The 57,671-nt window shown below is 36.2% G+C and carries 57 protein-coding genes and 1 pseudogene (1 of these 58 running past the window's edge); 29 read left to right on the top strand and 29 right to left on the bottom strand.

Going from position 1 to position 57,671, the window contains the following annotated elements:
- A protein-coding gene (locus RCH13_RS11135) for a hypothetical protein (protein ID WP_326987316.1) crosses the window boundary here: on the bottom strand, window positions 1-235 show its beginning. It extends 989 nt beyond the left edge of the window; only the first 235 of its 1,224 coding nucleotides appear in the window; the start codon lies at window positions 233-235; its stop codon lies off the left edge, out of view.
- 24 nt (window positions 236-259) lie between these two features.
- Entirely contained in the window at window positions 260-2,872 is a 2,613-nt protein-coding gene (locus RCH13_RS11130) for a TonB-dependent receptor plug domain-containing protein (RefSeq protein WP_326987315.1), read from the bottom strand.
- 178 nt (window positions 2,873-3,050) lie between these two features.
- On the opposite strand from RCH13_RS11130, the gene RCH13_RS11125 reads away from it, so the two are divergent.
- From RCH13_RS11125 to RCH13_RS11090, 8 genes are all read left to right on the top strand, one after another.
- Entirely contained in the window at window positions 3,051-3,728 is a 678-nt protein-coding gene (locus RCH13_RS11125) for a response regulator transcription factor (RefSeq protein ID WP_326987314.1), read from the top strand.
- Window positions 3,729-3,737: 9 nt separating this feature from the next.
- On the top strand, window positions 3,738-4,772 hold the full coding sequence (locus tag RCH13_RS11120) for a sensor histidine kinase (protein ID WP_326987313.1): 1,035 nt from the start codon (window positions 3,738-3,740) through the stop codon (window positions 4,770-4,772).
- Between the two features lie 126 nt (window positions 4,773-4,898).
- The gene (locus tag RCH13_RS11115) at window positions 4,899-5,471 is read left to right on the top strand and encodes an IS1096 element passenger TnpR family protein (RefSeq protein ID WP_326987312.1); all 573 of its coding nucleotides are present in this window, start codon (window positions 4,899-4,901) and stop codon (window positions 5,469-5,471) included.
- 117 nt (window positions 5,472-5,588) lie between these two features.
- Window positions 5,589-6,938 carry an alpha-amylase family glycosyl hydrolase gene (locus RCH13_RS11110; RefSeq protein WP_326987311.1) on the top strand — a complete coding sequence of 450 codons (1,350 nt, stop codon included), beginning with the start codon at window positions 5,589-5,591 and terminating at the stop codon, window positions 6,936-6,938.
- A 34-nt stretch (window positions 6,939-6,972) separates the two neighbouring features.
- Window positions 6,973-7,413, top strand: coding sequence for a hypothetical protein (locus tag RCH13_RS11105; protein WP_326987310.1), 441 nt, complete (start codon window positions 6,973-6,975; stop codon window positions 7,411-7,413).
- A gap of 47 nt (window positions 7,414-7,460) precedes the next feature.
- Window positions 7,461-8,255, top strand: coding sequence for a thymidylate synthase (locus tag RCH13_RS11100; RefSeq protein ID WP_326987309.1), 795 nt, complete (start codon window positions 7,461-7,463; stop codon window positions 8,253-8,255).
- A 233-nt stretch (window positions 8,256-8,488) separates the two neighbouring features.
- Window positions 8,489-8,713, top strand: a complete 225-nt coding sequence (locus RCH13_RS11095) for a hypothetical protein (RefSeq protein ID WP_326987308.1) — start codon at window positions 8,489-8,491, stop codon at window positions 8,711-8,713.
- Between the two features lie 106 nt (window positions 8,714-8,819).
- Entirely contained in the window at window positions 8,820-11,330 is a 2,511-nt protein-coding gene (locus RCH13_RS11090) for a M1 family metallopeptidase (RefSeq protein ID WP_326987307.1), read from the top strand.
- 240 nt (window positions 11,331-11,570) lie between these two features.
- Here RCH13_RS11090 and RCH13_RS11085 read toward each other — a convergent pair whose 3' ends face one another.
- Entirely contained in the window at window positions 11,571-12,797 is a 1,227-nt protein-coding gene (locus RCH13_RS11085; protein WP_326987306.1) for a dicarboxylate/amino acid:cation symporter, read from the bottom strand.
- A 70-nt stretch (window positions 12,798-12,867) separates the two neighbouring features.
- On the bottom strand, window positions 12,868-13,431 hold the full coding sequence (locus RCH13_RS11080) for a hypothetical protein (RefSeq protein ID WP_326987305.1): 564 nt from the start codon (window positions 13,429-13,431) through the stop codon (window positions 12,868-12,870).
- 229 nt (window positions 13,432-13,660) lie between these two features.
- Between RCH13_RS11080 and RCH13_RS11075 the strand changes: the two genes are divergently transcribed.
- The 11 genes from RCH13_RS11075 (at window position 13,661) to RCH13_RS11025 (ending at window position 25,944) form a co-directional block, all read left to right on the top strand.
- The gene (locus RCH13_RS11075) at window positions 13,661-14,581 is read left to right on the top strand and encodes a DnaJ C-terminal domain-containing protein (RefSeq protein WP_326987304.1); all 921 of its coding nucleotides are present in this window, start codon (window positions 13,661-13,663) and stop codon (window positions 14,579-14,581) included.
- Window positions 14,578-14,865 carry a chaperone modulator CbpM gene (locus tag RCH13_RS11070; RefSeq protein WP_326987303.1) on the top strand — a complete coding sequence of 96 codons (288 nt, stop codon included), beginning with the start codon at window positions 14,578-14,580 and terminating at the stop codon, window positions 14,863-14,865. Before RCH13_RS11075 ends, RCH13_RS11070 begins: the two co-directional genes overlap by 4 nt.
- 169 nt (window positions 14,866-15,034) lie before the next feature.
- Window positions 15,035-17,305: a GEVED domain-containing protein gene (locus RCH13_RS11065; protein ID WP_326987302.1), complete on the top strand. Its 2,271-nt coding sequence runs from the start codon at window positions 15,035-15,037 to the stop codon at window positions 17,303-17,305.
- Between the two features lie 281 nt (window positions 17,306-17,586).
- Window positions 17,587-17,958 (top strand): PadR family transcriptional regulator, encoded by a 372-nt coding sequence (locus RCH13_RS11060; protein ID WP_326987301.1) that lies wholly within the window; start codon window positions 17,587-17,589, stop codon window positions 17,956-17,958.
- A 4-nt stretch (window positions 17,959-17,962) separates the two neighbouring features.
- Window positions 17,963-19,669: a PspC domain-containing protein gene (locus tag RCH13_RS11055; protein ID WP_326987300.1), complete on the top strand. Its 1,707-nt coding sequence runs from the start codon at window positions 17,963-17,965 to the stop codon at window positions 19,667-19,669.
- Window positions 19,670-20,011: 342 nt separating this feature from the next.
- Window positions 20,012-20,578: a 1-acyl-sn-glycerol-3-phosphate acyltransferase gene (locus RCH13_RS11050; protein ID WP_326987299.1), complete on the top strand. Its 567-nt coding sequence runs from the start codon at window positions 20,012-20,014 to the stop codon at window positions 20,576-20,578.
- A 79-nt stretch (window positions 20,579-20,657) separates the two neighbouring features.
- Window positions 20,658-21,077 carry a PaaI family thioesterase gene (locus RCH13_RS11045; protein ID WP_326987298.1) on the top strand — a complete coding sequence of 140 codons (420 nt, stop codon included), beginning with the start codon at window positions 20,658-20,660 and terminating at the stop codon, window positions 21,075-21,077.
- Window positions 21,078-21,107: 30 nt separating this feature from the next.
- A complete protein-coding gene (locus RCH13_RS11040; protein ID WP_326987297.1) occupies window positions 21,108-22,100 on the top strand; it encodes a chorismate-binding protein in 993 nt (330 codons plus the stop codon).
- Window positions 22,101-22,220: 120 nt separating this feature from the next.
- Window positions 22,221-22,772 carry a DUF1543 domain-containing protein gene (locus tag RCH13_RS11035; RefSeq protein WP_326987296.1) on the top strand — a complete coding sequence of 184 codons (552 nt, stop codon included), beginning with the start codon at window positions 22,221-22,223 and terminating at the stop codon, window positions 22,770-22,772.
- 4 nt (window positions 22,773-22,776) lie between these two features.
- Entirely contained in the window at window positions 22,777-23,889 is a 1,113-nt protein-coding gene (locus RCH13_RS11030) for a 5-(carboxyamino)imidazole ribonucleotide synthase (protein WP_326987295.1), read from the top strand.
- Between the two features lie 24 nt (window positions 23,890-23,913).
- Window positions 23,914-25,944 (top strand): TonB-dependent receptor, encoded by a 2,031-nt coding sequence (locus tag RCH13_RS11025; RefSeq protein ID WP_326987294.1) that lies wholly within the window; start codon window positions 23,914-23,916, stop codon window positions 25,942-25,944.
- A gap of 11 nt (window positions 25,945-25,955) precedes the next feature.
- Here RCH13_RS11025 and RCH13_RS11020 read toward each other — a convergent pair whose 3' ends face one another.
- Window positions 25,956-26,855, bottom strand: coding sequence for a DMT family transporter (locus RCH13_RS11020; RefSeq protein WP_326987293.1), 900 nt, complete (start codon window positions 26,853-26,855; stop codon window positions 25,956-25,958).
- A 202-nt stretch (window positions 26,856-27,057) separates the two neighbouring features.
- Here RCH13_RS11020 and RCH13_RS11015 point away from each other — a divergent pair, with 202 nt between their 5' ends.
- The 3 genes from RCH13_RS11015 to purE all read left to right on the top strand — a co-directional run bounded on the left by RCH13_RS11015 (window position 27,058) and on the right by purE (window position 29,423).
- Window positions 27,058-27,528 carry a CYTH domain-containing protein gene (locus RCH13_RS11015; RefSeq protein ID WP_326987292.1) on the top strand — a complete coding sequence of 157 codons (471 nt, stop codon included), beginning with the start codon at window positions 27,058-27,060 and terminating at the stop codon, window positions 27,526-27,528.
- Between the two features lie 62 nt (window positions 27,529-27,590).
- The gene (locus RCH13_RS11010) at window positions 27,591-28,757 is read left to right on the top strand and encodes an NAD(P)/FAD-dependent oxidoreductase (RefSeq protein WP_326987291.1); all 1,167 of its coding nucleotides are present in this window, start codon (window positions 27,591-27,593) and stop codon (window positions 28,755-28,757) included.
- A 162-nt stretch (window positions 28,758-28,919) separates the two neighbouring features.
- A complete protein-coding gene (gene purE, locus RCH13_RS11005) occupies window positions 28,920-29,423 on the top strand; it encodes a 5-(carboxyamino)imidazole ribonucleotide mutase (protein WP_326987290.1) in 504 nt (167 codons plus the stop codon).
- A 72-nt stretch (window positions 29,424-29,495) separates the two neighbouring features.
- Here purE and RCH13_RS11000 read toward each other — a convergent pair whose 3' ends face one another.
- On the bottom strand, window positions 29,496-30,713 hold the full coding sequence (locus RCH13_RS11000) for an aminotransferase class I/II-fold pyridoxal phosphate-dependent enzyme (RefSeq protein ID WP_326987289.1): 1,218 nt from the start codon (window positions 30,711-30,713) through the stop codon (window positions 29,496-29,498).
- Window positions 30,714-30,871: 158 nt separating this feature from the next.
- Here RCH13_RS11000 and RCH13_RS10995 point away from each other — a divergent pair, with 158 nt between their 5' ends.
- The gene (locus RCH13_RS10995; protein WP_326987288.1) at window positions 30,872-31,327 is read left to right on the top strand and encodes an Lrp/AsnC family transcriptional regulator; all 456 of its coding nucleotides are present in this window, start codon (window positions 30,872-30,874) and stop codon (window positions 31,325-31,327) included.
- Between the two features lie 110 nt (window positions 31,328-31,437).
- Here RCH13_RS10995 and RCH13_RS10990 read toward each other — a convergent pair whose 3' ends face one another.
- The 4 genes from RCH13_RS10990 to tyrS form a co-directional block, all read right to left on the bottom strand.
- Window positions 31,438-32,799 (bottom strand): alpha/beta hydrolase-fold protein, encoded by a 1,362-nt coding sequence (locus RCH13_RS10990; protein ID WP_326987287.1) that lies wholly within the window; start codon window positions 32,797-32,799, stop codon window positions 31,438-31,440.
- 23 nt (window positions 32,800-32,822) lie between these two features.
- A complete protein-coding gene (locus RCH13_RS10985; RefSeq protein WP_326987367.1) occupies window positions 32,823-33,461 on the bottom strand; it encodes an alpha/beta hydrolase in 639 nt (212 codons plus the stop codon).
- 290 nt (window positions 33,462-33,751) lie between these two features.
- On the bottom strand, window positions 33,752-34,504 hold the full coding sequence (locus RCH13_RS10980) for an acyl-CoA desaturase (RefSeq protein WP_326987286.1): 753 nt from the start codon (window positions 34,502-34,504) through the stop codon (window positions 33,752-33,754).
- Between the two features lie 121 nt (window positions 34,505-34,625).
- On the bottom strand, window positions 34,626-35,921 hold the full coding sequence (gene tyrS, locus RCH13_RS10975; RefSeq protein WP_326987285.1) for a tyrosine--tRNA ligase: 1,296 nt from the start codon (window positions 35,919-35,921) through the stop codon (window positions 34,626-34,628).
- A gap of 205 nt (window positions 35,922-36,126) precedes the next feature.
- Between tyrS and RCH13_RS10970 the strand changes: the two genes are divergently transcribed.
- Window positions 36,127-37,050 (top strand): mechanosensitive ion channel family protein, encoded by a 924-nt coding sequence (locus RCH13_RS10970; RefSeq protein ID WP_326987284.1) that lies wholly within the window; start codon window positions 36,127-36,129, stop codon window positions 37,048-37,050.
- Window positions 37,051-37,213: 163 nt separating this feature from the next.
- Window positions 37,214-37,660 (top strand): KTSC domain-containing protein, encoded by a 447-nt coding sequence (locus tag RCH13_RS10965; RefSeq protein ID WP_326987283.1) that lies wholly within the window; start codon window positions 37,214-37,216, stop codon window positions 37,658-37,660.
- A 208-nt stretch (window positions 37,661-37,868) separates the two neighbouring features.
- On the opposite strand, the gene RCH13_RS10960 is transcribed toward RCH13_RS10965, so the two are convergent.
- The 3 genes from RCH13_RS10960 to RCH13_RS10950 all read right to left on the bottom strand — a co-directional run bounded on the left by RCH13_RS10960 (window position 37,869) and on the right by RCH13_RS10950 (window position 39,125).
- Window positions 37,869-38,339: an RES family NAD+ phosphorylase gene (locus tag RCH13_RS10960; RefSeq protein WP_326987282.1), complete on the bottom strand. Its 471-nt coding sequence runs from the start codon at window positions 38,337-38,339 to the stop codon at window positions 37,869-37,871.
- A complete protein-coding gene (gene parS / locus RCH13_RS10955; protein ID WP_326987281.1) occupies window positions 38,339-38,839 on the bottom strand; it encodes a type II RES/Xre toxin-antitoxin system antitoxin in 501 nt (166 codons plus the stop codon). The genes RCH13_RS10960 and parS overlap by 1 nt, the downstream gene beginning before the upstream one ends.
- Window positions 38,840-38,900: 61 nt before the next feature.
- Window positions 38,901-39,125 carry a hypothetical protein gene (locus tag RCH13_RS10950; protein WP_326987280.1) on the bottom strand — a complete coding sequence of 75 codons (225 nt, stop codon included), beginning with the start codon at window positions 39,123-39,125 and terminating at the stop codon, window positions 38,901-38,903.
- Between RCH13_RS10950 and RCH13_RS10945 the strand changes: the two genes are divergently transcribed.
- Window positions 39,119-39,325 (top strand): KTSC domain-containing protein, encoded by a 207-nt coding sequence (locus RCH13_RS10945; RefSeq protein WP_326987366.1) that lies wholly within the window; start codon window positions 39,119-39,121, stop codon window positions 39,323-39,325. The genes RCH13_RS10950 and RCH13_RS10945 overlap by 7 nt on opposite strands.
- A 237-nt stretch (window positions 39,326-39,562) precedes the next feature.
- The gene (locus RCH13_RS10940; RefSeq protein WP_326987279.1) at window positions 39,563-40,663 is read left to right on the top strand and encodes a poly(ethylene terephthalate) hydrolase family protein; all 1,101 of its coding nucleotides are present in this window, start codon (window positions 39,563-39,565) and stop codon (window positions 40,661-40,663) included.
- Window positions 40,664-40,990: 327 nt separating this feature from the next.
- Here the strand turns inward: RCH13_RS10940 and RCH13_RS10935 are convergent, their stop codons facing one another.
- The 14 genes and pseudogenes from RCH13_RS10935 to RCH13_RS10870 form a co-directional block, all read right to left on the bottom strand.
- Window positions 40,991-41,368, bottom strand: a complete 378-nt coding sequence (locus RCH13_RS10935) for a hypothetical protein (RefSeq protein WP_326987278.1) — start codon at window positions 41,366-41,368, stop codon at window positions 40,991-40,993.
- Window positions 41,369-41,638: 270 nt separating this feature from the next.
- Window positions 41,639-42,001, bottom strand: coding sequence for a TFIIB-type zinc ribbon-containing protein (locus tag RCH13_RS10930; protein ID WP_326987277.1), 363 nt, complete (start codon window positions 41,999-42,001; stop codon window positions 41,639-41,641).
- 41 nt (window positions 42,002-42,042) lie between these two features.
- A complete protein-coding gene (locus tag RCH13_RS10925) occupies window positions 42,043-43,101 on the bottom strand; it encodes a Gfo/Idh/MocA family oxidoreductase (RefSeq protein ID WP_326987276.1) in 1,059 nt (352 codons plus the stop codon).
- 209 nt (window positions 43,102-43,310) lie between these two features.
- Window positions 43,311-43,625, bottom strand: coding sequence for an HPF/RaiA family ribosome-associated protein (locus RCH13_RS10920; RefSeq protein ID WP_326987275.1), 315 nt, complete (start codon window positions 43,623-43,625; stop codon window positions 43,311-43,313).
- Between the two features lie 226 nt (window positions 43,626-43,851).
- On the bottom strand, window positions 43,852-44,364 hold the full coding sequence (locus tag RCH13_RS10915) for a contractile injection system tape measure protein (protein WP_326987274.1): 513 nt from the start codon (window positions 44,362-44,364) through the stop codon (window positions 43,852-43,854).
- Between the two features lie 120 nt (window positions 44,365-44,484).
- Window positions 44,485-45,936 (bottom strand): FAD-dependent oxidoreductase, encoded by a 1,452-nt coding sequence (locus RCH13_RS10910; RefSeq protein WP_326987273.1) that lies wholly within the window; start codon window positions 45,934-45,936, stop codon window positions 44,485-44,487.
- Window positions 45,937-46,132: 196 nt separating this feature from the next.
- Window positions 46,133-47,587: a sigma 54-interacting transcriptional regulator gene (locus tag RCH13_RS10905; RefSeq protein ID WP_326987272.1), complete on the bottom strand. Its 1,455-nt coding sequence runs from the start codon at window positions 47,585-47,587 to the stop codon at window positions 46,133-46,135.
- Window positions 47,588-47,766: 179 nt separating this feature from the next.
- A complete protein-coding gene (locus tag RCH13_RS10900; RefSeq protein WP_326987365.1) occupies window positions 47,767-48,909 on the bottom strand; it encodes a vWA domain-containing protein in 1,143 nt (380 codons plus the stop codon).
- 197 nt (window positions 48,910-49,106) lie between these two features.
- Window positions 49,107-50,192 carry an endonuclease/exonuclease/phosphatase family protein gene (locus RCH13_RS10895; protein ID WP_326987271.1) on the bottom strand — a complete coding sequence of 362 codons (1,086 nt, stop codon included), beginning with the start codon at window positions 50,190-50,192 and terminating at the stop codon, window positions 49,107-49,109.
- Between the two features lie 547 nt (window positions 50,193-50,739).
- Window positions 50,740-51,153: a fasciclin domain-containing protein gene (locus RCH13_RS10890; RefSeq protein ID WP_326987270.1), complete on the bottom strand. Its 414-nt coding sequence runs from the start codon at window positions 51,151-51,153 to the stop codon at window positions 50,740-50,742.
- A gap of 289 nt (window positions 51,154-51,442) precedes the next feature.
- Complete coding sequence (locus RCH13_RS10885) at window positions 51,443-52,612, bottom strand: dipeptidase (protein ID WP_326987269.1); 1,170 nt, start codon at window positions 52,610-52,612, stop codon at window positions 51,443-51,445.
- 180 nt (window positions 52,613-52,792) lie between these two features.
- Window positions 52,793-53,371, bottom strand: a complete 579-nt coding sequence (locus RCH13_RS10880) for a hypothetical protein (RefSeq protein WP_326987268.1) — start codon at window positions 53,369-53,371, stop codon at window positions 52,793-52,795.
- A 159-nt stretch (window positions 53,372-53,530) separates the two neighbouring features.
- Window positions 53,531-53,752 (bottom strand): annotated as a pseudogene (locus tag RCH13_RS10875) (SAM-dependent methyltransferase); the annotation flags it as partial.
- 91 nt (window positions 53,753-53,843) lie between these two features.
- Entirely contained in the window at window positions 53,844-54,554 is a 711-nt protein-coding gene (locus RCH13_RS10870; protein ID WP_326987267.1) for a leucine-rich repeat domain-containing protein, read from the bottom strand.
- Between the two features lie 141 nt (window positions 54,555-54,695).
- On the opposite strand from RCH13_RS10870, the gene RCH13_RS10865 reads away from it, so the two are divergent.
- Complete coding sequence (locus tag RCH13_RS10865) at window positions 54,696-54,977, top strand: transposase (protein ID WP_326987266.1); 282 nt, start codon at window positions 54,696-54,698, stop codon at window positions 54,975-54,977.
- Between the two features lie 120 nt (window positions 54,978-55,097).
- Window positions 55,098-56,288 carry a transposase gene (locus RCH13_RS10860; protein WP_326987265.1) on the top strand — a complete coding sequence of 397 codons (1,191 nt, stop codon included), beginning with the start codon at window positions 55,098-55,100 and terminating at the stop codon, window positions 56,286-56,288.
- Here the strand turns inward: RCH13_RS10860 and RCH13_RS10855 are convergent.
- The gene (locus tag RCH13_RS10855; protein WP_326987264.1) at window positions 56,285-56,470 is read right to left on the bottom strand and encodes a hypothetical protein; all 186 of its coding nucleotides are present in this window, start codon (window positions 56,468-56,470) and stop codon (window positions 56,285-56,287) included. The genes RCH13_RS10860 and RCH13_RS10855 overlap by 4 nt on opposite strands.
- Window positions 56,471-56,517: 47 nt before the next feature.
- Window positions 56,518-57,378: a GIY-YIG nuclease family protein gene (locus RCH13_RS10850; RefSeq protein WP_326987263.1), complete on the bottom strand. Its 861-nt coding sequence runs from the start codon at window positions 57,376-57,378 to the stop codon at window positions 56,518-56,520.
- Window positions 57,379-57,671 lie beyond the last annotated feature (293 nt).

The raw sequence follows: 57,671 nt of genomic DNA, 5'->3' as shown, positions 1-57,671 counted from the left end.
TGACGTTGGGCTGTACTTTTACAATTCCAGTCAGGGTATAATTTCCTTTTTTGATTAAAAGATCTTTGCTGATTTCTCCTCCTAGATTTCCGGTTCCGTCTAAAACACTTACAGTTGTAGAAGTTCCGCCCCCCGTATTTACGGGCTGATCATTATCTTCCCGAACATCAATGGTACAAGAAGTTGTAGTGAGCAATAGTGCGACTGCCAATAAGCTTAAGATGTTATTTTTCATTTTTATTTAATTTTAAAAGTTTTATTAAAAAGTGTATCCTACGGTTAGGTTTAAAGAAGTTCCAACCTCATAATTTTCTAGGTTTAAAGAAGAAATATCAGCGGAAAGCGGAACCAAACTTCGGTCTCCCATTTGTAATTTGTAGGTTGCGTTTAAGAGATTTTTCAAACCTGCTTTGATGTTCCAGTTTTTGGTGATTTGATTGCTGTACACCAAATCGAGTTGATGAAAAGGCAATTCATACACATTATCCAGTTTAGAAAAACCCACTCCATAAATTTTCTTACCCGAAACATTATAAACCAAAGAAAGGGTTTGCGAAAGATTTTTAGAATTTTTCAATTCATATTTTAAATCCGCATTGATCGTGTAAGGAGCGGCTCCTTGCAAAGTTCTTTTTCTGTTAGCTTCTGCATCGGTTTCATTTTTTTGAGCCTCGCTTCGTTCCACATCGCTGTACATGAAAGTTGCATTTGCGCCGAAAGTAAAATTATTTAACGCTTCAGAAATCCTGTTTAATTCCAAGATTCCTTCGATTTCAATTCCGAATAAATTTGCGGTTTTTGCATTGTAGAAAGTAATCGTTTGACCATTAGAATTTCCCGAAGCGGTGTAAGATCTTTCAATGGCATTATCGATTTTTTTACCAAAAAGATTCACCGCAACCAATTCCGTTCTCGTAGGAAACCATTCGTATTTTAAATCGACATTATAATTTTCACTGTTCGTAAGATCTTTATTCCCGAAGATATTTTCATTGTCTGGATTGATGTACGTAATCGGCATATATTCAATCAGGATCGGTCTTGTAATGGTTTTGCTGGCTGCAAATCTTAAATTAGAATTGGCATTCAGACTTTTTTTCACCGCAAGAGATGGAAGGATAAAATATTTATTTTTCGTGATGTTCAAGAAAGGAACATTGTTGCTTCCGAGTTCTTTATACCGCGTAATATTCATGCTGTTTTCAACTCTTCCGCCAAGAATTAGGTCCCAAGTTTCGCTTGGTTTATAATTCAAGTTAAGGTAACCTGCATTCACAAATTGGTATAAGTTATTTCTATATTCTGAGGTTGAACCTTCTTTAAAATGAAAATTATCTGCAAGTAAAGATTGGTCAAAAATACTTTGTGGCGAATCCACATTGATCTTCACAGAGCCAACTGGATTATTTCCCAAAGCGGAAAATATAAATCGGTAAGAGGTGTTTCTAATGTCCGCAAATCCATTGTAACCAACATTTAATTGAACGGGATATTCTTTTTTATCGCCTTTTTCTCCCAGTTTAATGGAATATTCTGCGAAAGTAGAAAAGTAATTTTTTCCCTGAACATCGAAATATTGACGCAGCAAATTGTTTCCACCGTAACTCAAATTAATTTCATTTGGATTGGAAGTGATTTGTCCGTAGAAAATCTTTCGATCGGGTTGCTGATAATTATTGTTGACCCAACTAACTCCAGTTTTTACTTCTTGTCGTTCAGAAATATTTTGGGAAGCATTTAACTGCAAATCCACAAATTTTGAAATATCCTGTTGATTGGCTCGGATAAATTCCTGCTGATTTTGCTGTCCATTTCTGTAACCTCGAAAATCTTGAATTAAATTCTCCGAGTTTTGAAGGAAAATGGCATTAAAATTCACTTTCGTGTCTTTGTGTTTAAAACCTAAACCTAATAAAATGGAGGATTCTGAGGTGTAAGTATATTCCTTTCTGTTCAGTAAATTATTATAATCGATTTCATTTCCATTAAAGCGAAATTGATTTTTTTCACCTTCGTGTAATTCGTAAGAATCGCCCTGATTTAGGGAAAGTAAAAGTCCCAAATTAGAATTTTCGCCTAATTTTATTTTTTGCGCCGTCGTGAAACTTAAACTAGTATTGGGTAACGATTTAATGTTGTCCACATTCCAGCCTTCGCCAAAAGAATCTCGAGATTGATCTGCCGAAAATATATACCCACTCGGTTTAAAACCATTCACTTCATTCGGTAATTTTCTTTTTTTGTCATTCAGACCAAGATAACCGTTAAAAGAATTGGCATTTGGATTTATTTTAAACTGATCCTGAAAAGTACTGATCGAATTAAAACCCACAGAAAATTCTATTTTGCTGAAGGGTTTGTCATACGTCAAAGTTTCAATATCAAAAGTTGCACCCGCGAAATCTGCGTATAAATCTGAATTAAAAGTTTTGTAAACATTGAGTTTTCCTACAACATCCGTGGGAAACTGCTTCAACGCAATAATTTTTTGAAAGGGATTATTAGATGGGGAACCAAGATTGTTAATTAAAAGCGTGTTATATCGTTCTTCCAAACCTCTTACAAAAAGTCCTTTTCCTTTTACGGACGTAATTCCGGTAATTTTTGTGAGACCTTGTTCTACATTAGAAATTCCTTTTCTGGAGATTTCTTCCGCCCCAATCGCTTGTTTCTGGATGATTGCTTTTTTCTGATCGCTTAAAATTGCGGTTTCAGATTTTTTATTTCCACTAGAAATAATCGTAACTCCTTCTATGTTTTTTTCCTTGCGGATCGTGTCTTTTTCTGCTTCTTGTCCGTAAATAATTGTTGTAGAAGACAACAGGAATAAAACAGCAATACTCAGTTTTCTCTTTTTTATCACTTCTTTCATTGGTTTCAATTTCAATGCAAAGGAAGAAATTGCAAGTCCGTTTGGTGTTGACTCAATCTTAAGTTTACTTTAAGAAATCTTAAACAGAATCAGGTTTATATTAATTTATGATGAACAATTAATGCGGCCTCATTTTTCATCTTTAATTTGATTAATTTTGAAAGGTTAAAACAAGAAAATGAAACAGAAAAAGATTCTTTTGATTGATGATGAGCAAGATATTTTAGAGATTATTTCTTATAATCTAGAGAAAGAGGGCTATGATGTTTCCACCGCTACCACTGGAAATGAAGGCATCGAAAAAGCAAAACAGATTATTCCTGATCTAATTCTTTTAGACGTGATGATGCCAGAAAAAGATGGGATAGAAACTTGTCAGGATTTGCGCAAAATAAAAGAACTGCAAAAAACATTAATCGTTTTCCTTTCTGCCCGAAGTGAAGAATTTTCTCAATTGGCCGGTTTTGAAGCGGGTGCCAATGATTATATCGTAAAAATAATTAAACCAAAAGTTTTAATTTCCAAAGTAAATGCACTCCTGCAGCTTACTTCTCTGGCAGCAGGAACTTCTAAAAACCTTGAGTTGGGTGATTTGATAATTGACAAGGATAATTTCCGTGTTTCTAAAGCCGGACAGTTATTTATGTTGCCCAAAAAAGAATTCGATCTGCTTTATTTGCTTGCGTCCAACACAGAAAAAGTCTTTAAACGCGATGAGATTCTGGAAAAAGTTTGGGGAAATGACGTCATCGTGGGAGAAAGAACCATTGATGTTCACATCCGAAGACTGCGAGAAAAATTGGGCATCAATACCATTCAAACCCTTAAAGGAATTGGGTATAAATTAGTTGTGTAGCTTTGCGCAATGAGGTTGCACCGTTTAACTTTACTCGCATCTTTTTTTCTCACCATCGTGATGTCTTTTGTTGCGCTGGTTTTTGACTATTCCAAAGATATTATCGTAGATGATATTCAAAGTTTTTACTTCGTTTTCATAGCCGTGGTAATCGTAATCTTCGGTCTTAATTATTTGATTTTAGATGCACTCTTTAATTTTTATGGCAAAAGACAGATTCGGAAAATTTCAACCATTCTTCCCGATGAGTTTAGTCCGATAGAGGATTATAACTTAAATTTCCAAGAATTCGGGGAGCGGGTTTCAAAATATTCTCAGAAGAACGCCACCGAATTAGACACCATGAAAGAAATGGAAACCTACCGAAAAGAATACCTCGGAAATGTATCTCACGAACTAAAAACACCCCTTTTTTCTATTCAGGGCTATGTAGAAACTTTGATTGAGGGTGGCGTAGAAAATCTTGCCATTCGGGATAAATACCTGGACCGAATTGATAAGTCTGTAGAGCGACTATTAACCATCGTGCAAGATTTAGACATGATTAATCAATATGAATCTGGCGTCATCACTTTAAATATTACCAGTTTTGATTTAAATGCTTTGATAAAAGAGATTGTTGATCTTTTTGATTTAGAAGCAAACCGAAAAGATTCTAAAGTTCAGCTTCAAACTTCCTCTGCACAAATTTATGTGAATGCAGACAAAAATAAAATTTCCCAAGTCCTGATTAATTTGATTTCCAATGCCATCCATTACGCCAACCGAAATCAGGCACAAATTAATATTCGAACCAACGTTTTACGGGATAAAGTTTTCGTAGAGGTAGAAGACAATGGAATGGGCATCAAACCAGAATTTTTACCCAGAATTTTTGAGCGATTTTATCGAGTAGAAACGAGTAGAAACAGGAAAGATGGTGGTTCTGGATTAGGTTTGGCAATTGTAAAGCATATTTTAGAGGCGCACGGCGAACATATTTCTGCTAAAAGCGTTTACTTAGAAGGCACGCAATTCAGTTTCTTGCTGGAGAAATCGAAGTAGATTGGGGTCAAAATGTAAGCAAATCTTTTTAAATAATAACGCGCCTAATTTTTTTTTGCCAAAATGCAATTGTTTTATATTTGTACCCGAAACAAAATCTAAAAACAATTCAAACTTTCAGTTATAATGGTTTATAAAATCCGTATAATTTTAGACGCAAAAGAAGATATTTTTCGCGATGTTGAAATAAAAGACATGCAGACGCTCTGGAATTTACACTTGGGCATTAAGAGTGCTTTCAGTTTGTCTGGCGAGGATCTATCTATTTTCAATATTTTGGAAGATGATGGCGTAGTGATGAAATCTGTCCCTTTAGAGGATATGAGTGATGATGGGGATGGAGAAATTATGAGTGACATTTATTTGCACGAAGCTTTCCCCGCAGTAGGTTCAAAAGTTCAGTTCCAATATGGATTTATGGAACTTTGGGAATTTTTTGCGGAGTTACTGGAAATTCAAGATGAAAAACCAGCCGTAAATTATCCTATTACTGTTTTCAGATTCGGAAAAATGCCACTAAAAGCACCAAGTAAAGCGCGCGCAAAAAACACTCCGAAGCCCATTATAGATGATGTTTTTGGTGAATTTGAAGACGGATATGATACGGGAGATTTTGATGACGAGGAAGATACCTTTGATGACGAGGATGATGGGTATGATGATGATTTCTTTGAAGAAGATTCTAAAGAAGACCTTTAAACAAAATATAAACCCCGATGATGTCGGGGTTTTTCATTGCTAAAAAATTCATTGCCAAAATTAGTTGAGGCTGAAAATTGATTTTAAAATTAATATATTTGGTTCAAATATTTTTATATGAAAAAATTACTCTTTTTAGCGATTATATTAGTGGGCATCACCTCTTGTTCTACCCAAAAAACTACCAACATGACCGAACTACCTTCAGAGTGGAAACGTACCACCAATATTTACGAAGTGAACATCAGACAATACACGCCGGAAGGAACTTTTCGGGCTTTCGAAAAAGAAATGCCGCGTTTAAAAGAAATGGGTGTGAAAACATTGTGGCTCATGCCTGTAACACCGATCTCTCAAAAAGTAAAAAAGGGAAGTATGGGAAGTCAGTATGCGGCGCATGATTATACTGCCATCAATCCTGAATTCGGGAACATGAATGACTTTAAACATTTCGTGGATGAGGCGCATCGTCTAGGATTCAAAGTAATTATTGATTGGGTTGCTAATCACACGGGTTGGGATCACGTGTGGACCGTTTCTCATCCAGAATATTTTTTAAAAGACCCGAAAACCAATGACTTTCAGATTGCTTCTGGGATGGATGATATTATTGAGTTGGATTACAGCAATCCAAAAATGCGTCTTGCTATGATAGAAGCCATGAAATTTTGGGTAAGAGAAACCAATATTGATGGTTTTCGTTGCGATTTAGCGAGTTGGGTAGAAGTGGATTTCTGGCAGCAAGCCAGACCTGAAGTGGAAAAAGTAAAGCCACTTTTCTTCATCGGAGAATTTGATGAGCTTGACAATCCTGACTACGGAAAAGTTTTTGACGCCAGTTACTCTTGGACCTGGATGCATAAAACAGCGGATTATTACAAAAATAATTTACCACTTTCCGAATTGAAAGATTTACTCAATAAATATTCTGCCATTGGTGATGGTTCAATGAGAGCTTGGTTTACAAGCAACCATGATGAAAACACGTGGAATGGCACAGAATATGAAAAATATGGACTCATCGCAAAACCTTTGGCAGTCTTTTCTGCCACTTGGAATGGAGTTCCTTTGTTATATTCTGGACAGGAATTACCGAATCTGAAGCGGTTAGAATTTTTTGAAAAAGATGCTATTGAATGGACCGGAAAATATGAAATGGCGAGTTTCTACAAAACTTTATTGGACTTAAAATCATCTAATTCCGCCTTGCGTGGTGGAGATTCTCAAGTGACCACTTATCTTTTAGAAACTTCTGCAGACGACAAAATTTTAGCCTATCTCCGTAAAAATGGAAATGATGAGGTTTTAGTCGTTCTTAATATGGCGAAAGAAGACGTGAAATTCAATCTAAAAGGTGATCAATTAAAAGGTGTTTATAAAGACGTTTTCGAAAAAACCAACCGTGATTTTTCTCAAGATAAAGGATTTATCATGAAAGCTGGAGATTACGCCGTTTTTCAAAAATAAGAATCGAGACTTTTTTCTAAATTGAAAATCATCAATGAATAAACCCGAAATTCTGACCCTCATTCACGGCAAACTGCAGGAAAAAATTGAGTACTTAGAACGTCTTATTTCAGAAACTCGCGCGTCTAACAATGATACCAAAAGTTCCATGGGAGACAAGTATGAAACCACGCGGGAAATGGTGCAGCAAGAGATTAATAATTTGCAGGTCCAACTCAATGAAAATCTTCGCGCCAGAAATTCTTTAAAAACGATAAATACAAATCTTCATCAAACCACAGGCTTGGGCACTTTGGTAGAAACCGAAAGAGGACTTTTTTTTATCGCAGTTTCTTTGGGCGAAATTATTTTGAATCAATGGAAAATTTTCGTGATTTCTACAGAAAGTCCTTTGGGGAAAATATTAATGGGAAAGAAAAAAGGTGATCAGTTTTCTCTCAATAATTCCACCCAGACCATTCAAAATCTTTGGTAAAATCTTTAATTTCGTCAAAGACAACCATCAACCATCAACCAGCAAAAATGCAGAATTACCACGACTTACTTCAACATATTATAGATCAAGGAACAGACAAAACCGATCGCACGGGAACCGGAACCAGAAGTGTTTTTGGCTATCAACTCCGTTACGATCTCGCTGCAGGTTTTCCCATGGTGACTACGAAAAAAGTTCATTTAAAATCGATTATTTATGAATTGCTTTGGTTTTTAAAAGGGGATACTAACATTAAATATTTAAATGATAATGGCGTGTCTATTTGGAACGAATGGGCGGATGAAAATGGCGATCTCGGTCCTGTTTACGGTGCGCAGTGGCGAAGTTGGGCCGGAGCCGATGGGAAAGTTGTGGACCAAATTTCTGACGTCATAGACCAAATTAAAAAAAATCCAGATTCTCGTCGTTTAATCGTTTCTGCTTGGAATGCTGCGGAGATTCCGAATATGGCATTGGCGCCGTGCCACGCACTTTTTCAGTTTTACGTTGCAGATGGAAAATTATCTCTGCAATTGTACCAAAGAAGCGCGGATGTTTTTTTAGGCGTGCCTTTTAACATTGCGAGTTATGCTTTGCTTTTAATGATGGTGGCGCAAGTTTGTGATTTAGAAGTCGGTGATTATGTACATACCTTCGGCGATGTTCATATTTACAACAACCATTTTGAGCAGGTAGAAAAACAACTTTCTCGCACGCCAAAAACTTTACCTACAATGAAGCTGAATCCAAATATAAAAAATATTTTTAATTTTGATTTTGAAGATTTCACCTTAGAAAATTATTCACCGGATCCGGGAATAAAAGCGCCGGTTGCAATTTAATCCACTTTGTCAAAGTTTTTAACTTTGACAAAGTTTCCCCCTTTATTTGGCAGCTTTGCCATCTTTTCTCGTCATTGATGGCGAGATTTTTTTTATTACGTGGATTTCTAAGAAATAGAACGTACAAAGCTGAGATGATAACGATTGACCGAAAAATTTCCGATCACAATTTAGTTTTTGTCGATATTTATTGAAATGTAACATTTTATAATTATTTTCAACCAATTGAAGACATGAAATCATTAAAAATCAACCTCGAAGACAATGCCGATTTGGGCAAGTTATCGGAATTATTAATTCAAATTAGAGGAATAAAATCAGTGGAACTCATCAACGAAGAAACTTCCGAAAGTGATTTGAAAAAAGCCGTTAACAAAAGCAAAGAGCAACTCAAAAGCGGCGATTATGAATCCTTTGTTAATGATTTATTCGAAACCTTCGTCAATAAAAAATCTTAATAAAATTTCACCAAATAGCAAATGAAATTACCATTATCGACAAGTTGTTTAAAACACAACTGGAGATAGTTGATTCCATTGAACCTTAAAAAATATAATATTACACATGAAAAAAGTAATGATCTCCATTAGTTTACTTGGAGTTTTCTTTTCGGCAAATCTGTATGCACAAACCGAAACTTCTGGCAGAACCGAAGTTTACAGACAAACCCACACCAAAACAACAGAGCTGAAACACACCAAATTAAAGGTGAGTTTTGATTATCAAAAAGAACACATGAGTGGTGAAGAGTGGCTTACTGCCTCGCCTTATTTTTATCCAAGTGATTCCCTTATTTTGGATGCGAAAGGAATGCTCATTCATGAAGTAGCGTTGGATCAGAAAGGAAAAAAAGCACCTTTAAAATTCCAGTATCAAGATGATATGCTTTCTATCAATCTGGATAAAACCTATACCAGAAATCAAGAATACACGGTTTACATTAAATATACAGCGCGCCCAAATGAAGTAAAGCAGAAAGGCAGCGCCGCAATTAGTGATGCGAAAGGTTTGTATTTCGTGAATGCCCAAGGAACAGATGCAGATAAACCCACGCAGATTTGGACCCAAGGCGAAACAGAGGCAAGTTCAGCCTGGTTTCCAACTGTAGACAAACCGAATCAAAAAACCACGCAAGAAATTTACATGACCGTCCCGGATAAATACGTGACTTTATCGAATGGATTGATGAAATCTTCCACCAAGGAAGCCAAAGGTTTGCGAACAGACCACTGGGTTATGGATAAAAAACATGCGCCCTATTTATTTTTTATGGGAGTTGGGGATTATGCTGTCGTTAAAGACAAATGGAGAAATATTTCCGTAGATTATTATGTAGAAAAAGAATTTGAGCCTTACGCGAAACAGATTTTCGGAAACACTCCAGAAATGATGGAATTCTTTTCCAAGAGATTGAACTATGATTATCCTTGGTCAAAATATTCTCAAATGACCGCTAGAGACTACGTTTCTGGAGCCATGGAAAATACGACTGCAGTACTTCATCAGGAAGCTGCACAACAAAAACCGGGAGATTTAATTGATGAAAACCGCTGGGAAGATACGATCGCGCACGAATTATTTCACCATTGGTTTGGTGATTTAGTGACGGCAGAAAGCTGGAGTAACCTTACCGTAAATGAATCTTTCGCCAACTATTCGCAATATCTTTGGAATGAGCACAAGTACGGAAAAGACAACGCGGATTTTGAATTGATGAAAGATTCCAGAGCCTATTTTATGGATCCTTCTAATGTGACGAAAGATTTGGTGCGGTTTAATTACCACAACAGAGAAGATATGTTTGATGGTGTTTCTTACACGAAAGGTGGGTTGATACTTCATATGCTCAGAAATTATTTAGGAGATGATGCCTTTTTCACCGGACTTACAGATTATTTGAAAACCAATGAATATGGAACTGGAGAAGCGCAGCAACTTCGATTGTCTTTGGAAAAAGTAACAGGAAAAGATTTAAACTGGTTTTTTAACCAATGGTATTATGGAAACGGTCATCCAAAATTATCGTATTCCACCACTTTTGAACCCATTAAAAAACAAGTAACAGTAACGATTAATCAAACTCAAATTGGACAAAATTTCCAGTTTCCTTTGGCCATAGATCTTTACGAAAATGGAAAACCTGCCCGGAAAAAGGTGTGGGTCAATGCGAAAGAGAAGAATGATTTTACCTTTTCTGTTTCGAAGAATCCAGAATTTGTAAATATCAACGCAGATGGAGTTTTGGTAGGAGAATTTACAGATACCAAAACACCGGAACAATTGATGGTGCAATATCAGAATTCGAAGGATTTTTTAAGCAGGTACAAAGCCGTGGATTATGCCACAGAAAATGCTGCAAAAGACGCCACTTCCCTGAAAATTTTAGCAGCTGCATTAAAAGATACCAACTTTAGAATTCGCATGAAAGCTTTGACTGGATTAGATTTATCTAAAGCTGATCAAGCAAAAGCAATGCTTTCGGAAGTAGAAAAAATGGCCTCCAATGATCCGAAAACTTTGGTTCAAGGTGAGGCACTCTCTGCTTTAGCGAAGACGAAAGACAAAAAATATTTACCCCTTTTTGAAAAAGGAATGAATGCGGTTTCCAATGCAGTAAAAGCCAATTCACTTTCTGCCATTTCGGTAATTGATCCAGTAAGAGTAGTTGCTTTAGCAGATAAAATTGATTTAGAAGGAGCCAGCGACGATTTGATCGCGACTATGTTGCCGGTTATTGTGAAAAATAAGATTGAAAAACAAATGCCCGCGATCGCTTCAACGGCTGCATTTTATCCGTTTTTAAAATTCCAAAATCCAGAATTGGGTGCGGCTGCAGAAGATGGCTTTAATTGGATCATGAGTTCAGATAACTTGAAGGCTACTGAAAATGTAACCAAAATTTTGGGTCAGGTAAAATCTCAAATTGCTCAAAACCCGCAAGCGAAAATGATGATTGTAAAGATTTTACAAGATGGACTCGCCAAAAAGATGGTGGTTTTAAAAGCCAATCCGACAAGTCCTACGATTAACAAGCAAATTGACTTGATTAATAAAACGATTGAATCTTATAAATAATTGAGTTGAATAAAGTAGAAAAGGCTATTTCGAGAGAAATGGCCTTTTTTTGTGGATTTATTTTTCGGATTCTATTACCCTTTTAAGTTTTATGATTTAAGCAAACTGCTTTTTGATGGTCAAATTTCTCAACATTGCTCAAATTATGTTGTTGGAGACTATCCTTTTTTTTAACTCACATATTAAATGTGGCTTACATTTATTTCCACTAAAGAATAAGCGATAAGTTTCACAGGAAAATTATAGTATAACTTCCTTTGGAACTTCGAATTTTTCTCCAGAGATTTTCGTCACAAACATGGCCGCGACCGTATCGCCGGTTGCATTAAGCACGGTTGCCAAAGGATCCACCAGAGTTCCTATAATCATCACAGCAGGTATGGCTTCTTGTGGCAATTGGTAAACAGAAATCATCAGCATTTCTCCAATATATCCGCCGTTGGGAATACCGCCCGCCACAATACTCACAAAAACAGTAATTCCGATGGCTAAAAGTAAATTCATAGGATCAAAAAAATCCTTGCCGATAATCAAAAATGCGACATAAATTTTAACAATAGAAGACATGGAAGATCCATTCTTGTGCAGCGTACTTCCAATAGGAATTACCAAATTTGCGATGGCATTAGGGACGCCAATTTTTGCCGCTGCTTGTAAATTTGCAGGCATTGTGGCGAAACTACTGCAGGTGGAAATTGCGGTTAAACTTGGGTAAATGTTGCTTTTCCAAAACTGGCGAACTCCGATTTTACCTTTGGCTACAAAGGCATAAATCGTAAAGAAAACAAAGAAGTAGACAATTCCTGAAGTGTAATATAAACCAAGGGGTTTCGCATAAAATCCAAAAAGTTGCGGTCCAACTGTTGCAACTTGATACGCGAAATACGCTCCTAAACCGATGGGTGCAATTTTCATCACGATCAAAAGTAATTCTTTCATCACTTCATAACCAGAAGCTAAAAAAGAACGAAAAACTTCTCCCGCTTCCCCTGCTTTTCTGACCGCAGTTCCGGTGAGAAACGCAAAAATTAAAAGGGCAAGCATATTTTGACGAGAAAATAATTCTGAAAATTCTCCGACTGTAAAAAATTGAACAATTTTATCTCCCCACGGTTCATCTGTCGCGCTTTCAATGGTTTCTTGGGAAGTAGACGGTAAAGCTTCGGTTGGGAAAAAATAGACCGCGGCTATGGTAAATAGGGCAGCAACAATAATGAAAAGCAAAAAGGTGAAAATCATAGAGAAAATAATCTTCCCGAATTTTCCAGCTTTCTCTACACTTGCGATGGAATTAGCCACCGCAAAATAAATTAGCGGTACTACACTTACAAATAAAAGATTTAAAAAAATGTCTCCCAAAGGTTTCAGGAATGGAACCACATCAGGAAAAAAAATGCCCACCAAACTTCCCAGAATGATTCCTCCTAAAAGTAAAATAATGCCCGAATAGTTTTTTAAAACTTCCATAATCCCAATAAATTTGATCAAAGATAAATGTAAATTTTAAAAAGGCAGAATAAAATAGTTTCGATTAAAATCAGGTCGTCCATTCATCATTAATCACCGCAACTAAATAAATTTTGCCTTCAATTTCCTCATAAACGAAACGCAGGATTTTCCAATCCATTTCTGCGTACTGTTCACTGCCTGGTATGTAATTGTCGGTGAAATGATTTTGAGGATAGACTTCTTTTAGATTATTTAGGGAATTACCAGACTTTAGAACAGAGTCAAAAGCGTATTCACTCTTACTAAAATCTTTTTTGAACACCCATTGTTCTATATAATTCTGAATGGGAAGCTGCAGCAAATCGCCTGTTCCGTCCTTTGTTCCCCACGTAAATTTTGTGGAAGTTGAGCTGTATTGTAAAAATTCAGCTTTCGTAAAATGCTTGTTTCTTTCTGGGTTGAGGTAAGCGTACATCGAAAAAGCAATTCCTTTATCGGGATGAATATATTCTGCAAACTTCTGGAAATTTTTATTTTTTAATAGTAAAAGTAACTCCTCGTTGAGGGCGCGAAAAATGTCTTCGGTTTTAGCTTCGGGCGAAATCTTTTCTACCAAAGGTTTTTCTTCCGGCAGATTTTTTATTTCGTTCATTTTCGAAGTCTTTTCTTCGGTGGACTTTTGATTGCAACCTAGGAGAAATGATACTAAGAAAATCAATGTCAGCTTTTTCATCAGGTGAATTTACAAACAAATTGAAAATTAGCAGGGATGCAAAGTGTAATTCTAAAGCCTTAAAAACCTTTTGCTACGAAAAACAAATAGTAAATTTTTAAAGACCAGGCATTTTGATTTTTTGTAAATTTGAAAAAAGCATCGCATTATGGCCTACATGGATTATTACAAGATTTTAGGAATTAGTAAATCTGCAAGTTCGGAGGAAATAAAAAAAGCCTACCGAAAACTCGCGAGAAAATATCATCCCGATGTTAATCCGGGTGATAAAGAAGCAGAGAGAAAATTTAAAGAACTGAACGAGGCGAATGAAGTTCTCAGCCACGCAGAGAATCGTAAAAAGTATGATCAATACGGTGAGAATTGGAAACATGGGGAGCAATATGCACAAGCGGAACAACAACAACAAAGACAGTATCAAAGCCAGGGAGGCGGCGGTTACTCCGGCGCAGATTTTGGCGAAGGTGAAGATTTTTCAGATTTTTTTCAGAATATGTTTGGAGGAAATAATGGAGGTGGTTTCGGTCGCAGTTCCCGCGGAAGTGCGTCGGGAAAATTTAAAGGGCAAGATGTTTCTGCAGAATTAAATTTAAATCTAAAGGATGTAGCGGTAACTCATCAACAAACTTTTGACATCAATGGAAAAAAAGTGCGGATAACCATTCCTGCTGGAGTAGAAGATGGCCAGAAAATTAAATTAAGCGGTTACGGAAATCCCGGTGTTAATGGTGGTCCGGCTGGAGATTTAATCATCACCTTTAATATAAAGGAAGATTCTCATTTTAAAAGAAGAGGGAATAATTTAAGTTCCGAAGTAGAAATAGATTTGTACACGGCGATTTTAGGAGGTGAAGTCAAAATTCCCACATTGAGCGGCGATGTGAACTTAAAAGTAAAACCAGAAACACAGAGCGGAACAAAAGTTCGATTAAAAGGAAAAGGATTCCCCGTCTATAAAAAAGAGGGAGAATTTGGAGATTTAGTAGTCACCTATAAAGTGAACATTCCGAAAAATCTATCGGAGAAGCAAAAGGAATTATTTGAACAAATTAAAAATTTACAAAAATGAGCAATCGAATATCACGCGAAAAACTCGTAGAAATCTATGGGATTGAGATCAATTTTTTTAATGCGCTGCAAGATTCAGGCTTAGTAAAAACGGAGAGTGAAAATCAAATTACGTATTTACTTTTCGAAGAACTTCCAGCTTTTGAAAAATTCACGAATTGGCATTATGATTTGGAAGTTAATTTAGCGGGTTTAGAAGTTTTGAACCATCTTTTGCAAAAAATTGACGACTTGCAGGCGGAAAACAGGAGGTTAAACCGCACTGTTAATTTGGAAAGTTTTTAAGTAAAATATAGAAATACAATGCCTAGAATAGTACCTGCTTCTGCAGCGCACAAAAATAGCAGAAGCGTTTTATGAATAATTTATTGATTTTAGTCTATTTGTGAGATTTTATAAGGTATAAATGGATTAAAATTATTAGTTTTGACATGTTTAACAAATTTATTTTATTATGAAGAAATTTTTACTATCGTGCTTTTTAGCACTAGGAATTAGTTCAAGTGCTCAGTATACTTACACTGGGGATTTTGAAAATCCAGGATATAATACCACAATTTACAAGCAATTTGGTGGCGGTAGTCAAACCGCAGGTGCAGCTTGTCAAGGTGGTTTTGGTGGCCAGCTTTTAACCACAGCATCTTTATCACAAACTGGTTTTATGATTGACTTAAGTACAATTGGTCAGACTAGTAACGGTCAGAGAGTTGATTTTAGAGTGAGTTATAAAAAAGCAGCCGGTGTAGCAGGAACACTTTATCCGGCTTACTTTGTTTTTAATTCAGCTACTAACCAGTGGTCTATTAATTATGTAGGAACACCTGTAACACTTACAACCGCTGAACTTACAACCTGCAGCACTTTAATTGCTGCTGTACCAACGGGCGCTATTCAGCCAGGTGCAATTGTAGGTATCGGAGCTTGGTTTGTTCGATCAGGCACTGCAAATGCAGGAATTTTCTTAGATGATATCTTGATTACCCAAGATAACACGGTAACTACAGCTCCGGCATGCACTACTATTACTGCTCCCGTAGCTGGATCTACAATTAGTGCAGGTACTGGTAAAATAACTTGGGATGCTGTGCCAACTGCAGTTAACTATAAAGTTAAAGTAGGTACAACTCCAGGGGGATCAGAATTGTTCGCTGGAACAGTGGCTGGAACAAGTTTAAATGTAAGTTTAGCGAAATCTACATTATATTACGCTTCGGTAGTGCCATCTAATGCAATCGGTGATGCTCAATCATGTGGAGAAATTTCATTTACCACTAATACTACAATTGCTTACTGTGGTGGTATTACAGCTAGTTCTACAGTGTATCCGTTGTCGTCAGTAACTTTAAATGGTGTTACTAATACTTCCTCGGCGGCTACAGGTGCACCTGCTTATGAAGATTTTACTTCTACTGTATTTAATGTTGTAACTGGTACAAGTTATAATTTAACTGCGATCGGAACGGGATTAGGAACAAATGTTTTTGCCATGGCTGCATTTATTGACTGGAATGAAGATGGTGACTTTAATGATGCCAATGAGAAATATTTCCAAAATGCACCTTTCGTTTCAGGTTCAGGTAATCCAATTAACTTATCAGGATCTATCGCTGTTCCAAGTGGAGTAACACCAGGGACTAAAAGAATGAGAGTAAAGTATAATTTCCAAGGTGGAGGTGCAGTTTTACAACCAACATTAACAGATCCTTGTGCAAATATGACTAATGGACAAACTGAGGATTACTCAGTATCTGTTACAGTAGCAAGTGTAGCACCGGTGTGTACTACATTTACAGCGCCTACAAACTTATCTACAAATTTCCCAGCAAACGGATTGATGACTTGGGCTCCAGCAGCAACTGCAACTGGATATAAATTATTCGTAGGTACTACTCCAAATGGAACAGATATTTTAAATGGTGTTACCGTAAATGGTACATCTTATCAAGTTTCTTTAACAGCAGGTACAATGTATTACGCGAAAGTAGTTCCTTTCAACACAATCGGAGAGGCACAATCTTGTACAGAGATTAGTTTCACAGCTGCTGCAGCGGTTTATTGTACAGCAGGTGCTACAAGTACTTCTTTTGAAAAAATCAGCAATGTTACTTTAGGTACTGTTATTAACAATCCATCTACATCTACAGCAGGATATGAAGACTTTACAGCTCTATCTGCAGCACCTGTTAATAGAAACAGCTCTTATGGAGTAGCAGTAACCATTAGTGGTTTTGATAGTGATGAGACTTATGTATGGATTGATTACAACCAAGATGGGAACTTTGATGATGCTACAGAAAAAGTAACGCTTGCTCCTGCAGCAACATCAACTGGGACCATTACAATTCCTAACACCGCAAAATTAGGAAACACCAGAATGAGAGTAAGATTGAACTATCCTCTAATTGGCGGTAATAATACAGCTTGCGGAACTTCTACCTATGGTCAAGTTGAAGATTATACTTTAGAAATCAAAGAAACATTGGCTACGGCTGCAGTTACTAAATCTACAGTAGCTGTTTACCCTAATCCATTCCAAGATGTATTAAATATTTCTGATGTAAAAGGAGTTAAATCAATTTCTATTAGTGATATGTCTGGAAGACAAGTTAAAGTAATGGCACCTAGTGCAACTTTACAGGTTTCTGATTTGAAAACTGGATTATACATTGTTAATCTTAACATGGAAGACGGTTCAGTTCGTTCAATTAAAGCGATCAAAAAGTAATATTTTAAACAAAATTGCTACTTTATAAAGTCCGCCTCAGCAATGAGGCGGATTTTTTTTGGATTCAACATAAAATAAATTTGATTTTATTAATGGGGTAAAATGTAATGGTAATAGGCTTTAAAATGAACTCCATACGGGTGATCGAAAATTATTTTTAAAATAAATGTAAATATTTACTACTTTGTATTGCATAATACTAAAATAATAACATATCTTTGCATAGTAAGATTGAGAGAGACCTCTGTTTTACTTTTAAAAAAATTAAAAATTTAATAATAATGAACACAGAAAACACCAAAGCGCAAATGCGAAAAGGCATTCTGGAATTCTGTATTTTAAGTTTGATCCATCAGCGAGAAATGTATGTTTCTGATTTGATTGATGAACTGAAAAAAGGAAAACTAGATGTAGTGGAGGGAACTCTTTATCCGCTCCTCACAAGATTGAAAAATAGTGAATTTCTCTCCTACAGATGGGAGGAATCTACTGGAGGACCACCCAGAAAATATTACCAGATCACGGAGAAAGGAAAATTATTTCTTACAGAACTATCCTCCACTTGGCAAGAATTAACCAATTCTGTTAATCAAATTACTAAAAACACCACCGAGAAGGAAGCCCCAGGAAACTCCCTCGATTTAAATTCTTAAAACTATGAACAAGACACTCTCAATAGGACTCGCCGGTTTCTCTTTCATTATCGAGGAGCATGCGTACATTAAACTCAGCGATTATCTTGCAGCCCTGCGAAATTCTTTAGATGTTACAGAAGCAGATGAAGTAATGCATGATATCGAGATCAGAATGGTAGAAATTTTTAATGAAACGTTGAACAAACGTGAAGTTATTAATGATACAGACGTAGAAAAAGTAATTTCTCAAATCGGTCAGCCAGAGCAGATTGAAGAACAAGAACAAGCTTACTACTCAGAATCTTCCGCGAATGCGAAAAGAAACACTGCAAGCTATGCAACCTTTAACAAACAACTCTTCCGCGATCCAGAAAAACAAAAAATTGCTGGGGTTTGTGCAGGTTTAGCACAGTACATTGGAATGGATGTTACCGCAATGCGTGCAATTTGGTTAGGAATTGCCATATTAGGGATTTTTACCGCTGCAATTTCAACTACTTTAATTGGAATTATCTACGTAATTCTCTGGATTGTTCTACCTAAAGCAGAAACGGCAACCGATTTTTTAAAAATGCAGGGAAAGCCCATGAACTTTGATAACCTAAAAAGTGAATCCAATAAATTAGTTCAGTTTGCGAATGAATCTACCCAAAGAGTTGGAGAAATGTATACGGAGAACAAACCGTACATTAACAATGCCGGAAACGGAATCTGGAATGTAGTGAGATATGTTCTGGGTGGGATCTTTGCTATAATGGCCGTAAGCAGCATTATTGGAGTATTCGTATTGGTCGGAATGTTTGGTGTAGATTCTAACTTTCCAGGTGCGAATGAAATGAAATTCTATTTTGGTGACGATGGTTTATACAGAATTTTATCCGTAATTATTATCATCGGATCGTTAATTCCAGCCATTATATTTACCTTACTTAGTATTAAACTTTTTTCTCCTAAAACAAGATTGAGAAATATCGGATGGGTGATTGGTGCATTGTTTATTATTTTGATGGCCCTTGGAGCTTACTTTGGTTTAAGTATGGCAAAAAATCAAGCCTTCTTAAAAGGGAATAAAGAAGATACTCAAAATGTTGAAATCAGCACCACTTCTGATAGTTTATACATTGATATGAAGCAAGTTACGATTCCACAAAATTTCACGGCTTATGATGACGATATTTTTTCTGATAAGAAATTCGTGTATGAACAAGATTACCCCTCGATTGACGTCACTAGAAAATCAGATGTGATAACACCATACCTGATTATTAAAAAAGATGGAAAAGGTTATAATATTCCGGTTCAGTTAGAAGTTCCTGTAGAAATTCAGGGTAACAGAATCTTATTCCCTAATTTTATGAAATACCCATACGATCAGCGATTCCGTGATTACAATGTGAATTATGAGCTGGTCGTTCCCAAACAAACTAAGATTTTCAAAGTAAGAGACAACGTCTTGGACTTGGAAGACGATTCGGATAATAATTCTTTCGAAGATAATAACACGGGCTCAAATAATATTGTCATCGGTAAAAAAGGAATTAATATCAATGGTTCAAACATTCAGTATAATGAGAATGATAAAGACAGTGTGATCATCAACGGAAGAAAAGTTCCAAAGCAACAAGCAGATCGGATGATTGATTCAATAAAAGATGATTTTGACAATGTGAAAGGTGTAGACATCTCTATTAATAGCGGAAAGAAAGAGGTATCCATCAGAACCAACTAATGAGAGTGGATAAGCAAAAGCGAAACTTCTAGCTAAATCTTTCCTCAAGAGGATTTTGATCCCAGAAAACTTCGCTTTTCGCTTGTTCTCTTAAAATTTAAATAAAATTTAACAGCACAATCTTTTGTATCAACATTTAAATTACTAATTTCGTGCAGTTAATTATTTCATTAACACTAAAATTACTACAATATGGTACAGTTCGTATTTGAAATCGCGATTAAGATTGTAGATTTCGTTAGCAATTTGTTTTAGAAAAAATAATATCAATATATTTACAAAGTATAACCGCTGCATGTTGGTTATACTTTTTTGTTTAAATCCGAGTCTAAGTTTATATCTATGAAAAAATTATTTGCGAAGTTAATATTGAAATTAATTGGCTGGAAGGTTGTCCTTGAAGGTGATGTAGAAACCTTGAACCGCTGTATACTTGTGGTAGCACCTCACACGGCGAATGAAGAATATTTGCTCGGTAACTTAGCCTATTGGTCATTAGAAAAACCTTTGAAAGTCATTATCAAAGACGAACACACCAAAGCTTGGTATGGTTTTTTGGTGAAGGCTTTGGGGGGTGTTGGAATCGACCGTTCGCAGAAAAATGATTTGATAAAATTTGTAGTAGAACAGTTTGCAAAAGATGATTTCAGTTTGGTCATCACCCCAGAAGGAACGCGAAGTTGGGTGCCAAAATGGCGGAAAGGTTTCTATCATATGGCTCTCGCGGCAAAAGTTCCTATCGTAGTTTCCGCCGGGGATTTTCGCACCAAACAAATTCATTTAGGTTATAAAATTTCCGTTGAAGATTTGGAAACCCGAACCTATGAAGACATCATGAACGAAATGGAAGAGTATTACAAAAAAATTACGCCGAAATATCCAGAAAAATGGAATCCGAAAATTTTTTAAAATCCAAACATTACAGTATTCAAGAGTAAAAAAACGACAGGTATTTACTAACTCATCATTTTACAAGATCCAGAAAATTATGGAAAATAAGCAAGAAGTTTTAGACCGATTAAACAACTGGGGCGGCGAAAATTTGGGTAAAACTTTAGATATTATATTTACAGACGTTACCGAAGATAGCTTAACGGCAACCATGCCTGTAACGCCAAAAGTTCATCAACCTTATGGGATTATGCACGGCGGAGCAAGTTGTGTGCTTGCAGAAACTTTGGGCTCTTGTCTATCGGTTTTGCACGTGAATATTGAAAAATTTGCACCTGTTGGAACCAATATTAATTCCAATCATTTACGAAGCAAAAAATCAGGAATTGTCACGGGAATAGCCAGATTCATTCGAAAAGGGAATACCATGCACGTTTCCGAGATAGAAATTCGGGATGAAAAAGGACACCTGATCAATCACACCACCATGACCAACAATATTATTGCACGCCAATAAATTTATAGCGCGGAACTTATTACGAATCTCATGCTTTACTTTCGATTTCCCTTCTCCGAAACCATTTTAACTACCGATTTTTCTTCGGAAAACACCGCAGTATCTTTTGTACCTTTTGACAAAGAAACGCTGTTAAATTTCAAAGGAAAAACCACAGAAATTAGCAGGGAAGAATTTCTAGCAAAGCCCTTGACCAGCAGTCATATTGCAAATACACTCCTTGAATTTAGAGCAGAGACCGCAGATGATTACCAAAACAAAATTGCGGAAGTCATTCGATTTGTGAAAAAAAATGAACTTCCCAAATTAGTGATATCTCGTAAAAAAATATTGAAATATAATGGTTTAGAGGTGAATTTATCGGAATCTTTTTTAAACTTATGCAAAGCTTATGCAAATGCCTTTGTTTATGTTTTTCTTCAAGAGGGAAAATGTTGGATGGGCGCTTTTTCCGAGGTTTTAGGAAAATTTGATAAGCAAACCAATTCCTTCGAAACAATGAGTCTTGCGGGGACACTTCCTACAAATGAGCAATGGACCAGCAAGGAACTAGAAGAGCAAAAAACCGTAACCAATTTTGTTGCCGGAATTCTGGAAAAACCTGCAGAACGTATTAAAATCTCCGAAACTAAAGATCATATTTCTGGAAATATTAAACATTTAAGAACTGATTTTAAGGTACAGATTAAAGCAGAAAATTTAGATGAATTAATTTCTCAACTGCATCCAACTCCAGCTGTATGTGGCATACCCAAAGAATTTTGCAAAAATGCAATCGCAAATTTTGAGGATTATAATCGCAAATTTTATGCAGGTTACATCAAAGTAGAAAGCGAAAATCTGGTTCAATATTTTGTAAATTTACGCTGTGCAGAATTTTTAAATAATGCGGCCTTTCTTTATGTTGGTGGCGGAATTACCGCGAATAGTGAGCCTAAAAAGGAGTGGGCAGAAACGGAGTTAAAAGCGGAGGCTGTTTTAAATAATATTTTTTTTCAGGAAAAAATTTCTGCATCTAAATAGTAACGGTGCTCAGGGGATTTGAATTGCGAAAAAGTTCGTCTCGTTGATTAATAGGCAAAGAAATCTTTCTTCATTCATTATCCCCATGATTTGTTCTTAGAATTTTATGAAAAATAGAAAATGAAATTATTTTATATCCTCCTCGGAGCCGAACCCAAAAACAGAAATATTGAGCAGCACGATGTTTTTTTTGGGATTGCAGAAAATTTGAAAGATTTAGTTCCAGCCATGAAAAATTTCTGGCCAGAAGCCAACGGTAAAATTCACATCGACTGTTATCAAGAAGTGAAATTTGTTGATGGTTATGAATTAAAAATTGTAGAAAAAAACGGTGATGAAAAAGAAAATCATATTTATTTCATTAATCTTGGCGGTTATAAACCCGGCATTTTTGAAGAGTTCCATGCCAAATATTTAATGGTAGAATCTACCATGGCGCAAGTAATTAAGCGCGTAAAGAAAACAGAATTTTACAAAACCTTCGGTTTCAAAGCTGCCCCAAGTCATATTGATGATAAATTTGGAGTAGACATTGATGACATCTACAAAGTCAGCGATATTTTGCCCGCAGAAATGAAAGAAAAATATGCAATCATCTTGGAGAAATCAGAAGAAATCAATCAGGAGAATTTCACCTATATTGGCTATTTAAAAATCAGTAAATTAAAATAAGAAGATGAAAATTGGAATTTTAGGAGGCGGTCAATTAGGTCGCATGTTAATTCAAGAGGCTTTAAAATATGATGATGAAATCTATGTTCTTGATCCCAGTTCTTCCTGTTCTTGTGCCGGAATCTCCATTTTTACAGTCGGTGATTTTAATGATAAAGCAGATGTTTTCAATTTTGGAAAAGACAAAGACGTCGTTTCCATTGAGATTGAGCATGTAAGTGTAGAAGGTTTGGAAGCATTGGAAAATCACGGCGTAAAAGTGATTCCATCTGCCAAAATCATCAAAATTATTCAACAGAAAATACTCCAGAAAGAATTTTATCAGCATCATGATATTCCAAGTCCTGATTTTCAAACAATACAATCCCTGAATGACGAAATCATACTGAAATTTCCTTTTGTTCAAAAACTAAACACAGGCGGTTATGATGGTAAAGGAGTTCAAGTCATTATGTCTGAAACTGATCTTGCCAAAATGTGGGATGCGCCCTCAGTTTTAGAAAATTTGGTTGATATTGAGAAAGAATTGTCCTTAATCATTGCAAGAAATGAAAAGGGAGAAATTAAAAGTTTTCCTGTGACAGAAATGGTTGCAGACCCTAAATTGAACTTGTTGGATTTCAACATTTGTCCTACCGATATTTCTTCAGAAGTTCAGAATCAAATAGATCAAATTGCAGAAAAATTTATGGACGCAGCGGATAGTGAAGGTTTATTTGCGATCGAATTATTTTTGGATAAAAAGGGCAAAGTTTGGGTTAACGAAACCGCACCTAGATTGCATAATTCTGGACATCAAACGCAAGAAGGAAATGCGAATTCCCAATTTGAACAATTTTACCGCGTCTTGAAAAATCTTCCTTTGGCAGATTCTTCTCCTAATGGTTTTTCGGGAATGTTAAATTTGGTTGGAGAAAATAATCACACGGGAAAAGTAAAATACGAAGGAATAGAAGAAGTGCTGAAACTTCCAAATGCCTATGTTCACTTGTACGGAAAAGGCGAAACCAAACCCGGTAGAAAAATGGGTCACATCAATGTTTTAGCAAATTCTCGGGAAGAATTATTGAAGCAGCTGGTTCAAATTAAATCCATGACAAAAGTAGTTTCAGAGTAAATGTTTTCTTCTAGCGTAAATCAAATGAATCAATTTTTACTTCTATTTTTCTTCGGAATTTCCAGTTTGAGTTTTGGGCAAATCAGTGATTCGGCCACCCTTATTTCTGAAGTTCAGATTGACGCCTACAAAAAACCAACATCTTTCATTGGCTCCACAAAATCGGTAGGTGTAATTTCTCAAAATCTTTTGAATACCAATACGGCAGAACGTTTATTGGAATCCATTAATCAAAATCCTGGCAGCAGAGTAGAAGAAAGATCACCCGGAAGTTATCGTATTGCCGTGCGTGGAAGTTCCTTGCGGTCGCCTTTTGGTGTGAGAAATGTGAAGGTTTATTTAGATGAATTTATTTTGTCCGACGCCTCGGGAAACACTTATTTCAACGTGCTTTCTCCAGGATTAATTAACAGAATGGAAATTTTTAAAGGCCCTGAAAGTGGGGATTTCGGTGCCGTAACTGGCGGAACATTGTTACTCAAAACGAGAGCAACTGAGAATTTATCATCCAATATTTCCCTTGGCAGTTATGGAACTTTTAATCAGAGTTTTGATTTTTCGAAAAATAGCGGAAAACATTTCTTCCAGATCTTTCAAAACTATTACCAATCAGATTCTTATCGCGAACAATCGGCGGTTCAGCGGAAACAACTTTTCCTGAAAGATCATTTTCAATATGCTGAAAATGCGAATTTAAAAGCAATGGTTTTGGTCTCCGATTTATCCTATGAAACTCCAGGCGGACTCACTTTAGAACAAATGGAAAGCGATAGAAAACAAGCGCGACTTGCAACTAGAACTTTACCCGGAGCTCTCGAACAAGATGCGGGAATTAGAAATAAAATGATTCTAGGTGGCCTCAGTCACGAGTTTAAAATTGCGTCTGGACTTACTCATTTTATTTTGATTCAAGGATCGTATGTGGATTTTGAAAATCCTTTTATCACCAATTTCGAAAATCGTTTTGAGACCAATTATGCCTTAAGAACGCATCTAAATTATGAGAAAAATTGGGCCACAACGGCTGCAGAATGGAGATTTGGATATGAAGGTGGAAAAAGTAATATCCTTCTTAAAAATTACGACAACAATAAAGGTTTTAAAGATGAACCGCAGAATTTTGATGAGCTGAAAAATACTTCAGGTTTCTTTTTTCTCTCCCAAAAATTAAATTTAGATAAAAGGTTGTTCACGGATATCTCTGTGAGTTTAAATTCTAATTCTTATGATTGGAAGAGAATTTCTCCAGCAGGGGAAACCGGAAATGTACAATTTAAAGATCAGATTTTACCCAATTTTGGAGTCACTTATCTTTTAGGTCGAGGCTTTTCTCTACGGGCAAAAGTTGGAAAGGGAAATTCTGCCCCAAACAATGAAGAAATTCGCTCTTCTACGCAGGAATTTAATATGACTTTGATTCCCGAATATGGCTGGAATAAAGAAGTTGGACTGCGTAAACAATTTGGAAAGGTATTTTTTGCAGAAGCCAGTTATTTTGATTTTCGTTTGAAGGATGCTATTGTGAGAAGACAAAATGAGGGTGGTCAAGAGTTTTTTATCAATCAGGGGAATACCGTGCAAAAAGGTTTAGAAATTTTATTGGAATCCAAAAATTTTGATCTGCAAAATCATTTTTTTTCACGCTTAAAGTTTAGATTTTCTGGGAATTTTTACCAATTTAAATTTGGAAATTATACAAAAGGAGATTCAGATTTTTCTGGAAATGATTTAACGGGTGTTCCAGCAACAAGTTTAAGCAGCTTAATAAATTTTACTTTTTTCAAAAATTTTGGCGTTGATTATTCCCATTTTTACACCTCAAAACTGCCATTGAATGATGGGAATACAGTTTTTTCTGAAGCCAGTTTTATTGGTAATCTTCAATTTCGATATCCCGTTCAAATAGAAAAATCGACAATAGATTTTGTGCTGCAAATTCAAAATGTCTACAACTCAGAGTATGTTTTGGGATTTGATATTAATGCCTTTGGAAATCGCTTTTACAATCCTGCCGCAAAACGAACCTTCAATTTTGGTGTAAATGTTAAATTTTAGGAAATTGATTTTCAGCTTCTTTTAAACATTCCAGGTTTATAATTGGTGATAAATACACCACAAATAATAAGTACAGTCGCGATGATGAAAGGAAGAGAAATCTCTTCGTCCAAAATGAGCCATCCCAAAAAAATGGCAATAATCGTGTTCACGTAGGAGAGAACAGAAATTTGCGTTGGTGTAATTTTTTTCAAAGCGAAATGAAAGGCAAAGAAAGTAATCACGGAACCGAATACAGCCAAATACAGCGTCGCTAAAATACTTGTTGAACTCCAGGTGGAAACATTAATTTCGTCCGTAAACATAAAACCAAAAATGATCTGAATCACGCCTGCAAAAGCGAACTGATAAAAAAGATTCAGAGAAATATTTTGGGGAATATGATTGATTTTCTTCGTGTAAATGGTTCCAAACGCCCATCCGCAAATGGCAAAAAACATAAAGATTACGCCCATGCGATATTCTGGATTCAGTAAATCTTGCAATCCATCTTTAAAAATAAACAAGATACCAGAAAAACCAAGCAGAACACCAATTAACCCGCGAATGGTAAATTTTTGCAGACTGAAAAAGATGCTTAGGATAAATACGGCAAGTGGAGAAGTAGCACTGATTAAAGATGCCAAACTGCTCGTTAAATGTTTTTCTGCCACGGTCGTCATTCCATTGGCCACGATGAGCATGAGGGAGGCCAAAACAATTTGATTTCCAAAATTTTTCCAGCCAATCCATTGAAGATTTTTAGAAAAAATAAGAATAATTAATAAAATGATTGCAGCTAAAAACTGACGCAATCCCGCCACAAACCAAGGTGGAATAGTTTCTACCGCAATTCGGATTCCCAGAAAAGTGGTTCCCCAAACAATGGCGATCGTGATGAGTGCGAAAACTAATTTAGGATCTTTGAACATTAAAATCGGAAGGATATTTTAATCAAAACGGTACTAAATAACTTGACTTTTAGAATAGCGCAAAGGTAGATTTTACTTCCTGATTTCCGCCTGAAAAATGGGAATTATTTTTAATGAAATCCCAATTAATTTAGTCAATCACTCCATCAATATTTCGTAATTTCGAGCGCAAATTCTGACTTAAAAAGAATTACAAATTAAAATGGGCGTAGAAATAGAGAAGAAGTTTTTAGTACATAAAAACGAGTGGGAGAAACTAGAAAGACCCGAAGGTGAATTTTTTCGACAAGGCTATTTGCTCACCGATCCCAATAAAACAATTCGGGTGCGGCAAACTTCTGCTAAAGGATTTATTACCATCAAGGGGAAATCTGTGGGCGCTACTCGGGTAGAATTTGAATATGAAATTCCCTGGGCAGAAGCTGCAGAATTATTGGATCAGTTTTCTGATTCTGAACTTTCCAAAGTAAGATATACTATCAATTTTGATGGTAATATATGGGAAATTGATGAGTTTTTAGGGGAAAACAAAGGTTTGACGGTTGCGGAAATTGAACTGAAAAGTGAAGAAGAGGAATTTTCCCTTCCACCTTGGATCGCCAAGGAAGTAACCGGTGAAGAAAAATATTACAACTCGAATTTGACACAGTTGCCATTTAAAATGTGGAAGTAATCTCACTGAACTTTTCAAATTCAAAAAAAGCAGGAAAGTAAATACCGTACTTTTGCATCATCATGAATCAAACTCAAATTATCATTATTGGCGCTGGTCCCGCAGGATTAATGGCTGCTCAGGAATTTGCATCCAGAGGTAATGAGGTTCATGTCTTTGAGCAAAATAAAGCCGCTGCAAGAAAATTTTTAGTCGCCGGAAATGGGGGTTTTAATTTGACCCACAGTGAAGCATTAGAAGACTTCATTCATAAATATGAATCGAAGGAAATCCAAGAGATTGTACGGGGATTTGATAATCAAAAGGTCATTCAATGGCTTGCAGATTTGGGAATTACAACTTATGTCGGAAGTTCCGGAAAAATTTTCCCCACGAAAAACTTCAAACCCATTCAGGTTTTAAAAGCCTGGTTAGATCAATTGGAGGATTTGGGAGTTATTTTTCATTTTGAGCATAATTTTTTAGATTTCGATGATTCTAAAGTTTACCTAAAAAATAAGGAAGGTGAATTGTCTCTGAAGTACGCCAAATTAATTCTGGCAATGGGAGGTGGTTCCTGGAAAAAAACAGGTTCCGATGCGAAATGGGTAGAAACTTTAGCCGCGAAAAATATTGAAATTACGCCGCTTCAATCTGCAAATTCTGGTTACAATACGGAGGAGAAATTTCACCAGCTTCAAGGTCAATATTTAAAAAACATTCAACTTTCTTTTGGGGAATACTCTAAAATTGGAGAGATTGTTTTTACGAAGTATGGAATAGAAGGAAGCCCTGTTTATTACTTGAATCGATTTACGCGGATACATGAATTCCCTCAAAAACTGCATATAGATCTGAAACCAAATCTTTCAGAAACTCAAATATTAGAAGCATTGAGCGGGCCAGACAAAATTTCGAAGGTTTTAAAAAGCAAACTGAAACTTTCTACCACTGCAATCAATATCTTGAAAACCTTGGACAAAGAAAGTTATTTGGACGTTCAGAATTTATCTAAGATGATAAAGAATTTCCCCATAGATGTGCTCAGTTTTCGACCCCTTGATGAGGTAATTTCTACCTCCGGAGGAGTGGCTTTTTCTACTATGAATTCCAATTTAGAATTACAAAATTTCAAGAATGTCTATTGTGTAGGAGAAATGATTGATTGGGAAGCGCCGACGGGCGGATATCTGTTGCAGGCGTGTTTCAGCACGGGATTTTTTGTTGGAAATACGATTTCAAGTTCTTAAAAATTCTTCCTCAATTTTCTATTAAAATTTTACCGGCTCGCTCAGCTCCATCGGCGATAGAAATTCAAACTCCTGTTTATTCCCGTAGATTTTGCAGATGATGCGGATTTTTTAAACCGCAATTTATTTTCTTACCTTTCATCCTTAAAATCTAAAGAAAAAATGGTCGGAATTATAATGGGCAGTCAAAGCGATTTGGCAATCATGCAGCAAGCAGCAGATTTTTTGAAATCTCAAGAAATTCCCTACGAATTAACGGTAATTTCAGCACACCGAACTCCAGAAAGAATGTTCGAATATGCCAAATCCGCAAAGTCAAGAGGCTTAAAAGTGATAATTGCCGGCGCCGGCGGAGCCGCACATCTTCCCGGAATGGTGGCAAGCTGTACCACTTTACCTGTGATTGGAGTACCCATTTTATCCTCTAATTCCATTGGTGGTTGGGATTCAATTTTGTCTATTTTACAAATGCCTTCTGGAATTCCCGTGGCAACGGTGGCCTTAAATGGTGCGATGAACGCCGGGATTTTAGCGGCGAAAATTTTAGGAACTGCAGATGAGGAGATTTCTGAAAAATTAAATCACTATCAAGATTCTTTAAAAAATAAAGTTTTGGGTACGGTAAAAGAAATTTCAAAAAGTCATCCTAATAATTTTGACAACTAAAGTTTGATTATACAAAATAAAAAAGACTTCCAGAAGAAGTCTTTTTTCAATTATTGTAATCACTTAAAATTTTTAGGAAAGTACTTTTTCCAAAACATGTACTTGTTCCATACACCATTTCATTTTTTCGTACGTACGTTTAATATCATGATCTAAACCGACTGACATTCTAATTAAACCGGGAGAAAGTCCCATGGTTTTTTGCTCAGCTTCCGGAATTTCTGAGGAAGTAGACGACCCAGAGGCAGAAAATAAAGTTTTGTAGAATCCAAGACTCACCGCCAAATAGCCGAGGTTTTCTTTCTGCATCAATTCCATCAATTCATTCGCTTTTTCTACGGTTTTTACATCCAAAGTCAACAAGCCTCCGAATCCATATTCTTCACTCATCATGCTATTAAAAAGTTCATGTTGGTGGTGACTTTTCAAGCCAGGATATTTTACGATGAGGCCATCACTTTCAAATTGTTGCGCCAGATAGAGTGCATTTTCACTGTGTTTCTTCATGCGTAAGTGAAGCGTTCTGAGATTTTTTAAAATACTTGCCGCACGTAAACTGTCTAAAGTTGGTCCGAGTAACATACACGCGCCAGAATTCACGTCTTTTAAATCATTGATAAATTGAGAACTTGCGCAAACAACGCCTGCAACTGCATCGCTGCTTCCATTAATAAATTTGGTTAAACTGTGGATGGTAATATCTGCACCCAATATTTGGGGAGAAATGGAAAGGGGCGAAAACGTATTATCGACGATTAATTTCACACCGTGTTTTTTCGCAATTTTTGCTAAACTTTTTAAATCAGCTATTTCTAAAAGTGGATTGCTTACCGTTTCGCAGAAGATTACTTTTGTATTTTCGGTGATGGCCTTTTCAACTATTTCCAAATCCGTAATGTCGACGAAGGAAGTTTTGACTTGAAAATCCGGCAAAAAGTTTTTCATAAAGGCATAAGTTCCACCATAAATTGTTCGGCTGGAAACAATATGATCGCCACTTTTACAGAGCTGAAGAAGGGTAGACGTGATGGCGCCCATCCCAGAAGCGGTCACATTTGCGCTTTCTGTACCTTCCATTTGCGCCAAAGCTTCGCTGAGATAAAGATTGCTCGGTGTAGAATGTCTGGAATAAAGGTAACAACCTTCTGTGTTTCCCTCGAAAGTGTCAAACATAGTTTTTGCGGAGAGAAAAGTGTAGGTTGAACTGTCAGAAATAGAAGGATTTACTCCACCAAATTCCCCAAAATATTGCAAATCCTGAATATTATTTGCGGCATCAAATTGTTTCATAAGTTTTGTTTTATATTTTGTCTAATATCTTTTATTTCAAAATTAAAAACAATGGATGCGGAAATTTTTAGATAATAAATCTAAGAATAATTGGAAATTTAGATTTTAATTTTATATTTGAAAATTAATCTTTAGTAAAACCGAAAATAATTCTACCAATGCTTGATTCAAAAGATAAAAAACTCCTGATTTTGCTGCAAAATGACGCAAAGAAAACCACAAAGCAACTCGCTTCAGAACTGGATTTATCGGTGACTGCAGTTTTTGAACGGATCAAAAAATTGGAGAAGCAGCAGATCATCAAAGGATATGTTGCACTCTTAAACCCAGAAAAAATTCAGAAAGATTTTATTGTGCTTTGTCACGTGAAATTGGTTCAACATAAAAAGGAATATATTTCTCAGTTTGAAAATGAAATTACGCAGTTTCCGGAGATTTTAGAGTGTTTTCATGTTTCTGGCGATTCGGATTATATTTTAAAAATCTGCGTAAAAGACATTCAGGAATATCGGGAATTTATGGTAAGTAAATTGACCAATCTGCAACATATTGCAAGTACCCAAAGTTCTTTTATGATCAAAGAAGTCAAGAATTCTACAGTTATTGAACCGTGAAATAAAAGCCGATAAATGATGATTGATCGTTTATTTTCGAAAACTTTACACCAAAAAAACGAAGCTGAAAAAATCAACTTCGTCTTTTATTTCAAGTAGAAATCTACTTTTTATTTTACTAAAAATCTTACTGATTCCGTTTCGGTTTGAAGAATATAATTTCCTTTTGGTAAAGCGTTTTTCAAATCGTTTGTACCATTTTTCAACTCGATTTTTTCTAGAAGTTTCCCTGACATTTCATAGATCTTCCCTTCAGAATTTTTATTTAATCCTTTGATGAAGATTTGATTTTTTCCGAAGACGGCTTCTATTTTTTTTTTAGAAATATCTGTAGTCGCCAATTGCGTCGTTTGAAAAAGCCATTGGTATGCTGCGCTGAACTCACCTTTCCAGTAATTTTCATTGTGTTGTCCGTAAGAATCAATTTTGACCAAGGTATTGCTTGCGGTTAAACCTTTGGTTTGTAAATTATTTTTCACCGTCTGGATATCATTCACAAGTGTTGCACTTTCACCTGAACCCGCCACGAAATAAATTCGCATTGCCGATAAATCCGCAGTGCTTGTGGTAATGTAATTGTTAAATTGCGAATTCACAATCCAATAAGCCGGACTGAAAGAACCTATTTTCGAAAAAGTTCCGCTGTATTTTACGCCTCCATAATTAGAAATTAAAGCGCCCAAGGAGCTTCCAATGAGTGCGTTATATTCTTTAGCTGGCTTTGTGCGGTAATTGGCATCTACATAAGGTTTCAAAGTTTCTGCAACAAATTGCATGTACAAATCTCCTTCACCACCGCCGTATTGCGCATTGTTCCAGGGTGTATATTCATTAATTCTAGTGCTTCCTCCATTATCAATACCGATAACAATTGCGCCGTAATCTCCGTTTGCGAAAAGCGCATTCAAAGTTTCATCCACTTGCCATTCTCCGGAGAAAGAAGTACGGTTATCAAAAAGGTTTTGACCATCTTGCATATAAATTACGGGGTAGGTTTTGGTGCTTGTTTCATAATCTGGAGGTAAATAAATCCAGATTTTTCGGGTTCTGTTCAATTGCGGAATCGAAAAATTTTCGCTGAGAATTTTCACATTTGAAGCTGCTGTACTTGGATTTCCAGCACCTTGATCTTCCCAAGATTGCACCGTTAAATTCAGCGTTTGTGGCGATCTGGTAAATGTTGCGGTTCGGTTGGGGAGATAACCTCCAGTTGCATTTCCTTCGGCAGTGGGCCAACTTCCACGTGTGAATTTGTATTCCAAAATGCCGCTACCTTCTGGAATGGTATAGCTGTAATTTCCTAATCCATCCGCAACCATTACGGTACTTGAAGGATTCCATCCATTGAAATTTCCTGCAACATTAATCGTAGATCCAGCGGGAGTATTGGTGGGAATAGCGGTGATCTTAACTGTAATTTGCGCCGAGAATGGCATCGCTGCAAACAGTAAAAAGAAGAGTAATTTTTTCATATTTTTTCTGTAAAAAGTAATTTTTATTTTTTGAAGAAATCCATTAAATCCATGTAGTTTTTTTGATTCACACCGTGACCACTCATGTACTCTCGGAAACTGAAGTAACAACTCAAATCGTATAATAATTCTGCAGCTTTTCTGCCCCATTCCAAAGGAATCACTGCGTCATCTGTACCATGAGAAACAAAGAAACGCAAACGTTCCAATTTCTTTTTCTCTTTCACAATATTTTCCAGGAGTTTATCTTCCGTATAACAACTCATGCAGGCAATTTTCGAAAACAATTCGGGATTATTCAGCGCCAAAGCATAGGCTAAAATACCACCTTGAGAAAATCCAGCAAGATGCGTTTCATTTTCCGTGAGTCCGTAATTATTGGTGATGGTTAAGATGCTTTCTAAAATGGCAGCCAAAGATTCCTGCGCTTGTGGCACATCAATGCGATTTTCTACATTCATCAGATCAATATCATACCAAGAATAACCCCCATATTCAGTAGTCCTTGGTGCCCGGAAACTTACAATAATCCAATCTTCTGGCAAGGTGGGAACAAAAGAGAAAAGATCCTCTTCATTACTGCCATAACCGTGGAGGAGAATTAAAAGCTGCGTTTCTGGGGTAATATTTGCGGGTTCGCGCACGAGGTATTTTAAATCCATGCGGCAAATATATTCTATTTTTTTAGGAGCTACAAAAAGTGGAGCACTGCCGAAAAACTGACCGGCTGTCCGCACTCGCTTCCCGAAAATTCCGGGAGAGCTCAAACAATTGCTTCCATCCGGGCTAGAACAAAAGGGAGCGTGTCTTTCACAGGATCTATAATTTGGGCCTCATATTAACCTTGATTATGATGAAAACAAAAAAGACATGATAGTTGATGAAAGTGGAATTTAAAATTAGACATAAAAAAAACCGTCTCGCCAAATAATGACGAGACGGTTGATTATTTTTAGTGTTCCCTTTTCACGGTGGCAACAGGATTCAACTTAATGAGTTTCATCTTGTCTAGCAAGAGCATAATTTGATAGGTAACATCCATTTCATGCCACCTTACGCCGCCGAAGTTGGCTCTTCCCCCATGTTTGTGGTGATTGTTATGATAAGCTTCACCCATCATTAACCAGTCAAACTTTAATAAGTTTTTGGAAGTATCAGATACTTTGAAGTTGGTATAACCATAAATATGGGCAAACCAGTTAATAATTACGCCGTGAATTGGCGCCATCATGTAAGCAACCGGAAGCAAAAGCCACTGCCACCAAGCGGTCGCGAAGAAGTAGAAAAATGCGGTGTACGCAATTGCCCAACCTAATCGAGAACCCCAAGAACTGGCGAACTTATCAAAACCTTCCCATTGTGGAACGTTTTTCGTGAATTTTTCCTCGATGATTGCTTTCTGACTGTTGATGTCTGCATAAATTTTCTTCGTGCGCCACATCATCGTAAACAAATTATCATCATATTTCGGGGAGTGTGGATCTTTTTCTGTATCCGCAAAAGCGTGGTGCATTCTGTGCATTACTCCGTAACCATAGGCAGAAAGGTAATTAGAACCCTGCGTGATCCAAGTTAAAACGAAACATAATTTTTCTCCGAATTTGGACATTTTAAAACTTTGATGCGCCGCGTAACGGTGCAAAAAGAAGGTCTGAAAAAATAGGCCAGAGTACCAAAGGACGATGATGAATATAACGATTGTCATTGTAATAATTGTTTAGTGCAAAGATATACGATTTAGGTGCAGAACTGGATTGTTTAAGAAATTTTAACGCTGAATTACATAGGGATTTCTCCTTGCTACTAAGGGGTTTTGCAAAATTTTATTAGATGGCTTTCACGATAAAATAATTTTTCTTTCCTTTTTGTAGCAATAAAAATTGTCCGTCTATTAAATCGTGTTCAGAAACTTCAAAAGTATCAGTTACTTTTTCCTTGTTGATAGAAATGGAATTTCCAGTTAATTCTCTTTTTGCTTCTCCTTTCGATTTTAAAAATCCAGATTTTTCCGAAATTAAATCCACGATATTAGAACCCACCACTTCGAATTTTAAAATTTCCTTTTGTGGAACGCCTTCAAAAACTTCCAAGAAAGTAGCTTCGTCCAAATTCACCAGATCTTCCGCTGTGGAGCGTCCGAATAAAATTTCTGAGGCTTTCACCGCTTTTTCAAATTCTTCTTGATTATGAACCCAAACCGTCACTTCTTCAGCGAGTTTTTTCTGTAATTTCCTTTCGTGTGGTGCCGTTTGATGGTCGGCAATTAGAGTTTCTATTTCCTCCTTGCTTAAAAAAGTATAGAACTTAATAAATCGTTCTGCATCTGCATCTGTAGCATTTACCCAAAATTGGAAGAATTTGTACGGTGAAGTTCTTTTCGCATCCAGCCAGTAATTTTCCCCTGCTTCCGATTTTCCAAATTTAGAACCATCGGATTTTGTAATTAGGGGAACCGTTAAAGCAAAAGCTTCACCCTGAACTTTTCGGCGGATCAATTCTGTTCCGGTCGTAATATTTCCCCATTGATCAGAACCACCCATTTGCAAGCGGACGTTTTTTTCCTTGTATAAATGCAAAAAATCATAACCTTGCAACAATTGGTAAGAAAATTCGGTAAAACTCATTCCTTCTGCGCCACCTTCACCCGTTAATCTTTTCTTTACAGAATCCTTTGCCATCATATAATTCACGGTGATGTTTTTCCCAACTTCGCGAATAAATTCAAGAAAAGAAAAATTCTTCATCCAGTCATAATTGTTCACCAATTCTGCACTGTTGGCTTCCGTGCCCTCAAATTTTAGATATTGTGAAAGTTGAGCTTTCAAACAAGAAACATAATGATTCAGCGTTTCTTCATCCAAAGCATTTCGTTCGCTGGATTTCCCCGAGGGATCGCCAATCATTCCAGTAGCACCACCAACCAATGCGATAGGTTTATGACCGTGTTGCTGAAAATGCGCCAATATTTTGATCTGAACCAAACTTCCGATATGAAGAGAATCTGCGGTAGGATCAAAGCCGATATACGCCGTGGTCACTTCTTTATTCAGTTGTTCTTCCGTTCCCGGCATCATGTCGGCAAATAAGCCACGCCATTTTAGTTCTTCAATAAAAGGATTCATTTTCTTGCAATTTTTCAGGTGCAAAGGTAAGGATTTTGAGCCTAATTTCCGAGAAGAAAAGGCGAGATAAGCGCACTTTTTTAAATTTCAATGGAGATTTTCAACGTGATGGTTTTCGCTTTATGTGTGATATTTTTTTACCTTTAAAAAAGCTAACTAAAACAAATGGCAAGTGCGGCTCAACTTTGAAATAGAATTTTTAAGCATGGATAAACACAATAATAAAAAATGGATCATCATTTATGGATCTGTTGCAGTAACCTTAATCGCGATTTATTATTTAGTAAATCTGCCGCTCTTTAGTAGTTGGGGACATTATATTCCCTTTGTGCGCAAATTAAGTTTGAGTTTATTCCTCATCGCCATTATTTACCTCATCAGCAAACTGGTAGAAAAGCTGATTTACAGCCAAAATCATTTAGAAGGTGACCGCTATAATTTGCTCAGAATTGTCCGTTTTCTCGCCTTGGTTTTTAGTTTAATTGTGGCCGCTTCTTTTCTCTTTCAAAATTTATATGCGGCAGCCGTGAGTTTTGGATTGATTTCCCTAGTTTTAGGTTTTGCTTTGCAAGCACCGATTTCTTCTTTTATCGCTTGGATTTACTTAATTCTTCGGAGGTCTTATTTGGTGGGAGACCGAATTCAAATCAAAAATTTTCGTGGTGATGTGGTAGAAATTAATTATTTAGATACTTCCATTTTAGAATGCAGTGGAGATTATTTAGGAAACGACCGACGAAGTGGACGGATTGTTCGTTTCCCGAACAGTCTCATTCTGAGAGAAGAAATCATCAATTATTCTGGACCCTTGGTTCCTTTTATCTGGAATGAAACTGCGATTCAGATCGCCTTCAGCAGTGATTTGCAGTTTGTAGAAGATTGCCTTTTGAACGCGGCAAAAAAAGATTTTGAAGAAAAATATCCAACATTACATCATTTAAAAAGCCGGAAATGGGAGCCCACCGTTTATTTTCGCAATAATGTTTATGCCTGGATGGAAGCCGTGATTAGTTATCCAGTGGAACCACACGACACCACGGATCGCCGAAATAGAATTCTAAAATTTGCTTTGCCAAAACTCAATGAAGCGGTGGATCGAGTAAAATTTCCCGAGGGAATGAGTCGATAGATCCTCTATTTTTTTCTTAATGAGTTGATGATCAAAAGGAAATACGAAAAAATACATCGTTTTTTAAAATTAAATACGTAATTTTGCACCCGCAAAAAAGGATTCGTAGAGTGCTCCCAGAAAATGGAGACGTTAGAATTTTAAAAATCAAAGAATACGCGATATGAAAAGAATAGGGGAACACAGAAAGCTTCTTGGGGTAGACAAAACCGCCACATTAAAAGACTTAAAAACAATTTACCGGAATACGATGAAAGATGCGCATCCTGATAAATTTGTGAATGATGAAGAGGGAAAATTAGATGCAGAAGAGAAAAGTAAATCCGTAATTGAAGCCTACCATTTTTTGGTGAGCATTAATCCGGAAACGCAGGAAAAGTACAAAGAAGAATACACAGAAACCATTTCAAAATCCAATATCCAAGATTTTTATTTAGAGAAATCTATTTTGAAAGTGCAGCATTTGAACGGAAAAATGTTCGAATACATCGGTGTTCCAAGAAATACGTACATTAAAATGGTGAACGCAGATTCACCAAGTCGTTTTGCAAGACGTCATATCTACGGAAATTTTGTTTACCGAAAAGACGGCGAAGCAATGGTGGATTAATTTCCTTTTATTTTAAATATATAAAAGCACAATTTCGAATGAAGTTGTGTTTTTTTGGTTACGATGTTTTTTCTTGAAACAATTGTGTTATTTAATTTCAGAGGTAGTGTACATTAATTAAAAACGACCGCCTCTTTCTGGGATATACTTTATATTTATTTCCATCAATAATTTAACTTTTTTTAGAAATCAAATATTAAAAAAAATATTAAGTTCTTTTAAAACGTGAATCGAATTCCATCGCAGTTGTTGCAGTAATTTTAATTTTTTTTGAGTCATGATGATTAGGATTTATGAGATAATTATATTCTTGCGGAATTATACTACTCGGAACTTTTAAGATTGCGGCACCGTTTTCAAGCACGAAATCATCACCAATTATTTGAGTAGTAATGGTTGGAGGTTTTGAATTCCAATCGGCTGGTAAATCTTCAATTTTCACTTCTTGAATTGCAATATCGTCAGGGATGTCTATCTCAATATAAAATCTGTCATTTGGTAAATCTTCAGCCAAATCTAAATGTACAGAAACTTCTAATGTTGCTAATGCTCTACTTTCTGCAGTGTATACGACTCTAGTATTTAAGCTATTCCATCGATAACCTTTTGACATGGAAGCTCCTGTCCCTGACAAAGTTGTATTCAAATATTTTTCTCTCTCAACTCTGTAAACTTTCATTAAGCGAAATTTCCAAATTCGATTCTGTTTAGTGCATAATGTACCTCATCAATACCAGTCGTGGTATCTAGTAAACTTTCGGGAGAATTACCTCCTAGTGATATGTTTGGTTTTTTCAGCCATCGCTGAAATTTTTCTTTTTCATTATTAAAAACATCCAAACCATTATCGAGGAGTTCCGTAATCATAAGAATTAATTCACTGTCTCTACTATCCATTAACGAATGTTCAACTTTTTTCTTATTGTAAGTTGTTTGGGGAATACCTATAATAGATAAAACATTTTTAATTGGACGGTCTAATTGGTTGCTTATAAACTCAATAGACGCGTATGGAATACCTTTTCTGCTAATATCAACTCGTTCCATCGTATTTGACCAGGTAATAACCTTATCTCCGGAATTAATTTTCCAAGTTCTAATAGTTGATCTTCTTCCTGCGGCTTTTTTTATACTTTTTTTTGTATTAAAAGGAATTGTTTTTGAAGTTAAATTTTTCATTTTTACAACATATATATTGTAAATGTACAACATATTTGCTATGTATTACTTTTTTTTAGATTTATTTTTCAATTTTGTCTTGTCTCTTCAAAACCCGTTCTTTCGGTTCATCACCATCATAAAGCGCAATTGCAGAATGTAAAAATTGTACAGCGGCGGCAGAATCCTCAACTTTCGATTTGCTGCGTTCTAAAATTTTATATTCAATAACTATGATGATCTTTCTCTCGCTGTAGCCCTGAAACGCAGGAAAAGTACAAAGAAGAATACACAGAAACCATTTCAAAATCCAATATCCAAGATTTTTATTTAGAGAAATCTATTTTGAAAGTGCAGCATTTGAACGGAAAAATGTTCGAATACATCGGTGTTCCAAGAAATACGTACATTAAAATGGTGAACGCAGATTCACCAAGTCGTTTTGCAAGACGTCATATCTACGGAAATTTTGTTTACCGAAAAGACGGCGAAGCAATGGTGGATTAATTTCCTTCTTAAAATTGTATTTAAAAAGCATAATTTCTGAAAAGAGATTGTGCTTTTTTATATTTCTGAGTCCCGAAATTCCGAATTTATTTTAATAATTAAGATAATTTTTGAACGGGGATAAACTTAAATATTAATTGAAGGGAAGTACATAATCCATCAAATAAATTAATTAAATCAATATATTTGTAAGATTTTCTGCAATCATCAGTCTCAAAAATTATCAATCTCTTATTTATGAAAAAACTCTATCTTTTTTTATTTCTAACCCTAATTTCTCCACTTTCTATTTCCGTTTTACATGCGCAATGTTCGGGAGCCACGACGGAAAGTCTTACCAATCCTGGTCCTTATACAGTCGCAACACTTACCGAAGCGGACGGCATTAGGAATGGTCCGGGTTATGCAGGTGCAACTATTTATTATCCCACCAATGCTTCGCCGCCTTATGCAAGTATTGCCATCGTGCCGGGATATGTTTCTGCGCCTTCCAGTGTTCAGGATTGGGGACCTTTCTACGCATCTCACGGAATTGTTACGGTTATTATTGGTACAAACTCCCTTTTTGATCAGCCCGAAGCGCGTGCTTTGGCACTTCTGGATGCGCTGGAAACCATCAAACAGGAAAATGTCCGAACTGCTTCACCTTTAGCCGGAAATCTTAACCTCACCAAACTCGCCGTTAGTGGTTGGTCTATGGGCGGTGGCGGTGCTCAGCGAGCAGCAGTTTTAGATAATACCATATCCGCCGTGGTGGCGCTGTGTCCTTATCTTAACAATCCACAACTTAATCATCAGGTTCCGTTGTTGATTTTCAGTGGTCAATCCGATCCGACCGCTCCACCGGCTCAACATGCCAATATCCATTACAATCAAACTCCAGCCACAACCAATAAGTTGCTGTTCGAAGTTAAAAACGGCAATCATTCGGTTGCGAACACACCGTCCGGTGGCGGTGGCGCGGTAGGAAAACTGGCACTTTCCTGGCTGAAAATATTTTTGGAAAAAGACAATTGCTACTGTCCAGTTTTAGCCACAACGCTTTTGACCAATGCTGGCGTAGCTTCCAAGATCAATCAAAGTTATGAGTGCAATACCATCTTAGCTGTAGAAGATCCTAAACTGGCGGTTACATTGTATCCGAACCCAACGAAAAATGTGGTCCATGTAAATGTTCGGGAAATGGCTCCCTACCAACTTATTTCTTCTACGGGACAACTTGTTTTGAAAGGCATTGTTTCCGGCTCAAAAAATCAGATCGATTTATCCAGATTGTCCGCAAATGTTTATTATTTGCATGTAAATGGTCAAGTGATCAAAGTGATTAAAAAAGAATAAATGGTATAAAAGAATTTAAAAGCACAATTTCGAAAGAGATTGTGCTTTTTTGGTTCAAGCTGAAATGCGATCACTTTTTCAAAGTTATACAGTTTACGGAGCGAGGAACATTTGAACTTTCATTATAAAACCTAAGCCGAAAAATTATTACACGCCGAATTCGCCGAAAGTAGACTACATCAAAGAACTGGAACTGGAAGTTTATAAAAGGATTACGAAGGGGTGATCTTTTGCCGCCACGAATTCACGAATTTCTTTTCCCAGAATCTCTATTCGAAAAATTTTTCCTTCAATAGAAACGAGCTTTAGCTTGTTTTTCTTCTTGTTTTAATGGATTGGCTTTAGCCGAAATTTATTGCTCTTAAAAAATTTTGCAATGTCAAAAGGCTTTGTGTCTTCGCCTATAAAATCAGTTCGTCTTTTCGTTAAAACCACGTCTAAAATCAATCGCCATGCTTTCAAAAATCCCAACTCATAAACCATCGGTTGAAGTTTTTCGTTTAAAGTTTGATATGCAAGAGCGAAATGTCTAAAATTAACGGGTGGAAAATCACCACTTGAATTTCTGGCTTGCAAATCTTTTCGGACTTGATACCAACCAAAATCGGGAAGGTTTAATTTCAATTTATCTCTCACGCTTCGCACATCGGTGTGATCAAAATAAGCTTTCCACAAAATTTTTCCTTCTTCGGTGCTGATTCTCAAATATAATTAAAATCTAAATCTTTAATACCACCTAGTTTTAATATCAAAAGCGATTAATTTTCGTATTCAATTTTTGGAAAGGTTATATAATGAAGCAGATCTATCTTGTTGTCCAGGTTTTCGCAAACCTTATAAATATATTTCGATCACTGCTATTATCGTGCGTTATTAAGATGGTGCTCTAAGCAACCTTAAAAAATTTCCCACAAAAAAACCCAACACTTGTGGTTGGGTTTTGCATTCTCTACGGAAAATGGATTTTTTTTAATTTTAAAAATCGAATAGATCACCTAACAACCCTTTTTTCTTTTTGTACCGGTAGTCATCATCCTTGGAGTAATGGCGGCGGTCTGAATAATTTTGATTGGATTGTTGATATTGCTGCTGTTGTTGTTGCGGCGGTTGCTGTTGTTGTTGCTGTGGAGCCGGAGTAGTTGGAGCAGAACGCTCAATAATTTTATCGAGTTCCCCGCGATCGAGCCAAACGCCACGACAGTCCGGACAATAATCGATTTCAATACCACTGCGGTCCGTCATCACTAAATTGACATTACAAGCTGGACATTTCATATTTTCCTTTTTTATTTCGTTAATGTTTTGTCCAACAATTTTCGTTCCCTTATTTCGGTTCAAATTTTAGTTCAGAGTGTTTAAAGTCCGTTAAATTATCACGCTCAATTCAAAGAAATAACTTTTCCTCTAGCGGAACTTTCGAGTGCGGCTTCCATGATTTTCATATTTTTAATGATTTCCGTGCCCGGTGACGGCAAATCAGCACCAAAGACAATATATTCATAAATTTCCTGGTAATAATTCATGTAATTTCCCGCTTCACTGGAAGTGAGGATTCTCGCCGTTTCGGAATTTTGCGTCACGGAGTTTAAAATTCCATCGGGCTCCCTCAAAGGTTTTGTCCAATCTTCATTATAGGTAGGAATTTCACCAGAAATCAATTCCCGCTCCTGATTATCGCTTCGTTCTTGCAAAAAACTTCCCGTGTCACCGTGAAGGACGTAGGCGTAAGGCGCTTCTTTACTATATACAGATGATTTTAAGCGGACGCGCAAATCGTTTCGATAGTAGAGCAGAAGTTCAAAGTAGTCATTCGCAAAACCGCTTCCTTTCATGGAAAATACGTCGGCAAAAATTTTTTCTGGAAAGCCAAAAAGTTGTGTGGCCTGATCGATAAGGTGAGCACCTAAATCGTGCAGCGCGCCGGAACCTGGTAAATCTGGATTTTCTTTATGCTCTTTGGCGCTGGGTTCCGTACGAAAACGGTCAAAATGGATTTCCACTTCTTTTAAATTACCCAATTTTCCTTCCGCCAGAATCTTTTGCACCTGAAGAAAATCGCGGTCATATCTGCGGTTTTGATAGACGCTAAGGAAAAGGTTTTTTTCTTTGGCCAATTGCACCAGTTCTTCAGCTTCCGCCGCGTTTACGGTGAATGGTTTTTCAACAATGATATTTTTTCCGGCTTCCAAGGCCATTTTTGCATATTTAAAGTGCGTTTGAACCGGTGTGTTAATGATGATTAACTCAAGATCGACCTGCATAAGCATTTCCTCTATGGACTTGTAAGTCGTGGTTTCGGGATATTGGGGTTTGGATTCTTCTTTGGACCTTTCTACAATTGCCGACATAAAAAATCCGGGATGTTCTTTTAAAAAGGGTGCGTGAAATATTTTCCCACTCATTCCAAAGGCGCATAGTCCCACTTTTACGAGTTGCATATCAATTAATTTTAACAAATATATTTATAAATCATTTGAAAGCGAAAGGGAATTATAGAAGGATTTCCATTGCGTTATAGTTTACACGAGCAATCTTCAAATTATAGTTCCTAAAATTTAATTGTACATAGGATATTTCTCTCCTTGGAATTTACTCAAAAAAAAAGCACCCAAATTTTGGAGTGCTTTTGTACTGTTAGCGTATATTTTTAGTGATTTCTCAATCTTCCCATTACCGTGTCTAACGCATTTTTTAATTTGCCAGAGGCTTCTTTCACTGCTTTTTCCACGGTTGCGGAGTGGCTGGTTACTACGGTTGGTTGCATTCCTTTAATTCTTCCTTCCATTACACATCTTTTATCATTTCCTACGCTTTTCTCACCGTTTTCGTCGCTGATTTTGACTTCAATGCGGGTTAAGTGATCTGCAAAACGCTCAAAATCTTCTGAAATAGAGGTTTTATAGTAGGCGATCATTTCTGCAGTGGCGTCGATGTTATTATCGGTGTTGATTAAAATTTCCATGTATTTTATAATTTAATTTATTTATTATTCAATGATTAGCCTTCCATCGAAAGGCGATAGGCCAATTTAGACAATCCCTTTTAGAAAAGGAAATTTACACTTGTCAAATATCAAGAATAGGAGCGTTTTAACAAATTCTTAATAAAAATAGGAGATTCTTTACCTAAATTTTAACTTTTGAAAACGAACAATTCAATAGGGGTCACGGAAATTAAATTGAAAAACTTTAATCAGAAATTCTGGTCGTGATGAAATGGTTCAGCCAAGGTACTTTAACAAATGAATAGGAAAAAGGGATCGTGTTTAAAAGCAAATCCGTGGAATTTTTTTCTAAAACGATTTCAAACGTTTCGTCTATTTCCAAAATTACACCCTGCTTTCTAAGAAAGTGTTTTTGTACAATTTCAACATTACAATTCTTTAGCGCAGCCCAATTATCAATGAAGGACTCCAGAAGAAAAATACATTCTTTCTTTTCAATTGCAGTAAGATTTTTTGGGAAAGAAATCATTTCCTCCGAAGATATTCCAATTAATCTTCTGAAAATTTCCAACTCCAATTGTGGTGGTGAATCAATTTTTGAATTAGCTAAGAAATAGAGCAGTTGAACTGCTTTTATTTGAGTATCATGGCTTTTGAATTTTTTATTTTCCAAAAGTTCTAAGTTCGAAAATAAGAGATTTATATAGGGATGGAGAAATATAATTCCGCAGTGGGGTAGTGTTCGTTGGGCTTTCATAGAAGTGAATTTCGGGAAATTGATGAATTTTAAAACTATTCTGAAAAGAATTAAATCTAAAAAATTCGATATTCAGAAAGATATGCATTGAAATCAAAAGTAAACAATCAAAAATTGCTCTTATTTATTCCTTTTTAAAACCCGACCTCTCGGTTCGTTACTTTCATAAAGTGCTAGTTCTGAATGAAGAAATTGAGCCGCCGCGGCAGAATCCTGAACTTTTGTCGCGCTGCGTTTCAACATTTCTCCTTCGAAATCTTCTAAAACACTTTTTCTGATGCCTACTTCACGCCATGGTGTTGATGAATTCCCGCATTTTCGATGAATTTCTCGGGCTAAAGAAAGCGCGTCTAAAAGTGCTTGATTGGCGCCCTGACCTTTGAAGGGACTCATCGGGTGCGCTGCATCACCAATTAAAGTGACTTTCCCCATGTTTTGTAATAGTTCTGAAGTGAGCAAAGCGCGGTCGTATACGGGATAACCAGAAATTAAAGACTCTGGAGTTGCACTTAAAATTTCAGGAATGGGAGCATGCCACTGCGTTCTTTTTTGCGCTTCTGTTTTTAATGCTGCCGAACCTTTTGAACTTAAATCTTTGGCCTCATTTTCTGGTAGTGGAAAACTTAATTGCCACATAACCGAATCGGCATCGAAAGGCATCATGTAAATTCTTTCATTTCCATTGGCTGTTTGGAAAACCGTTGCAGAATCGAGCAGGTGAGAATCGGTTTTTTGAAGCGAATTTAAAGGACATATTCCTAAGATGACAATGCAGTCAAGATAGCGCAAAGGCGAAATTTCCTCCCCAATTGTGAAGTTTCGCACCGCACTTCTAATTCCATCTGCACCGACGATGAGATCTGCTTGTTGGATTATTGTGCTTCCCTCCACTATGAATTGAAGATCGAGGCGATCATTATTTTCTTTAAAATCCACCAGTTGATGACCCCATTTAATTTTTTCTTTTCCGCCCAATTGTTTTAATAAAGTGCGTCGTAATTCCTGTCTTGAAATGTGAATATTGGTGCGTTTTGGATTTGTTTTTTCTTCATTATCAGCTTCTAGCCATTTTCTCATTCCCCATTCGCCCACGACTTTTCCCTCGGGAGTGTGGACCAAATGCCGCGTAGAAACCACGCCTTTTTCTAGATTGAAGATTCCGAATCCTTCAATAGCTTTACTGGCTTGTTGCAAAGTCAATCCGTATCCTTGCGAACGCTCCTCAAAATTACTGTCTCGTTCATACAATGTAAAAGGAATTCCGCGATGCAGGCAGCCAATCGCCAAAGCGATACCGCCAATTCCGCCCCCAATAATGGCAACATGAGGATAAATTTCTGCCTTTGGTTTAGGGAAATTTTCGGAAGCATTTAAACCAGACCCAGAACATGTAGGGCAAATGAACAATGCAGCTTCTGGAGGAAGAGGAACAGGACCTAAACGCTTTGATTTTTCAAAATTTTCTAGGGCTGATTGATACTTTAACCTTACACTTTTCTTAATTCGGCGCTTTTGCTTGCCGAGACCTTTACAATCTGGACAGATGGTGAAAGACGAATACTGGTTTTCCATTGTAACAAGCGCTTAAAAAAAATCTTATAATTCTCAAAGATAAGCATTGGTATTTGGTGGACTGAAATAGAATTCAAAATACCATCATTATAATCTCGACTTTTAAAAAAGATTCAATTTTGAGCGTATAAAAAAAGCACAATTTCTAAGGAGATTGTGCTTTTTTCTTTTTCGAATCGAAGTTTAAAAACTTCTGTTAATTGCTATAATATTTTCCAATTCCGGTCGCATCAAATGTGAAAGCTTCTTCGTTTTCGGCTTTGTCTAACTTTTTGCTGATGGTCAAGGCCCATAAAACAAGTTCTTTGGAAAAGTTTTGATCCGCTTCACTCAGTGATTCCGTGTATTCTTCGATAAGAGCGGTTAGAGGTTTTACCCGATTCAAGCTGGAATAAAATTCTGCATCGGTATCGGCATAATTGAGTTCCAGTGAATTGTTATTAAACCAGTCAACAATATCTGTGTAGGCTGTTTTCTTTCCTTCTTTTTCCAGTTTAGAAATGCGCGGGAATATTTTTTCAAATTCCGTCATGACGGCTTTGTCTATAAGAATTTTCGCCACGTAATCTGCACCTTCTTGTTCGCCTTCATAAACCAATTCGATTTTACCGGTAATAGAAGGAATAATCGACATAAAATCAACCAATCGAATGGTAGTTTGCTCAGAATCAGATTCGATTAATCTTAGTTTTGCGGCGGCCATCAAGTTTTCCATGGCGCTAATTGTTAAACGTGCACTCACGCCACTTTTTGCATCTACATATTCACTGTCTCTTGCAGCAAAAGCGACTTCTTCCAGTAAATCTCTCGCGATACTTGGAATAATAATTTGGGATTGATCTTCCGCGGAAATCATGGCTTCTTGCTCCGTAATTTGGCGGGCTAAAGCAATGGTTTTTGGATAATGCGTAAAAATCTGCGACCCAATTCTATCTTTCAGAGGCGTGACAATACTTCCACGATTGGTATAATCTTCCGGATTTGCCGTGAAGATAAACTGAATATCCAACGGCATTCTCAACTGAAATCCCCGGATTTGAATATCGCCTTCCTGCAAAATATTAAACAAGGAAACCTGAATTCGTGCCTGTAAATCGGGCAATTCATTCAAAACAAAAATACAACGGTTCGCGCGTGGAATCATTCCGTAATGTAAAACGCGCTCATCAGAATAGGGAAGTTTTAAAGTCGCCGCTTTGATTGGATCAATGTCGCCAATTAAATCGGCCACATTAACATCTGGAGTTGCTAATTTTTCGAAAAAACGGTTATTGCGATGAACCCAAGTAATCATGGTTTCATCTCCTTGCTCTTCAATTAAATCTCGGGCGTATTTAGAAATAGGATGAAACGGACTGTCATTAATTTCAGACCCTTTTACAATGGGCATGTATTCGTCCAAAAGATTCACCATGCTTCGGGCAATTTTGGTTTTTGCCTGACCACGCAATCCTAAGAGATTGATGTGATGTCCCGCCAAAATTGCTTTTTTCAATTGCGGAACTACAGTATCTTCATAACCCCAAAGTCCTTCGAATACAGGTGCTTTTGCTTTTATTTTTGCGATTAAGTTAGCTTGAATTTCTTGGTTAATGGTCTTATCCAAAAACCCTGAATCTTTTAATTCTTTAAATGTGACATCTTTTTTCATATCTAATAGTAGTGATTTATTATATTTTTTAATCGCAAAGTGCGCAAAGATTTTGGTACTTATTGCGCAAACTATGGACGTTCGCAAAGGCGTTCCCCTTAGGAAAGTTTGCAAGATATTTTAATTTCTTTTTTTTTATTTAAAGTCTTTTATCTTGCATCTTTAATCTTGGTTCTATTCTAAATTCTTTTTATTCTGTTTTTCTCGTAATCTTCAAAAATCATTTCACCCAGGCCAGAAAGTCCGGTTAAAAAAGCTTTGCCTTTATTTTGAGCGGTGAACGCTTCCACGAATTTTCTTAAATATGGATCCTGCGCAATCATAAAAGTAGTGATGGGAATTTTTAATTTTCTGGCTTGCGCAGCTTTGGTTAAACATTGGGAAACAATCATTTCATCCAATCCATTGCTGTTCATATAAAACTCTCCCGACGGTAATTGAATACAACTCGGTTTTCCATCTGTAATCATGAAAATCTGCTTGTTCGTGTTTCTTTTTCTTCGCAGAATATCCATGGCTAATTCTAGTCCTGCAACCGTATTCGTATGGTAAGGTCCGACCTTTAAATAGGGTAAATCTTTAATTTTAATGGGCCAAGCTTCATTCCCAAAGACGATAATGTCAATGGAATCTTTCGGATATTTTCGGTTGATTAATTCCACTAAAGCCATCGCGACTTTTTTCGCGGGCGTGATTCGATCTTCACCGTAAAGAATCATGGAGTGACTGATGTCTATCATCAAAACCGTGCTCATTTGGGCTTTGTGCTTGGTTTCTTCTACGATGAGGTCATCTTCCGTCATCCGTAAATCTGAAATCCCATTGTTGATTTGGGCATTTTTCAAACTTTCCGTCATGTTCACGGTAGATAAATCATCGCCATATTGAAAGGAGCGATTTTCTCCGTCCCGTTCATCACCCACGCCAATCTTTTTTGTGTTGTGATTACCGATTCCGCTCTTCTTTAGTTTTCCAAAAATTTGATCCAAAGCAAATTCCCGCAAAGCTGCTTCCAACTTAGCGGTGAGAATATTTTTTCCTTTCCCTGTGCCTGTATTTCCCTCTTCATCTTTTTCCTCTTCTTTAATGTAACCGCGTTTTTTCAGGTCTTCCTCGAAATTTTCCAGTGTATATTCATCGGTGAAAATATTGTATTCTTTATCCAACATTTCTAACCATTCAAAAGCTTCTTCTATATCACCTGAAGTGTGGGTCAAAAGGTCTTTGAAAACATCAAAAACTCGGTCAAAATGAGAAATTTCCTGCGGAGTGTGTTTGGTAAAAGTAAATCCTTTGCCAAAATTCAAGTCTTTATTCGTCATAATCGTTCCTCCTTTATTGTTGCCAAGGTATAGAAATATCATTCCAATACTGATGGTTTAGGAATAGAAATTAATAATGATGGTGATGGAAAATAGAAAAATCTTAAAACTAGAAAACAGCACTCAGTTGCAGTGAAATTTAGAAAAAAAAGTGATGTAAAATTTGAAAATCATGATTTTTTTTAGATAGAAAATTTTTATTCCGCAGCTACCGCCGGGCGATCTCCTGTTTCTTTAACTCCTTTTTCAATAAAATCATTAACTTCTTCTTTTTCGTCTTCCTGCAAAGAAATCACCTCCTCTTCCTGAACATTTTCATCTCGGTTTAAATAGAAACTGCAATAGAGTGGAAGATGATCACTGCCAACATTTCGTAAAGTTTTAAAATCCTCAATAAAAATATCTGCAGAGTGGAAAAATAAGTCAATAGGAAAACGCAGCACGCGGTATTTCGCATGAAAAGTAGAAACAAATCCACGTCCGATCCGCGGGTCAATCAATTCCGAAGTTTTTCTAAAAAGAATTGACGATCTGGCCCAAGCAACATTATTAAAGTCACCCACCACAATAACAGATCCTTCCATTTCTTGTACTTTTTTTCCTACGGCTAAAAGTTCTCCATCTCTTTCCTTCGCGGTTTCTTCTTCCGTAGGACTTGGCGGAGGTGGATGAATCCCGAAAAAGGTAAAAGTTTCTCCGTTATCTGTGTAGAGGCAAGCTTCAATACTTGGTAGATCATCGGCAATAAGATAATTCACCTTCATGGATTTTACTTTTAATCTGGTGTAAAAATGAATTCCATACGTGTTTTCAAGCGCCACTTTTTTAAAATTAGGATATTCGTCTTCCAGAACTGATAATGAATTCTCCCATTCTTGATTGGATTCCATCGTCAGTAAAATATCAGGTTTTTCCTCTTTTACCAAATCAATTAATTGATGATGTCCCTTATTAAACTGATAAACATTGACGGAAATAATGGAAATAGGTTTAGAATCTGTGTTGATTTTATCTGCAGCTTTTCTTTTGTAAAGAGTGGTGTAGGGAATTAAAATGACTAAATGATTGACAATGAGAGCTGCATTCAGCAGGATGGTGCCCCAAAATATGAGCGATTTATCTTGAAAAAACACCAATCCTAAAAGTAAAGTAACCATTTGAACGATAACCACTTGTATCCGACCGAATTCCCAGACTCTAAAAATCCAGTGCTGATTTGGGATCAGGGGCAAAATGCTTACAACAATGGTGAAAGAGGAAAGGATGTAATAAATTAGGTGCATTCTTAGAATTTGATCGCAATAAAGATAAAAAAAAATACCAATGATTAATGCGGTGTCCTTTAAATTGCGTTTTTTTATATTTTAATTAAACTAAGTACACAGACAGTTTGGGTAATTGAATTGCTTTCTTTTTTGGATCGAACTCCGTAGCAAAAAGGTAATGGAATGGGAAAGATTACGTGATCACTTAATGTTTAGAAAGGGGAAAAGCCAGTTTGACAATCATAAAACCCAAACCTCCTAGAAATGTTATCGCATCAAAAGCACTGAATTCTTCCTCGTAATTTTTTGAGAACTTCATCTATAGTAATATGATGAAAATTAGAAATATCCAAATGGTATTAATTATTTTTATTGGAGTTAAATAAATTTTTCTTGATATTTCTACTGTTATATATTTCAAATCTCAGATCAATTTATTTTTATATTTCAAAAAGCAATGAAATATCGTGGAGCATGGACTTGTGAATTGTCCAGCCGTATTTAAAAAAAAACAAAGCCTCATAATAATAAGAGGCTTTGTTTATAGGTTTAGCGTAGCTTGATACTAAGGTAACAAAACTTTGTCAATAACATGAATTACCCCGTTTGAAGCTTCGATATCAGCGGCTGTCACAGTAGCATTGCCAATGGTTACTGTTCCATCTTTAATGCTCACTTTCAACTTACCTCCTTGTACCGTTGTTAATTCTTGCCCATCTTCTAAATCTGCTGCGTGTGCTTTTCCACTAACCACATGGTAAGTCAAAACGTTGGCAAGTTTCGCTTTATTTTCGGGTTGCAATAGAGTGTCTACGCTTGATTGAATATCTGCAAAGGCAGCATCAGTAGGTGCGAATACTGTAAAGGGTCCTTCTCCTTGCAAAGTTTCTACTAATCCGGCAGCTGTTACTGCTGCAGCAAGTGTTTTGGCATCTGTTGAGGCGATTGCTACGATGTCTTTTGTCATTTCGTTTTCCATTTTAAATTTAATTTATTCGGAGAATTTGTTTTCTCGTTTGGTAAAATTACATACTAATTATTTAAAACTAGTATGTTTTAGTTAATCTTTGAGATAGAAATATTCGATTTCAATGAGCATTGACATTTCGCTAGAAACAGCGAGCTTTAGTGTTTTTTATTTGCGTCAGGTTTATTTATTTAGTCGGACTTTTTTTAAATTGAAATAATGATAATTTTTTAAATTTTTCGCCATTTCTGAATATCGTTTTTTAGCGGTACTTTTAGTTCGTCTGCATATTGTTAATCGGCTATTTCTCTTCGTTGGCTTTGAGTACCCTTAAAAAATTTCCGCCAAGTATTTTTGAAATATCTTTTTTAGAATATCCTTTCTCGACCAATGCTTTAGTAATTAGGGGATAGGAAGTTACATCGTCTAATTGTTGTGGTGTAAGGCTAATGCCGTCAAAGTCCGAACCCAATCCGACATAATCCACTCCGACCAAATTAATGATGTATTCTATGTGGTCAATAACCATTGACAGCGGTGGTCGCATAATGTTGGCTTCTGCTTCATATTTTTTATACAGATAATCCAGTGCATAATATTCATGCATACCACTTTTCTGAAGTGAATCATTCTCCACTTTATACTTTTCTAAAAATGCCATTTCTTTAGCATCAAAACTGCTGTCAATAAATCCTGGATGAAAATTTATCTGAATTACCCCCTTATTTTTGGCAATAGCTTTTATTTGATCATCTTTTAAATTACGCCGATGCGGTACGAGATTGTAAACTGAACTGTGTGACGCGATGATTGGTTTGGTTGTCAATTTAATTACATTCCAAAAAGTTTGCTCACCAGCGTGGCTCATATCAATCATCATCCCAAGTTGGTTCATTCGCTGTACTACTTGTCGTCCAAAATCAGTTAGTCCTTTGTGCGGTAGGTTTAAGTTAGTAGTTTCATCGGCGGCACTCGTTGCCCATGAAGGCGCGATATTGTGTGTCAGAGTTAGATACCTTGCGCCACGTTGGTAAATCGCATCTAATTTATTGAGATCATTTTCTATCATATGACCGCCTTCTACACCAAACATAGCAGCAATTTTATTTTGTTTTACAGCCTTTAATAATTCTGCGTAATTCCCAACTTTCACAATTTTATCAGGATTGCGAGCCACCACAGCATCAAGACTATCCATTTCTCTATTGGCATAAGCAAACGGTTTTTTGGCATCGCCATCACAATACACCGAAAACAATTGTACGTCAAGTCCACCTTGTTTCCAGCGCGCTAAATCACTATGTGCTTTTCCTTTTAAATCTGTATCGAGAACCAATCCGTTATCTACAGCTTTCATTAAAATATCGTTATGACTATCTACTAAAATACTTTTGTCATGGATTTTTTGATAGGATTGAGCAATGATTTGGTTTGTAAATAAAATGCCAAATATTAGTAGTTTTATTTTCATGTCGCTATTTTTAGTTTTGTGAAGTGCCGCAAAAAAATTACAGCTTCCGGGTGGATATTTCTTTGGGCGGGCAGTTTTTATAACAAGTCTTTGTAAATATAATAAATTGAACAATTGATAGAAATCTTGATGATATAAACTTCCGACCCACTGATAGAAATAATGTGTGTTCGATACTTCTTATTTAATGCTATCAGTTCCCTCTCGCAAGGAATCAATGAATTTTGTTTTTGATAATGTAATTTTTATTTTTTCTTTCATTTCCTTATCTAAGGTTAGAATTTTTATCCGTCCCGAATAATGAATATGGAATAGCACGTTTTGCATTTCGTTAGTAATATAAAAATCAAAAAATCCTCCGTCGCATTCTGTTATGGTGTAAAATCTTGGAATAAAGGTATTAATTTCTTCCGTTGATATTTTTACTGCTCCGTTAAATTTTTTGTTGATTTTATTTTTATTAAAATATTCTAGCGCTTTAATAATTGATTTGAAATCTTTGCGTTTTCCTGTTAATTTAGAAATCCAACGTTTATTTATTTGCCCAAGAATTATCAATTCTTTAATTTCTAAAAGTTTAATTAATTTGTGGAATTCTTTTGTTAATCTCTTATTGGTTGTTTTTTCAAGTGCTATCCAATGAAATGAAAAATAGTCTGGAAGGAAATAAAAATCTTCGTCATTTTTTTGATCAAATGCGTGAAGTGGAAGTACTCTATATTTTATTAGCGCAATATCTCTGCTTATTTTTATCGGCATACTATTTCTTTGGAATTACTAGCGTCTTAACGCTTGAGTGGTTGAGGAATAAAGATGCGAGATTTTTCCATTAAACACTAATTTTCCAAGTACAAAACCATCTTTAGATTAAGCGAAAACTCAATCACGCCAAACCGATTTTGGCAGTTGTCCTTTTCGTCATTTTAGTTGTCTTTTAAAACTACAAAATATAAAATTCTGTTTTGTTTCAAAAGGTGTTGTATGGTCTTCAACGATACATTTTAATTTTTCAAAACCATTTTCCATTTCTGCTGTTAATGTTTCTTCACTATACTGTTTTATGTCTAAGCCACTGCACTTTTTGGGTCCGTTTTCGGAAAACGTTCCAACAATTAAATATCTTGAAACTGATTTTCTTGCAGTTTATCCTGAGCGTAGCCGAAGGGTTCAAAAGGCTTTCATTTCTTGTCCTTCAGACAAAACGAAAGCTTAGTTATTGTACACAGTTTTTTTACATCGGTGGTGGTGGTGAAGAAACTGGCGTATAATTGTTTATTTGTTTATCACTTCCGTTAATTTTCACAGTTTTATCAATATAGAGAATATTTAATTTTAGATTTGGGTTTTGTGAAATATCAATTTCTTTTATTTGATTTCCATGTATTAAAAATTGTATTAATTCAGGATTTTTGGTAAAATCTATTTTTGTCAGTTTATTATGATCTGCTGACAAATATTTAAGTTTTGGAAAATCTTTCAAATCTATTTCTGAAATTTTGTTGTCCATAAAATTTAAGGATTCAATATTTGGGCAATTTTTAATTCTAATTTTCTCTAATTCATTTATACCGCAAGCAAATTCTTTTAGTTTTGGCATATTTGAAATCTCTAAACTTTTTAATTTATTCCTCGCTACATAAAGTTTTTCTAAATTAGGAAAATCATTCAGTTTTAATTTTTCAATTTTATTTATGGTTAGATATAAATATTCAAGATTTTTAAAAATTGCAATACCATTAATATTTGTTAGATTCATTTCCATTAAATTCAAATTTTTTACATTTTCTGCTTCATTTTTTTCAATTCTTCCGTTTTTATTAATGTCAATTTCTGGATATTTTTTCAAAATAACATTTTGCAAATTTTCATTTTTCAAGGTTGTGTTTTGTGAAGAGCAATTAATTGCAATTATTGAAAATAAACTCAAAATAAATTTTTTCATCGGTTTTTTTTAAATTTTTCTTTTAGAAACGAACTTTCTAAAATTGTGTACAACGTCAGTCTGTGAAAAAACCTCCGTTTATTACTTTCAAAAATAGCTAAATTATTTCAATAATAAGGGAGTAAATTTGTATATTTAATAATGCAACACATCACCGGAATCGCCCGCAATCAGATGGTTTTTACGAGTTTAGAAGATTCGATTTCTGAAGATAATTCAGTTCGATTTGTAGACGCTTTTGTGGAGAATATCGATTTAAAAGCATTAGGTTTTGTACTGCAAACGCTCAAAACGGAAGGACGACCGAGTTTTAATACGCAAACGTTTCTCAAAATCTATCTGTATGGCTACCTCAATGGACTTCGAAGTTCCCGGAAACTCGAAAAAGAAATGGAGCAAAGCGTAATTCACGAATACAAATAAAAAATAAATATTGATGAGTAATGTGTTCGCAATATTGAACTGCAATGACTTTTATTTGGACTTGTACCCAATTACCACAGCATTTCTGATTTTAGAAAAAACAATTCTGCGGGTTTAAAAATGCTGTTCAAAGTTTTCGTTTCTTTTTTGAAAGATGCCGATCTAATTGCTGGAGAAACCATCGCCATTGACGGTACTAAAAGCAGAGCCCACAACAGCAAAAAAGCTAATTTTAATCAGAAGAAAATTGATAAACACCTGGCTTATATTGAAGAGAAAACACAGCAATACCTGGATGAACTGGCTCAGAATGATGAGAAAGAAAACAGCGTAACGATCATGAAAGTTCAGGAAAAAATAAAACGTTTGAAGAAGAATAAACTTCGCTACGAACTTTTGGAAGAAAAATTAAAAACGAGTGGCGAACCTCAAATCAGCACTACTGATGAAGATTCCAGAGCGCTTTTGGTTCAAGGACAAGTGGTGGAAGTAAGTTATAATATTCAGGCAGCTGTTGATGATAAACACAATTTGGTGGTAGCTACACATACGATAAATCGTAATGACAGAAATGCTTTGAGCGCCATTGCAATTGAAACTAAGAAGGATTTGGGCGTTGAAACATTCACTGCTTTAGTCGATAAAGGGTATCACAATGGTCGGGAACTCACCCAATGTAAAGAGGAAAATATCGTTACAATTGTTGCGCATCCCGAACAAGGAAAGAGCAATGAAAATGGGACTCAGCCAGATTATTTTGTTTCCAAATTCATTTACAATAAAGAAGATGACACCTATATTTGTCCAGAAAATCAGGTTTTAAAAACGACAGGACGGTGGCACAAGAAAACGCGCGATAGAGACAGTTATGAGTTCAAAAAATACCGAACTCCCGCTTGCAAAGAATGTTCTGTAAAATCACTTTGTACGAGCAGAAAAGGCGGCAGAGAAATAGACCGAAGTGAATATGCCGATGCTGTTGCAGAAAATAATGAACGTTACCAGGCGAACGCACAATTATATCGAAAACGACAAGAGATTAACGAGCATATTTTTGGAACTATTAAGCGACAATGGGGTTACAACCATACGAATTTAACGGGATTGGAGAAAGTAAATGGCGAACATAGTTTGATAATGTTGGTGTACAACATCAAACGTGCGATGAATATTCTGGGCGTTCCAGAATTAATTGCCAAATTGAAAAACTGGAAGTCACCTTACAAAGGGAAGGTGTGTTTTGTTTTTAAGGTGACGTATTTTAAGCATTACATCGCCACTTTAGAAACTAGATTATCAATTGCAGCCTAAAAAACAGCTGGTCTTAAAACGTGTTTATTGAGGATTAGAAGACTGATTTTCTTAGAAAAATATTGAGAAGTTAGTTTTTTCACAGCCTGACGGTTTGCAGCTACAAGAAGTTGGCGATTTCGAAGCACTAAACTTTCTGCCACCACAAAACTTGATACGATGCAGAATGTTAGTTTTACCACAAAACCGCCAATTTTTTGTAGGTGCTGTTAGCGGTTCGGGCTTTTCGTCAGTCTTTATTGTCCTTTCTGTTCAGTAATGGTCGGTATTTTTCGATTAAGTATTCTTCAAGTTCATATCGTCCAAAAGAAACTGGGAAAGTTGTCGCCTTACAAGTTCTTAAAAAGTCAGTTACTTTTTTGTCTTCTGTTTCACTGAAATAGCGTTTTTTGCCTTTTATTTCCTGCAAGTGGAAGCCTAAAATGTCAGTTCCAATATGTCGTCTAAGTGCAGAAAAATATGTTCGTCCACTATGTGTTGCTATCCTTTCCCCAATGTCTGAACTTTCGCCAACATAAATTAGCTTATCTGATTTGTCTTTAACGAGGTAAAGTCCTGCGGAACTTATAATTTTAGTGTCAAACCAATTCGTAAAAGCTGATATTAAAATTTTGCTTTCGCCTTCTTTTAATAGTTCAGCAACATTTTGTTGCACTACGTTCCATAGTCCGTTTTGGTCAGCAATAACACATTTGTTTCTCTTTCCTAATTGAAAGCCATTAAGTTTCGTTGGTAAATTCACAATGCCGAACTCCTCAACTTCTTTCCGTCCAATACTTGTCGGCATAAACTGAATTTTAAACTTGTCAATAGTTGTTGGCTTTATGAGTTGATTTGCAGATATATGTTTCTGTAAATTTTTGTAGAATGTCGAAGTTGTCGGCTTGAATTGCTGTCTAAGTCTTTTCGTGAGTTCTTTACCTTCTCCAATGTAGAAAGGAATTTTGTCAAGGGAAATCAAATAATTTCCGAAACCTTTTTCAGTCACATTTACTAAGTCACAAAATTGTTGAGTCGTTAGTTTATTCAGTCCGCAAGAAAGAATAGTGTCTGACTGTTTTTGGATGTCGTCCCAAGTTAGTTTTTTCATTTTTAGTCCGTTAGTTCATTTATGCACGGTCGTTTATAGCCTGACCGCTAACGGTTAGTATATGAAAAGTAGGCGATTTCGAAACACTAACTTTTCGGTCAAGCACAAACTTTGATATGAGCCATAAGCCTTGAATTTAGCACTAACTCGCCTATTTTTTATATACCTTGTGTGTGCCCAGCATGGGCATCTTTCTCTTACGAAAGTAGGAAATTAATCTAGAGGGTGCAAATCCCTTATGGGCGAGGGTAACGCCTTGAACCATTAGTAAGTCGCAAGGGTGGTATCCGTGA

Origin of the sequence: Chryseobacterium sp. MP_3.2 (assembly GCF_035984805.1) — a bacterium.
Classification (GTDB): domain Bacteria; phylum Bacteroidota; class Bacteroidia; order Flavobacteriales; family Weeksellaceae; genus Kaistella.
This window is presented reverse-complemented; position numbering and strand designations above follow the sequence as displayed.

Bases quoted from the DNA above. Each gene is read 5' to 3' on its own strand.
- RCH13_RS11000 (WP_326987289.1), bottom strand. From the start codon at position 30,713: ATGAAACAATTTGATGCCGCAAATAATATTCAGGATTTGCAATATTTT.
- RCH13_RS11110 (WP_326987311.1), top strand. From the start codon at position 5,589: ATGAAAAAATTACTCTTTTTAGCGATTATATTAGTGGGCATCACCTCT.
- tyrS (WP_326987285.1), bottom strand. From the start codon at position 35,921: ATGAATCCTTTTATTGAAGAACTAAAATGGCGTGGCTTATTTGCCGAC.
- RCH13_RS11100 (WP_326987309.1), top strand. From the start codon at position 7,461: ATGCAGAATTACCACGACTTACTTCAACATATTATAGATCAAGGAACA.
- RCH13_RS11050 (WP_326987299.1), top strand. From the start codon at position 20,012: ATGAAAAAATTATTTGCGAAGTTAATATTGAAATTAATTGGCTGGAAG.
- RCH13_RS11130 (WP_326987315.1), bottom strand. From the start codon at position 2,872: ATGAAAGAAGTGATAAAAAAGAGAAAACTGAGTATTGCTGTTTTATTC.
- RCH13_RS11080 (WP_326987305.1), bottom strand. From the start codon at position 13,431: ATGAACGAAATAAAAAATCTGCCGGAAGAAAAACCTTTGGTAGAAAAG.
- RCH13_RS10985 (WP_326987367.1), bottom strand. From the start codon at position 33,461: ATGGATTTAAAATACCTCGTGCGCGAACCCGCAAATATTACCCCAGAA.
- parS (WP_326987281.1), bottom strand. From the start codon at position 38,839: ATGAAAAATTTAACTTCAAAAACAATTCCTTTTAATACAAAAAAAAGT.
- RCH13_RS10995 (WP_326987288.1), top strand. From the start codon at position 30,872: ATGCTTGATTCAAAAGATAAAAAACTCCTGATTTTGCTGCAAAATGAC.
- RCH13_RS10910 (WP_326987273.1), bottom strand. From the start codon at position 45,936: ATGGAAAACCAGTATTCGTCTTTCACCATCTGTCCAGATTGTAAAGGT.
- RCH13_RS10850 (WP_326987263.1), bottom strand. From the start codon at position 57,378: ATGAAAAAACTAACTTGGGACGACATCCAAAAACAGTCAGACACTATT.
- RCH13_RS11095 (WP_326987308.1), top strand. From the start codon at position 8,489: ATGAAATCATTAAAAATCAACCTCGAAGACAATGCCGATTTGGGCAAG.
- RCH13_RS11045 (WP_326987298.1), top strand. From the start codon at position 20,658: ATGGAAAATAAGCAAGAAGTTTTAGACCGATTAAACAACTGGGGCGGC.
- RCH13_RS10900 (WP_326987365.1), bottom strand. From the start codon at position 48,909: ATGACGAATAAAGACTTGAATTTTGGCAAAGGATTTACTTTTACCAAA.
- RCH13_RS10865 (WP_326987266.1), top strand. From the start codon at position 54,696: ATGCAACACATCACCGGAATCGCCCGCAATCAGATGGTTTTTACGAGT.
- RCH13_RS11085 (WP_326987306.1), bottom strand. From the start codon at position 12,797: ATGGAAGTTTTAAAAAACTATTCGGGCATTATTTTACTTTTAGGAGGA.
- RCH13_RS10885 (WP_326987269.1), bottom strand. From the start codon at position 52,612: ATGAAAATAAAACTACTAATATTTGGCATTTTATTTACAAACCAAATC.
- RCH13_RS11035 (WP_326987296.1), top strand. From the start codon at position 22,221: ATGAAATTATTTTATATCCTCCTCGGAGCCGAACCCAAAAACAGAAAT.
- RCH13_RS10915 (WP_326987274.1), bottom strand. From the start codon at position 44,364: ATGAAAGCCCAACGAACACTACCCCACTGCGGAATTATATTTCTCCAT.
- RCH13_RS10990 (WP_326987287.1), bottom strand. From the start codon at position 32,799: ATGAAAAAATTACTCTTCTTTTTACTGTTTGCAGCGATGCCATTCTCG.
- RCH13_RS11010 (WP_326987291.1), top strand. From the start codon at position 27,591: ATGAATCAAACTCAAATTATCATTATTGGCGCTGGTCCCGCAGGATTA.
- RCH13_RS11115 (WP_326987312.1), top strand. From the start codon at position 4,899: ATGGTTTATAAAATCCGTATAATTTTAGACGCAAAAGAAGATATTTTT.
- RCH13_RS11065 (WP_326987302.1), top strand. From the start codon at position 15,035: ATGAAGAAATTTTTACTATCGTGCTTTTTAGCACTAGGAATTAGTTCA.
- RCH13_RS11105 (WP_326987310.1), top strand. From the start codon at position 6,973: ATGAATAAACCCGAAATTCTGACCCTCATTCACGGCAAACTGCAGGAA.
- RCH13_RS10880 (WP_326987268.1), bottom strand. From the start codon at position 53,371: ATGCCGATAAAAATAAGCAGAGATATTGCGCTAATAAAATATAGAGTA.
- RCH13_RS11070 (WP_326987303.1), top strand. From the start codon at position 14,578: ATGAGCAATCGAATATCACGCGAAAAACTCGTAGAAATCTATGGGATT.
- purE (WP_326987290.1), top strand. From the start codon at position 28,920: ATGGTCGGAATTATAATGGGCAGTCAAAGCGATTTGGCAATCATGCAG.
- RCH13_RS11040 (WP_326987297.1), top strand. From the start codon at position 21,108: ATGCTTTACTTTCGATTTCCCTTCTCCGAAACCATTTTAACTACCGAT.
- RCH13_RS10940 (WP_326987279.1), top strand. From the start codon at position 39,563: ATGAAAAAACTCTATCTTTTTTTATTTCTAACCCTAATTTCTCCACTT.
- RCH13_RS10965 (WP_326987283.1), top strand. From the start codon at position 37,214: ATGAAAAGAATAGGGGAACACAGAAAGCTTCTTGGGGTAGACAAAACC.
- RCH13_RS10925 (WP_326987276.1), bottom strand. From the start codon at position 43,101: ATGCAACTCGTAAAAGTGGGACTATGCGCCTTTGGAATGAGTGGGAAA.
- RCH13_RS11090 (WP_326987307.1), top strand. From the start codon at position 8,820: ATGAAAAAAGTAATGATCTCCATTAGTTTACTTGGAGTTTTCTTTTCG.
- RCH13_RS11060 (WP_326987301.1), top strand. From the start codon at position 17,587: ATGAACACAGAAAACACCAAAGCGCAAATGCGAAAAGGCATTCTGGAA.
- RCH13_RS10920 (WP_326987275.1), bottom strand. From the start codon at position 43,625: ATGGAAATTTTAATCAACACCGATAATAACATCGACGCCACTGCAGAA.
- RCH13_RS10890 (WP_326987270.1), bottom strand. From the start codon at position 51,153: ATGGAAAACGAAATGACAAAAGACATCGTAGCAATCGCCTCAACAGAT.
- RCH13_RS10970 (WP_326987284.1), top strand. From the start codon at position 36,127: ATGGATAAACACAATAATAAAAAATGGATCATCATTTATGGATCTGTT.
- RCH13_RS11025 (WP_326987294.1), top strand. From the start codon at position 23,914: ATGAATCAATTTTTACTTCTATTTTTCTTCGGAATTTCCAGTTTGAGT.
- RCH13_RS11120 (WP_326987313.1), top strand. From the start codon at position 3,738: ATGAGGTTGCACCGTTTAACTTTACTCGCATCTTTTTTTCTCACCATC.
- RCH13_RS11075 (WP_326987304.1), top strand. From the start codon at position 13,661: ATGGCCTACATGGATTATTACAAGATTTTAGGAATTAGTAAATCTGCA.
- RCH13_RS11055 (WP_326987300.1), top strand. From the start codon at position 17,963: ATGAACAAGACACTCTCAATAGGACTCGCCGGTTTCTCTTTCATTATC.
- RCH13_RS10870 (WP_326987267.1), bottom strand. From the start codon at position 54,554: ATGAAAAAATTTATTTTGAGTTTATTTTCAATAATTGCAATTAATTGC.
- RCH13_RS11030 (WP_326987295.1), top strand. From the start codon at position 22,777: ATGAAAATTGGAATTTTAGGAGGCGGTCAATTAGGTCGCATGTTAATT.
- RCH13_RS10860 (WP_326987265.1), top strand. From the start codon at position 55,098: ATGCTGTTCAAAGTTTTCGTTTCTTTTTTGAAAGATGCCGATCTAATT.
- RCH13_RS11020 (WP_326987293.1), bottom strand. From the start codon at position 26,855: ATGTTCAAAGATCCTAAATTAGTTTTCGCACTCATCACGATCGCCATT.
- RCH13_RS10960 (WP_326987282.1), bottom strand. From the start codon at position 38,339: ATGAAAGTTTACAGAGTTGAGAGAGAAAAATATTTGAATACAACTTTG.
- RCH13_RS11125 (WP_326987314.1), top strand. From the start codon at position 3,051: ATGAAACAGAAAAAGATTCTTTTGATTGATGATGAGCAAGATATTTTA.
- RCH13_RS11015 (WP_326987292.1), top strand. From the start codon at position 27,058: ATGGGCGTAGAAATAGAGAAGAAGTTTTTAGTACATAAAAACGAGTGG.
- RCH13_RS10895 (WP_326987271.1), bottom strand. From the start codon at position 50,192: ATGCACCTAATTTATTACATCCTTTCCTCTTTCACCATTGTTGTAAGC.
- RCH13_RS10905 (WP_326987272.1), bottom strand. From the start codon at position 47,587: ATGAAAAAAGATGTCACATTTAAAGAATTAAAAGATTCAGGGTTTTTG.
- RCH13_RS10980 (WP_326987286.1), bottom strand. From the start codon at position 34,504: ATGACAATCGTTATATTCATCATCGTCCTTTGGTACTCTGGCCTATTT.